This window comes from Myceligenerans indicum (assembly GCF_016742955.1).
GTDB lineage: Bacteria > Actinomycetota > Actinomycetes > Actinomycetales > Cellulomonadaceae > Myceligenerans > Myceligenerans indicum.
Genome location: NZ_JABBYC010000003.1, coordinates 56718 through 113371, shown reverse-complemented (window position 1 = coordinate 113371; position 56654 = coordinate 56718). Strand labels below are relative to the sequence as shown.

The window sequence follows — 56654 nt, the reverse complement described above, 5'->3', positions numbered from 1 at the left end:
TTCGGCCCAGGAGCGTTCGCCGGTGGCGGCGAGGGTGATGTTGGCCAGTGCGGAGACGATGGCTGCGACGGCGGCTATGACGATGAGGGCGCCGGCGATGGCGGGGCCGATGATGGGGATGAAGGCTGCGACGATGGCGAGGATGCCGGCGATGGTGGAGACGAGGTCGGCGATGTCGGCGATCGCGGCGACGAGTTTGGAGCCCCAGTTCTCCCACCAGCCGTCGTTGAGGTCGTCGTTGCTGGTGATTTCCTCGATGCGGGAGATGGCGTTGTCCGCGGCGGTGTTGCGGTCGGCCACGGCGTCCTCGACGGTGCTGCGTGCCGAGGAGACGATCCCGGCCGCGGTGGTCGCGTTGCCGGAGTACTCGGAGGCTTTCTGCTCGTACTCGCGTTTCTGTTCGTCGTCGGTGGTGGAGTCGGCCAGGTCCTGGAAGGAGTCGGCCTGTCGGGCGGCGGTCTCTTGTTCGGTCTGGGCGGTGCGGGCCTGTTCGAGCGCGGTCAGCGTTTCCTGCTGGACGCGTTCCAGGGCGCTGGAGTAGTCGATCAGTGCTTCACCGGCGGCCTCGTAGCGGCCGTGTGCTCGGCGGATCTCGCTGATGGTGTCTTCCTTCTTCTCCATCAGCGCGTCCACGGCCTGGGAGACGGTGCCGTCCACGTCCAGGCGTGACATCGCCGAGGCCGCGTCGTTGATGGCGCCGGCGACCTCCAGGTAGTCCTGTCCGCCGGCGAGTACGAGGACCGGGTCGCCCGGGGTCGGGTCGACGTCGAGTCCTACCGGGGACCAGTCCGAGGGCCGGTAGCTCACTCTTCACCCTCCAGTGCCGTGGCCAGGTCGGTGTCGACATCGGAGAACGCGTCCGACACCGCGGACGAGGCGTCTGCCAGCCCCCTCAGGCTCTCGGTCATCTTCTCGCGCGTGTCGTCCCACTTGTGGGCGAAGTCGCGCACGCACCCGGCCAAGCCCTCGTGTCCGACCGACTCCGAGATGCGGTCGCTGTTCGCGTTCGCGTTCTCGAACTCGTCCGCGACCGTCGTCAGGCTCGCCGCGAGTGACTGCACCGCCTCCAGGTCCAGCCTCAGATCCGCCATGGTCACACCTCCTGAGCTGGGAGGTTAACCGGCAGATTTCCAGACATGCAAGGAAAGAACTACCCATCCAACCAGCCAACACAGTGTGATATCAGCACCCGCGAGGGGAGACGGTGAGCCCCCGGCGCCGCAGGTAGGAGCCCTGGCGATGATTCGCCAGGGTCCAACAGGTTCAGACGCCGGTCGGGCTCGGTGCTGCCGGTGCGGGTGCGGCCGGTTCGGGCCTCGTGGGGTCCGGCTCGCGTGCTGTGTCCGCGGGAGTGTCGTCACTGGGCCGGCCAAGGATCCACTCGGTGGAGAACAGGACCTTGTCGGTCAGTCGCAGCATCTCGTCACGGATCCCGACGTGCGGGGTGGAGAACGCAAGTCGTGCGATCGACTGCTTGCCCGGGGCCTCCGCCCAGTAGTCGATCAGGAGCAGCGGGACGTCCTGACCGCCGACCTCCTCGGCACCGCGCCGTTGGCGAACGTCCCGCAGGAACGGGCCGGAGAGGGTGTCCGTCCAGGTCAGAACATCGCCGAGCCCGGGCTCGTGGTTCGACTCGAGGCGGCTGCGGACGTTGTGCAGGTGCGTCCCGTCCGCAGGCACGGGGCCGAGGTCATGCCAGTACAGCGTCAGGTGCAGCGCGAGCGCGGCCGTGTCCCCGGGCAGCACGAGGTACGCCATGACCTGTCCGCCCGCGGACTCGGCCTTGATCGCGGCGTCGAGCAGCTTCTCGCGCAGGTCCCGGCGCAGGGGAGCGGAGGCGTCGCTCAGCTTCCGCGTCTGGACCTTGACGAGTTCGCGGATCTGCTTATCGCGCGCCTCGTGGTCGTCGACCTCGATGACCGCCCAGTGGTCCGGCAGGTTGAGCTCGATGCCGATGCCGCGGAATCCGCCGGGGTCCTCGACGGTGCCCAGGGCGTGCAGGGCCTCGCCGCTGATCCCGGTGCCGGTCTCGTCGAACAAGCCGGTGGGGTCGTCCGCTGGCGGGCTGGTGTCCAGGATCTCCAGGAGCTCGTCCGCCTGGAACGACATGGCATGTCGCCCGGTGGGATCGACCACGACCTGCTCCAGGACGGCCCCGTGCCGGCGCAGGAACGGGGCGATGGACTCCTTCCGCCGCAGGCTGTACTCCCGCCCGGGATCGCTGCCCAGGAAGTCCCCGAGCGCCTGCGGCGATGAGAACAGGCACAGCACATACGGCCTGCTCGACCCCTCCGCCGCATCGAACACCCGAACCTGTGGCGTGCCATCCTCCCGCTCGAGATGCGGAACGATGACGGACTCGCTGCGCAGCGAATTGCCGACGGCCTCGCGATCACCGCGCGCAAGCCGAGCGGCCAATGGGGGCAGTGCTGTGCTCGCCTCGGGTGCTTTGAGGTTGTCCTGCCCAGGAACAGGCGGAAACTCGCGAGACGGTGTGTCCGGCATTGGTTTCAGATCTCCTGAAGTAGTGCGTGAAACTGGATCTTGGCATGCCCACAGGACGGCTTCCGGTTGGCTCCCGGCGGCCTAACTCGCGCCAGATATGCGTGGTATTCAGTCCTTCCAACGCTGCAGGCTTCCTCGAAGTCACCGACCCTTCGTAAGGCTCCTAACTCTCTGTCTGGCTTCGTGTCGAATGCGTTTCGTCGTGCCAACCTCAGATAGCTCACTTAGCAGGTCAGTATTCTCGGAGCGTTCTGCGATTCTCAGCTGAAGCCATTGAGACCAGTTATTGATTTCCTCGCGAGATGCTACCGGCGAGTCAACAGCTGTACGCGCTTCCAGAATGTGCAGTTCGGTCGCTCTTCTGGCTGCGTAGTCGCGCGAGCGCCCCTGAGGGAGCAAGTCAACCCAATCCGCGCGCTCGTCGTCGACGACGAGCGGAAGGATGTGGATGACCGTTGCCGAGAGGAGCAGTTCGTTGCCTTCGAAGCGGAGCGCTTGATAAATGATCGGCATCTTCTGGGCTGAGCGTGCCGCTGCCTCGTACAGTCGCCAGCGAGCGTGCTCGTCCTCGAGCGCTTTGTCGGCATCGACGTTTTGGGCGAGGCGATTGATGGCCTCGGTGAACTCTGTCATCAGCATCCCGAGTTGAGCTTGTGGATCTTCATCGACTTCTTGATGGACTTCCGGATCGTCTGGAGATTGTTGTTGATGACTTCCTGCGCGCGACGGTCGAGAACGACGTTGGGCTTCAACGGCTTCCCGTTCTGGCCGATCTGCACGCCATGCGCCTTATCGAGGCCGGGCCCGAACAAGTGTCCGTGCGCCGGGCCGTGATCGTTTGAGAAGATCTGGAATCGGTACTTTCCATCCCGGAAGACCTCGCCGACGCCATTGACATTGTGAACGAGGACTGCGGATGTACCCGCAACGACATAGTAATTGTGGTGCCCATCAACGTGGAAGTTGTAGACGGTCTCGACATCGTCCGTGCTCCGCTGTTCGACCTCGATCCCTTCAAGCGTCGCGGTACCCTCTGTCGTCACTATCCGGGCGCCCAGGGTCAGGTCCTGGGCATCGAGCCAGCCTATGCCGTAGACCATGAAGGGGTGCTCGGCGGTGGTCGTCACAGTGCTGCCCGCGATGTTGAGGTGGTAGAGCGTCGCGGCCTGCTTGACGAAGGTCTCATTCACAAGCCTGAGCTCGTCCCGGCCGCTGGTGAGGTCGCGTGCCCACACCTTGTCTCCGACCCGGATCTCCTCGATGGGCTTGTCACCGTCTACCGTGTGGATGAGGGTGCCCGCGACGAAGCATGCTCCGAACCGGAACTTGCAGTACAGCTTCTTGAGATTGGACTTCAGGCCGCCAGAGAAGCCCTTGAGACTTTGCTTCAGTGCCTGTTTGCCGGCCGTCGTCGCGAGAACCTTGGATAGTCCCATGGCGGCTTTGGCGGCTCCGCCGAGGCCGATGAGGGAGAGGGCTGCGCCGGCGATGGCGAGTCCTGCTTCGGCCCAGGAGCGTTCGCCGGTGGCGGCGAGGGTGATGTTGGCCAGTGCGGAGACGATGGCTGCGACGGCGGCTATGACGATGAGGGCGCCGGCGATGGCGGGGCCGATGATGGGGATGAAGGCTGCGACGATGGCGAGGATGCCGGCGATGGTGGAGACGAGGTCGGCGATGTCGGCGATCGCGGCGACGAGTTTGGAGCCCCAGTTCTCCCACCAGCCGTCGTTGAGGTCGTCGTTGCTGGTGATTTCCTCGATGCGGGAGATGGCGTTGTCCGCGGCGGTGTTGCGGTCGGCCACGGCGTCCTCGACGGTGCTGCGTGCCGAGGAGACGATCCCGGCCGCGGTGGTCGCGTTGCCGGAGTACTCGGAGGCTTTCTGCTCGTACTCGCGTTTCTGTTCGTCGTCGGTGGTGGAGTCGGCCAGGTCCTGGAAGGAGTCGGCCTGTCGGGCGGCGGTCTCTTGTTCGGTCTGGGCGGTGCGGGCCTGTTCGAGCGCGGTCAGCGTTTCCTGCTGGACGCGTTCCAGGGCGCTGGAGTAGTCGATCAGTGCTTCACCGGCGGCCTCGTAGCGGCCGTGTGCTCGGCGGATCTCGCTGATGGTGTCTTCCTTCTTCTCCATCAGCGCGTCCACGGCCTGGGAGACGGTGCCGTCCACGTCCAGGCGTGACATCGCCGAGGCCGCGTCGTTGATGGCGCCGGCGACCTCCAGGTAGTCCTGTCCGCCGGCGAGTACGAGGACCGGGTCGCCCGGGGTCGGGTCGACGTCGAGTCCTACCGGGGACCAGTCCGAGGGCCGGTAGCTCACTCTTCACCCTCCAGTGCCGTGGCCAGGTCGGTGTCGACATCGGAGAACGCGTCCGACACCGCGGACGAGGCGTCTGCCAGCCCCCTCAGGCTCTCGGTCATCTTCTCGCGCGTGTCGTCCCACTTGTGGGCGAAGTCGCGCACGCACCCGGCCAAGCCCTCGTGTCCGACCGACTCCGAGATGCGGTCGCTGTTCGCGTTCGCGTTCTCGAACTCGTCCGCGACCGTCGTCAGGCTCGCCGCGAGTGACTGCACCGCCTCCAGGTCCAGCCTCAGATCCGCCATGGTCACACCTCCTGAGCTGGGAGGTTAACCGGCAGATTTCCAGACATGCAAGGAAAGAACTACCCATCCAACCAGCCAACACAGTGTGATATGTCTATCAACATCCGGCAGTGCACCGGATGCCTGGTCTGAGCAACATGATGGGTACTACTCCCCATCGACGCCCCCAGACCGGACGGATAGTGTGCTGCACGTCAGATCGGCCGTGGGGGTCGGTCGTACACACGGCGAGAGAGGTTCATCCGCATGTCGATCAACATGACTTACGAGGAGATCGAGAGCCAGGCCGGCCAGCTCCGCAGCGGCCAGGAGCAGCTGACCAGCATTCTCGAAGACCTCCGGTCCCAGGTGCAGGGGCTGATCGAGTCCGGCTTCCAGACGGAGGCTGCCTCGGGTGCGTTCGGCACGGCCTACGACGACTTCACCACGGGCACGACCCAGGCGGTCGAGGGCATCGAAGGCATGGCGGCGTTCCTGGACCAGACCGCGCAGTCCTTCCGCGAGACCGACGAAGGCCTGGCCTCCGGCATCGGCGGCTGAAGCCACCCCGAGCCAAGACGCAGCCCGGGGCTGCACCTGAGAACCAGGGCCGGTACACGGGACCAGCCCTGGTTTTCGCATACCCGGCGGTGACCCCGGGCGCGCTTCGCGCCGAAGCGCAGCGCCGGACATCTCGCCTACGGAAGGACCGACACATGGACGCTCGCGCCCGCAAGATCCTCTTCGTCGTTGCCCTCGCGGCGTTTGCCGTCTTCTCCGTGTACCGCCTGGCGCGGATGATCCAGCTCGACCGCGTCGAGGGCGCCGCGATCTGGGTCGCCGTGCTGCTCCTCCTCGCGGTCTGTGTCCTCACAGTGGCCGCTGTGCTCAGGCGTGTGAGCGGGCTTGCCGCACACGTCGGGCGGCAGCGCGCGGGGGCGACGGTGGTCCCCGCGTTCACCACCGCCGAGACGCTGGACGAGGCCCGGGCGGCCGGAGCCTCGTCCGGAGGCTGGCTGCCCGTCGGTGGTAGCCCGATCAGCCTGGCCGTGCTCCCGGACCGTGTCGAGGTGTGGGCTCGCAAGGAGCAGGCACCGCGCTGGTCGATCCAGCGGACGCCGGGCGCCGCACAAACGGCGTCGGGCACCTACGGCTCGCGGACCGTGGAGGCGCTCCGCGTCTCGGACGGCGTCTCGGCGGTCACGGTCGTCCCCGCGTACCGGCCGCTGCGCGCGGCAGGGGGCTTCGCCACGGATGATGTCGCCCGTGCTGTCGAGGCCGTGCGAGGCGGATAGCCTCCGGCTCCGACATGGTGCAACGTCGGTCTGACCGGCCGACCGGCTGACCGTTCCAGAGGGCGACAGACTGCATTGCGGGGTCTTCACGGAGCGACAGAGGCCGGGGCCGCCTTCACGCTGAAGACGGCCCCGGCCTCTGTCGTCGGGTCTGGTGTCAGGCCTGCTGCTCCTGGCTGATCGCGATCATCTCCTCGCGGGAGACGACCTTGACGCGCTCACGACCCTCGGCCTCGCCGAGCGTGCGCTCGTGCGCGTCGAGCAGTTCCCAGCCGGACCACTCGATGACCCGCACGCCCTTGTCGGCGAGGAACGACTTGATCGCCTCGGGGTCGCCCTGCGGGGCGGTGCGCCCGCCGGTCAGGTCGCCCTCCGACACGTCGGCGCCGTCGGCCACCCCGGCCACGTCCTCGACCAGGTGCTTCACGGTCTCGGAGGCGTCGGACTTGGTGTGGCCGATGAGCCCCACCGGACCGCGCTTGATCCAGCCGGTGGTGTAGACGCCGGGTACGTTCTCGCCGTCCAGGTCGACCACGCGGCCCTCGCGGTTGGAGATGACGCCCTTGTAGTCGTCGAACGGGATCTCGGAGAGCGGCGACCCGAAGTAGCCGACCGCACGGTAGACGGCCTGCACCGGGAAGTCGTGGAACTCGCCCGTGCCCTTGGCGGTGCCGTCGCCCTGCAGCGCGGTGCGCTCCGTGCGGAAGCCCGTCACCTTCCCGTTCTCGCCGAGCACCTCGGTGGGCTGGTGCAGGAAGTGCAGGTGGATACGGCGGGAGGCCGTCTTGCTCTCCGGCTCGTCGAGCGCCCAGTCGGTGAGCGTCTTGACGACCTGCTTGGTCTGGTTCGACGAGTTGATCGCGGCCTCGGAGCCCTCGTCGAAGTCGTAGTCCTCCGGGTACACGATGATGTCGACGTCCGGGACGTGACCGAGTTCACGCAGCTCCAGCGGCGAGAACTTCACCTGAGCGGGGCCGCGACGGGCGAACACGTGCACGTCCGTCACGGGCGAGGCCTTCAGGCCCTCGACCACGTTGGCCGGGACCTCGGTGGGCAGCAGGTCCTCAGGGTGCTTGGCCAGCATGCGCGCCACGTCCAGCGCGACGTTCCCGGCACCGACGACCGCGATCTCGCGGGCCTCCAGCGGCCAGGTGCGGGGCACGTCGGGGTGACCGTCGTACCACGACACGAAGTCCGCTGCCCCGTAGGAGCCGTCCAGGTCGATGCCCGGGATGTTCAGGTCGGCGTCCTTCATGGCGCCGGTGGAGAAGATGACGGCGTCGTAGAACTGCCGCAGGTCCTCAAGCTTGACGTCCGTGCCGAAGTCCACGTTCGCCAGCAGGCGGATGTCACCGCGGGAGAGAACCTTGTGAAGCGCCACGATGATCTGCTTGATGCGCGGGTGATCCGGCGCGACGCCATACCTGACCAGCCCGAACGGCGCCGGGAGGCGCTCGAACAGGTCGATCGAGACGTCGAGGTCGGTCTTGGACAGGATGTCGCTCGCGTAGATGCCGGCGGGTCCGGCACCGACGACGGCGACGCGCAAAGGTCGGGTGCTCACGAAGAGGCGCCTTCCGGTCGAGGGACTGTACACAATCGAAGGCCAGGAGAGATTCTACCGACCGTGTAAGGGAGCCCTCATCTTCGTCCACAGGAGAGTTCGCGAAGATGCTGCACACGGAGTCCACGCCAGTCTCCATCACGTCGAACGCGCTGCGCGGCCGGTCGGAGGTCGTCCTGCCCCGTGCGGACATCTCGGCTCAGCCGCCGGCCGGCGGCCGCCATCGTCCTGGGAGGGAGTGTCAGCGTCGTCGTGCATGATGCGGGTGGCCTGGGAACCGTTTGCTGCGACGAGCCGTTCAGCGGTGTGGGTGGAAAGGAAGTAGCGATGCATCGGCACTACAACGGTCTGAAGACCGCAGCGATGTTCGGCGCCATGTGGGCCGTGCTCCTCGGGATCTGGTTCCTGACCGGCGGGCGGCAGACCTGGCTGTGGATCTTCGTCCTCGTCGGCCTGGGAACCACGGCCTACAGCTACTGGAACTCCGACAAGCTCGCGATCCGCGCCATGCACGCCTACCCGGTCACGGAACTCCAGGCGCCGGAGATGCACCGGATCGTGCGTGAGCTGTCGACCCAGGCACGCAAGCCCATGCCTCGTCTCTACATCTCGCCGACCAAGGCACCCAACGCGTTCGCCACGGGCCGTGACCCGGCCAACGCGGCGGTGTGCTGCACGGAGGGAATCCTCAGCCTGCTGGACGAGCGCGAGCTGCGCGGCGTGCTGGGACACGAGCTGATGCACGTGTACAACCGGGACATCCTCACCTCCTCGGTCGCCTCGGCGATGGCGGGGGTGATCACCTCGGTGGCCACCGCCATGCTGTGGTTCGGCGGCGGGAACCGTGAGGGCGGCAACCCGATCGCGGCGCTGGCGACCGCGCTGCTCGCGCCGATCGCGGCGACCATGATCCAGTTCGCCATCTCCCGCACGCGCGAGTACGACGCCGACGAGGACGGGGCCAAGCTCACCGGTGACCCGCTCGCGCTCGCGTCCGCGCTCCGGAAGCTGGAGCGCGGTACCCAGCTTGCGCCGCTGCCGCAGGACCGCGAGCTGGCGAACGTCTCGCACGTGATGATCGCGAACCCGTTCCGCGGGGCCGGCATGGCGCGCATGTTCGCCACGCACCCGCCCATGGCGGATCGCATCGCGCGTCTGGAGCGGATGGCGGGCGGACCGGGTGGTAGCTACGGAAGCCAGTACGGCCCGGGCGGTTTCGGCGGGTTCTGACGGTGGGGGCTGCGGGTGTCCCCGGGCGCCAGTTCCCTTGCGGAGTCAGTTCTCCTCGGCCGAGATCATCCGCGAGGCGGCGTCGTCGCTCCGGCCCTTGCGGGCCTCCGCGAGCTCGGCACGAAGGGAGCGGACCTCCTCCGCCCTCTCCGTGCGGAGCGTGCGGATCTCCTCCACCAGGACGTCCACCTGGCGGCGCGTGGCCGCCTCCTCCTGCTCGTTGGACTCCTCGACGGTCTGCACCATCCAGGAGGCGAGGGTCGCGGTGACCACGCCGAGCAGGGCGATCCCGCCCAGCATCAGGCCGGCCGCGATGAAGCGTCCTGTGACCGTGACAGGGTAGAAGTCGCCGTACCCCACCGTGGTCATCGTGACGATCGCCCACCAGAATCCCTCGCCGAGGTTCGTGATGTTCGAGCCCTCGACGTGCCGCTCGGTGTCCGTGATCGCCAGCGCACTGGTGAGGATCAGCAGTGCGGTGCCGCCCGTGGCATACGTGACGACCCGGCCCCGGAGGCGCTGCACGCCGGTCCGGCTGAACCGCTGGATCACCTTGATCAGCAGGAGCAGCCGCAGCGGGCGCAGCAGGGGCAGCACCACGACCAGCAGGTCGATCCAGTTCGTCCGGACGAAGGTCCACGAATAGCCGGACAGGTGCAGCCGGACCATGTAGTCCGCGGCGAACACCATCCAGGCGACCGTCATGAACACACTGCAGGCAGTTCTCACCAGCGAGGGGACACCCTCGAAGGCGATCGGCAGGCCGTAGGCGACGAGGAAGAGCACGGCCACCGCGACGAGAGGCCACTCGGTGCGGTGTCGCCAGGTGGCGAGGTCGAGACTGCGGAACATGGTTCGCCACTGTAGCGAAGGAGTGGGTTTACGGCCGCGAGTCCGTGCCGGGCGTCCGCGCCGACTACGGTTGACCCAGGATCTGTCCCTCACGAGCAAGAAGGAGCACGGCCGTGGCCGACTCGTCGTTCGACATCGTCAGCAAGGTGGACCGCCAGGAGGTCGACAACGCCCTCAACCAGGCGTCCAAGGAGGTCTCGCAGCGGTACGACTTCCGGGGCGTGGGCGCGTCGATCGAGTGGAGCGGCCAGGACAGCATCGTCATGGTCGCCAACTCGGCCGAGCGGGTCCTTGCCCTGCTGGACGTGTTCCAGACCAAGCTCATCAAGCGCGGCGTGTCCCTCAAGGCGTTCGACACGGGTGACAAGGAGCCGCAGGCTTCCGGCAAGGAGTACCGGCTCGTCGGGTCCCTCAAGGAGGGGCTGGCCGGCGAGAACGCGAAGAAGATCACCAAGAAGATCCGCGACGAGGGCCCCAAGGGCGTCAAGACCCAGATCACCGGCGACGAGGTCCGGGTCTCCTCGAAGTCCCGCGACCAGCTCCAGGAGGTCATCGCGCTCCTCAAGGGCGCGGACCTGGACGTGGCGCTGCAGTTCACCAACTACCGATGATCGCCGACTGCCGCTGACCGGGCGGCCACGGGCGCCATCGGCAGTTCGTGGCCTGGCGGTGGTCGTCATCCGGTCGTCGATGGAGTGGATGCCCGAAGTCGCGTTGCCCGGGTCGACGCCCTGGTGCGCGGCGTTCGGTCTTTGCCTCGTCGCCACCACGGCACCGAAGACAGGGCCTCGCCCCGCGAACCGTCGCGCTTGCGTGAAGCGTAGCGTACTGCGTGTGTGAGATGTAGTTCAGATGATGCGTGATCTGTAGCGTAGAACTACTGTCGCGCCATGAACGTGAACTACCTGCCACGTACGGTGGACGCGCTGCTGGACCGGTACCTGGCGGGACTTGCCGCTGTGGCGCTTCAGGGGGCCAAGGGCGTCGGCAAGACCGCCACTGCGAAACAGCGCGCCGACCACACCATCGACCTTTCACGTCCCGCAGCCGCTGAGGCGTTCCGCGCTGCGCAGGACCCGCTTGCCGAAGTCTCCGGTACCACCCTGATTGACGAGTGGCAGCGCGAGCCCTCCTCGTGGGACCACGTCAAGCGTGCCGTCGACGACGGAGCTCCTGCCGGATCGTTCATCATCGCGGGCTCAAGTGCTCCGCGCGGAGCCACTGTGCACACAGGAGCAGGCCGCATCCTCACGCTCCGAATGCGACCCCAATCTCTGTACGAACGCGGCATGCACGCGGGCGGCGACACCGTCAGCCTGCGTGCGATGCTCGGCGGTGACGCCGACGTGCGTGGACATACGGCGTCCGACCTGGTCGACTACGTCGAGGAGATCCTTGCCGGCGGATTCCCCGGCATCCGTCGAGTGCCCGAGGAACTGCGTCAGGAACAGCTCGACTCCTACCTGGACGCCACCGTCAGCCAGGAATTCGCCGAACAGGGCACTTCTGTACGCCGCCCCGCGACACTGCGTGCCTGGATGACTGCCTACGCCGCGGCCACCGCGACCACCGCGACCTACACTGCGATCCTGGATGCAGCCACCCCCGGGCTCCCCGACAAGCCCGCGCGATCCACCACACTTGTCTACCGCGACGTCCTCTCTCGCGCCTTCCTGCTCGACCCCCTGCCGTCCTGGACTCCCAGCAGCAACCATCTCAAGCGCCTGACCCAGACCGAAAAGCACTTCCTCGCCGATCCGGCACTCGCCGCCCGTCTCCTCGGAGCCACCAAGGACAGCCTTCTGGCAGGCGAGGGTTCCGGGCCTGCCGTCCCCCGGGCCGGCACTCTCCTGGGTTCCCTCTTCGAGCATCTCGTGGCGCAGTCCGTGCTCACGTACGCTCAGGCATCGCGCGCCCGTGTCGGTCACCTGCGCACCCAGGACACGAGGCACGAGGTCGACCTCGTCGTCGAGCGCGACGGCCACATCGTTGCCTTCGAGGTCAAGCTCGCCGCCACCGTCACCGACGCAGACGTCAAGCATCTGCGCTGGCTACGCGAACAGATCGGCGACGACCTCCGCGACGCCGCCGTCATCCACACCGGACCAACCGCCTACCGTCGCACAGACGGCATTGCCGTCATTCCGGCTGCCCTCCTCGCGCCATAGGAATCGCACCGGCGCCATCGGGCCGAACCGAGGCACCGAACCCGTGCGGAGCGCCCACCGTCGTGCCAAGCCCCATGAGGCTCGGTCCGCACCCGCGCACCGTGGAGCACGTGAGCCGCCCGGCGGTTCACGCCAGCTCGAGCTCCAGGATCGCCAGATCCAGCCACCGCCCGAACTTGGTCCCCACCTCCCGCAGCAGACCGACGCGGCGGAACCCCAAGCTCTCGTGCAGGCTGATCGACGCGGCGTTCCCCGCTTCGATGTCGGCGTACATGCGGTGCGCACCCGCGTCGCGGGCCGTCGCCACCAGCTCCGTCAGCAGGGCGCGCCCCACGCCGTTGCCCTGCTGCCCGGGGGCGACGTACACGGAGTCCTCGACCGAGTGCCGGTACCCCTCCTTCGCCCGCCACGGCGAGAACGAGGCGTAACCGACGACGTCGCCGTCCACCTCCGCCACAAGCATGGCGTTGCGCCCGGCAAGGTCGCTCACCCAGGAGCGCGCCTCGTCCTCGCTCATCGGGACGCTGGTCCAGATAGCCGTCGTCGTCTCGACGGCGTCGTTCCGGATCGCCCGCACCGCCCCGGCGTCGTCGGCTCGTGCGGGGCGAACGGCCGCTGGCGGAGCATATAGTGAACTCATGTCCACAATAGTAGACAATGCTGATGGCCTCGGGAAGCGTGTCCGGGACGAGCGGGCGCGCCGCGCGTGGTCGCTCAGCCGGCTCGCCGAGGCGTCCGGGGTGTCCCGCGCGATGATCAGCAAGGTCGAGCGCGGTCAGAGCAGCCCCACGGCGGCAGTCCTCGGCCGGCTCGCTGCCGCCTTCGACCTCAGCGTGTCGGCGCTGCTGGAGCGGGCGGAGGACGCGGGCGCCCACCCCGTGCGGCGCGCCGACGCCGTACCGGCCTGGAGCGATCCCGAGACCCGCTACCTGCGGCGCCAGATCTCGACGCCGTCGTTCCCGGCCGACGTCACCGACGTGGTGCTGCCCGCCGGGCAGCGCGTGCCGTACCCGGCGGCCGCATACGCGTTCCACGCGCAGCTCGTCTGGGTGCTCGACGGCGAGCTGACGCTCACCGACGGCGCCGACGTCCACGTGCTGACCGCGGGCGACGTGTTCGAGCTGGGGGTCCCCGCCGCGCGGGAGTTCGCCAACCCGAGCGACGCGGACTGCCGGTACGTCGTGGTGGTCTCCCGGCGGGAGACGCCGTAGGGCGGCAGGCGTGACCACGCCTGCCGCCCCAACGGGCCGTCAGCCGACGGTCACCGGCTCCGCGGCCGGTTCGTTCGCGGCCTCCGGGGTGTGGGCGAGCGAGAGTCCCTGGCTCCGTCGCCGGAAAAGCAGGGCCGACACCACGGCACCGGTGGCGAAGAACGCGGCACCCCACCAGTACGCGGTCGAGTAGCTGGTGAGCTGTGCCTGCAGGCCGACGGCCTCGGTGACGGGCGCGTGCGCCGCGAGGTAGTCGGACGCCGCGGTGGCGGCCAGGGTGTTCAGCAGGGCCGTGCCGATCGACCCGCCCACCTGCTGGCTCGTGTTGACCATCGCGGAGGCGACGCCGGCGAACTGCCGGTCCACGCCCAGCGTGGCCGTCTGCATCGAGGCGGGCATGATCGTCCCCATCGCGAAGCCGATGATCATCAGCGGCGGCAGGACGTTCGCCGCGTACGTGCTGTCCGCGTCGAGCAGGGTCAGGTAGGCCATGCCGATCGTGCCCAGTGTCATGCCGATCGGGACCATGACCTTGGGCCCGAAGCGGGGCACGAAGATGTTGGTGCCGAGCTGTGCTGCCAGCACCAGCATGGCGATCATCGGCAGGAAGGACAGGCCGGTCCTGATCGGCGTGTACCCGAGCGTGAGCTGCAGGTAGTACGTGACGAAGAGGAAGATGCCGAACATCCCGGCGCCCGTGATCAGGACTGCGAGGTAGGCGGTGCCGCGGTTGCGGTCGAGCACGATGGACAGCGGCAGCAGCGGGTGTCCGGCGCGGGTCTGCCAGCCGACGAACGCGACCAGCAGGATGACGGCACCGGCCAGCATGCCCCAGGTCAGGGGCGAGTCCCAGCCGTCGGTCTCGGCGTTCGAGAAGCCGTAGACGAGGCTGAAGAGCGCGCCGGAGACCAGGACGGTGCCCGGGACGTCCAGCCGGGGCCGAGGGCCCTCCCGCGTGATGCGGGGGACGAACGCCATGGCTCCGACGAGGGCGACCGCGGCGATGAAGACGTTGATGTAGAGGTTCCATCGCCAGTCGAGGGTCTCCGTCAGGACCCCGCCGAGGAGGAGCCCGATGGCGCCCCCCGCACCGGCGATGGCACCGAAGACCCCGAAGGCGCGTGCGCGTTCCTTCGGGACGGTGAAGGTGGTGGTGAGCACGGCGAGGGCCGTGGGGGCGAGCAGGGCGCCGAACACGCCCTGCAGGGCGCGGGCGGCCACGAGGAGCTCGAACGTGCCGGCGGCACCGCCCAGTCCGGAGGCGACGGCGAAGCCGATGAGGCCGATGACGAACGTGCGGCGGCGGCCGATGAGATCGGAGAGGCGTCCGCCGAGCAGCAGAAGGCTTGCGAAAGCCAGGGAGTACGCGGTGATGACCCACTGGCGCTGACCGTCCGTGAAGCCGAGGTCGGCCTGCGCCGAGGGCAGGGCGATGTTCACGACGGTCGCGTCGAGCACGACCATGAGCTGCGCGAGACCGACCACGACGAGCGTGATCCACCGACGGTTGTCGGTCGCGGGTGTTGAGGACATGCTCGCCACTATATACGGAACTAGCTAGTTCCGGTACTGCCAAGTTTCGGATACGATTGGTGCAGCAATGCGCGCGCGAGTAGGGTTGGACGGATGGAAGGGAGCGCGACGGCGATGACGCAGATCGAGCAGGCTGAGGGCAAGCCACGGCTCGGGCGCAAGCGCGATCTCACCCGCGATCCCGAGATCCTTGCCTCCGCGCTCGACGTGCTCGCCGAGACCGGCTACGACGGTATGACGATCGACATGGTCGCGGCTCGGGCGAAGGCCGGGAAGGCGACGCTCTACCGCAGGTGGTCGTCCAAGGCCGCGCTCGTGCTCGACGCCGTCGCGTGCATGAAGTCGAACGAGATCGATCTCGAGGACCTGCCGGACACGGGGACGTTGCGCGGGGACCTCATCGCCATGGTCCGCACTCCGACCATCCGGGACGGCGAGCGCAAGCTCAAGGTGATGGCCGGGATCGCCTCGATGATCGCCCGCAGCCCCGAGCTCGCGGCCGCCGCGCACGAGGCGCTCGTCGAGCCGCGGGCCACCGTCAACCGCATCTTCTTCCGCCGTGCGATCGAGCGCGGCGAGATCCCCGCCGGCGTCGACGTGGACAGGCTCAGCATCATCAGCCCGGCGATGGTCGCCTACCGGGTGCTCATGCTGGGCAAGCCCGTCGATCGTGAGTTCCTGATCTCGACCATCGACGAGATCATCCTGCCGGCTGCCGGGGTGCGATCCGTGGATTGCCGCTGACGGGAAGGTGTGGTGGGTCGAGGCGCGTGCCCGCGCGCGTCACCCGGCGCGGAGCTCGCGAAAGAATGGCGCGTCGAGTCCGGAAGCAGCGAATCCCATCCGCGGATTCCGCGGATGGGATTCGTGGTGCCAGGGATTTTCCGTCAGCGGTTCTTTGCGCTGACGGCGCGCATCACGACTGGTCAGAGGCCGATGGTCGCGACGATCTCGCGAAGGGCCCAGACGATGCAGTCGAGGAGGTTGGTACCGTACATGGCGCTTTCCTTCCGTAAGGCGGAATCGCAGGGTGATGACCTGCGAGCAGAACATGTTCGCGTTTCATACGTTAGGTATGCGAGATGGACTACGCAACATGAAATGGATATTAAGCCATAATAGGCGTGAATAGCATTCTTGTGCTAAAGCACTGGCGAATGGGTCACCGCCGGCGAGGCGCACGGGAACCGGCGAGCCAGTCGTCGATCGCTCCGATCACCAGCGACGGCGACTCGACCGGAGCGAGATGGCCGGCGTCGTCCAGCGTGATGACCGGCGGGCTCCCAGGGAGCAGGTCCCGCAGCCGCGTCGCCTGGTCCACGGGGATCCACGCGTCCCGCTCACCCCAGCCGATCCGCACCGGACAGCGCACGTCCGCCAGGCGCGCCACGACGGGCCGGGTGTGCGCGGGCCGGAGCGCCGCGATCTGCCGGTAGAAGGCGGCCTGCCCCGGCGTTCCCAGCCACGGTCGCGCCAGAGCGTCCAGCACGTCCGCGGTCAGCCGGCCCCGGGCCGCCCCGGCGATGTACTCCCGGACCAGAGCCTCGTGCAGCGCGGCCGGGAGCTGGGTGAACACGTCCGCATGCTCGGACACCAGCCGGAAGAACGGCGATCCCCACGGCTCCAGCGTCACCACGTCCCAGAGGAAGAGGCCGGCGTAGTCCCGCCCGTGCAGCAGGTGAGCCCCCAGAGCCACGGCTCCGCCGATGTCGTGCGCGACCACCCACGGCCGGTCCAGGTCCCAGTGCGCCAGCAGCTCGGCGAACCGCGACATCTGGGAGGCGAGATCGACCGCGACGTCCCCCTCCTGCGTCGACCGGCCGTAGCCGGGCATGTCCCACAGGAACACCCGGCGGCCACCGCTCAGGTGCCGCGCGGCCTGGGCCCACACCCGCGCCGACCACGGCGTGCCGTGGCAGAACACCACGTCGCCCACCGAGGGCCGCTCGGGAGCCAGGACATAGGTCGCGATGCGCGCACCGCCGACGGTCACATGGACCGGCTCGGGTAGCGACGCCTCCGACACGTGCGATTCCACGGTGCGCATGCCCCGAAGCTAGAACCTCAGGTCGACCTGAGGTCAAGCATGATGTGCCCATGAGAATCGGAGAGGCCGCCCGCCGCCTCGGAGTGGCCGTGCACGTCCTGCGCCACTGGGACGACGAAGCCGTCGTCGTCCCCGACCGCGCTCCGTCGGGCCACCGCGACTACACGGAGGAACACCTCCACCGCCTACGGGTGCTGCGCGCCTGCCAGGACGTCGGCATGAGCCTGCCGGAGATCCGACAGGTATTGCACCGGAGCGAACCCGAGCGCGCCGACGTGATCGAGCGTCAGCTCCGGCGAGTCCGGACGCAACGCGCACGGCTCGAAGCCGCCGAACGGTTCCTCGTGCACGTCGTGGACTGCGAGCACGACCTGCTCACCAGGTGCGAGGCCTGCACGGGCTACGCCGTCGGCGTCCCGCTGCGGCCACCACCACACCGGACGCCGGCCGGGCCGGACCCCACCACCCCGCACCGCAGTACCGTTGCGGGGTGACCACCCCACACCCGCCCGCCTCCCCGAACAGGCCCCGCGTCATCGCGACCGACCTCGACGGCACGCTCCTGCGCTCCGACGGCACCGTCTCCGACCGGTCCCGTGAGGCGCTCGCGGCCGTCGAGGCCGAGGGGATCGAGGTCGTCTTCGTCACCGCGCGCCCCGCGCGGGCCCTCGGACACCTGGCGGACCTGGTGGGCGGACACGGGCACGTCATCTGCTTCGGCGGGGGAGCGGTCTGGGACCTCGACAGCGACGAGGTCATCGAGTCGTGGGGCTTCGTGGACGACGTCGTCGGCTCGCTCGTCACCGAGCTGCGCACCACACTGCCCGACGCCGCCATGGTCGTCGAACGCGTCAGCGGCCCCGCCTACGACCCCGGCTTCGTCGCCTCGCCGAACTTCGCCGAGCCCGGCATCACGGCCGCGCACCGAGCCGTCCACGTCGAGCACACGCTCGGCCGGGACCCCGTCCTCAAACTGATCGCGCAGTCCCGGGTCACCGAACCGGACGAGCTGCAGGACGTCGTCGGACGGATCGCCGAGGGCCGGGCGAACCTCGCCTACTCCGGTGCCGTGGGCCTCGCCGAGCTCAACCCCCTGGATGTCACCAAGTCCGCGACGCTCGAACGATGGTGCGCCCGGCTCGGCGTCCTCGCGCACGACGTCTGGGCGTTCGGCGACATGCCGGTGGACCTGCCGATGCTGAGCTGGGCCGGCCGGGGCGTCGCCGTCGCCAACGCGCACAAGGACGTGCTGGCCGGCGCGGACGACGTCGTCGGCTCCAACGACGACGACGGCGTGGCCACCGCCCTCGAGAAGCTCCTGGCGGACGGCTGACCGACGGCGGCGGCGCGGTGTGCCCGCCGCCCGGGCCGTGTCAGGCCGCCCTGACAGGACGCGGGTTGCGTCGCGCCACCCGCACGGTGTCCCACGCCAGGACGGCGATCGCCGCCCACACGAGGGCGAACCCCGCCCAACGCGCCGGCGGCATCTGCTCACCCAGTACCAGCACGGCCACCAGGAACTGCAGCGCCGGGCCCAGATACTGCAGCATCCCCACCACCGAAAGCGGCAGCCGCCGCGCCGCCGCACCGAACAACAGCAGCGGCAGCGCCGTGATGAGCCCCGCCGAGACCAGCAACAACGCATGCCCCACGCCATGCGACCCGAACGTGTTCGCGCTCCCCAGCCAGATCAGATACCCCGCCGCCACCGGAGCCGCCAGCGCCGTCTCGACCGTCAGCCCCGGAAGCGCCCCCACGGAACGACCGGTCCGGTTCTTCACCAGTCCGTACACCGAGAAGGACAACGCGAGACAGACCGCGATCCACGGCAGCCCGTGCATCCCCGTCGCGATCACCGCGACCGCCGCCAGGCCCAGGCCCACGGCGACCCACTGCACCGGCCGCAGGCGCTCGCGGAGCACGAGGACCGCGAGCAGCACCGTCACCACCGGGTTCAGGAAGTAACCGAGCGCGGCGTCGAGCACCCGCTCGGTCAGGACGCCGTACACGTACACGGTCCAGTTCGTGACGATCAGGGCCGAGGCGATCCCGAGGGTGCCCACCAGGCGCGCGTTCGTGACGATGGGTCGCAGCTCGCCCAGGGTTCGTGTCGCGAGCAGGGCCAGCAGGCAGAACCCCAGGCTCCACAGGATCCGCTGCGCGATGATCTCGATCGCCCCCGCCGGCTCCAGCAGGGGAAAGAAGAGCGGCATGCCGACGCCCCAGAAGAGGAACGCGGCGATGCCCAGCGGAAGACCCCAGCGGTCGCCGCCGGGTACCGCGTCGCCCCCAGGCACCGCGTCGCCGTCGGCGCTGCCCGACGGCGGCCGGTCCGGCCCGGCGGTGCGGCGAGGGTTCGTGGATGCCCCGTCGGGGGCGGTCGTGCTCACCCGGCCACGATAGGACGCGGGCCGAACGATGCGGGCCGGCAGCTCTGTGAGGGTGATCACCGGCGAGGACGCGATTTCCGATTTCCTGTGCGGGCCCGGACAGGTTAGTGTTGCTCCCGCACCACGGCGGGTTACCCGAGCGGCCAAAGGGGGCTGACTGTAAATCAGCTGGCACAGCCTACGGGGGTTCGAATCCCTCACCCGCCACCGTGGAATGAGCCGGGACATCATCGGATGTCCCGGCTCATTGCTTTGTCACGATGCTGCCCGCGCGGGCCGGTTCGGCGGGCCACGAACGGGCGCCGCGGCGTACCGGCGGCTTCGGTGCGAGGCGTGGCTCGTTCAGGGGGTGCGGAGCGGGGCCGGGACCACCAGGACCGGCACGTCGGCGAGTTCGAGCACGTGGCGGCTCACCTGCCCGATGTAGGGCTCCCCGGGGCCCGTGCGGTCGCTGCGGCCGATCACGATCAGCTCGGCGGGCCAGCCGCGTACCTCGGACAGGATGCCGCGTGCCACGGCTTGTCCCGTGACGAGCCGTGGGTCGGCACGGACTCCGGACCGGTCCGCGATGGCGAGGACGTGCCGGAGCAGCGCGTCCGCCTCCGCGCCCCGCCGCGCGGTGCCCGCGGCGTCCACGGGTTCCCGGGCGCCGCGCAGCGGATCGCCGGTGCGGTCGGCGCGGACGTGCACGATCCGCAGGGCGGCGCCGAACTGCACGGCGGCGGTGACCGCCGCCCGTGCCGCGGCCAGCGCGGCCGGTGAGTCGTCAACGGCGACCAGGATCCTGGCGATCAATCCGACCACTCCCTCCGCCGGTTCCGGAGGCCCAGCGAAGGCGGATCGCGTCGGCACGCTCGGCCTCCTCCAAAGCCAGCTCCGTGCGCGTGAGCTCGGCCCGCAGGCGGGGAATCCAGTGCCGGCGCAACGCTCTGGCACGCGCTCGTGTCGTGTCCACCTCCTGATCGACGGTCCGCACGGCCGCGAGCGCGGCGGCGTACTGCGCGCCGGCCTGCACCGCCCGACGATGTGCTGCCCGAGCGTGGACGACGGCGGCATTGCCGACCACCACGGCAGCTCGGTCGCTGCCGGGCAGGTCGCACTCCGCGCGATCGGGGTAACGCACTCCCATCACCACGGTCCACCCGAAGCGCACCTGCGCCGTCGGTGCTCCGCTGGCCAGCCGGAACGACCGGCGGCCGCCGGCCAGTCCGGCCCGCAGCGCCCAGCGCCGGGCCTCGGCGGCGCAACGGGTCCAGTCGTGACGGGCGTCCTCCAGCTGGATGGCGAGCCGCTGCTGGGTCGCCAGGAGGATGCGCAGCTTGCGTTCCAGCAGCGACACCCCCCGATCGGCGAGTGCGAGCCGGTCGCGCAGCCACAGCCGGCCCGTACGGCCGGGCGGCACCCGCAGCTGGGCCATCATTCCGCCCTCCGCTCTCCGGCAGGTCCGGTCTCGTGGGCATCCAGCAGTTCGCCGGGCAGCATCGCCAGCTCACGCCGCGGCAGCCGCAGCAGCACCCGCCACGCCCGCTCCAGCGTGTCGTCCAGGTGCCGCGTCTCGTCGGGGCGCTGGTCGACGAACTCGCGTACGTAGGCGTCGTCGAGCTCCAGGTAGTGCCGGTCGGTCTGGCTCAGTGCCCCCATCCCGATGAGGTCGGCCAGCTCGCGGACCTGCCGGGCGCGGGACAGCGCCGCGAGCAGCTGCCCCGAGACCGCGAGGTGGTCGTCACGGGTGCGGTGCGGGCCCGCACCGTGGCGCATCAGCCGGGACAGCGAGCTCAGCGCGTCGACGGGCGGGTACGCGGCACGGGCGTGCATCTCGGGGGAGAAGACGATCTGTCCCTCGGTGATGTAGCCGGTCAGGTCCGGCACGGGGTGGGTGATGTCTCCGCCGGGCATCGTGAGCACCGGAAGCACGGTGACGGATCCCTCCTGCCCCTTGACCCGCCCGCAGCGCTCGTACAGCGACGCCAGGTCGCTGTACAGATAGCCGGGGTAGGCGCGCCGCGCCGGGATCTCTCCCCTGGCGGCGGACACCTCGCGCAGGGCCTCGGCGTACGACGTCATGTCGGTCAGGACGACCAGTACGTGCCGTCCGCCGGAGAAGCCGAGGTGCTCGGCGACGGTCAGTGCCAGGCGCGGGGTGAGAATCCGTTCGATCACCGGGTCGTCCGCCGTGTTCAGCAGCAGCACCAGCTCTCCGGCAGCGCTGCGTTCCTCGAGGACGTCCCGGATGAACGCGGCATCGGCATGGGTCAGGCCCATTCCCGCGAACACCACGCTGAACGGTTCGCCGCCGGCGGTCGCCTGCGCGGCGATCTGGCCCGCCAGCGCCAGGTGTGGCAGGCCCGCCAGGGAGAACACCGGGAGCTTCTGGCCTCGGACCAGGGTGGTCAGCCCGTCGATGGCGGACACCCCGGTCAGCACCGGTTCCGCCGGGGGGTCGCGCAGGGTCGGGTTGAGCGGGTACCCGCTCACCGGGGCGAGACGGCGCCCCGTCACCGGCGGGCCGCCGTCCAGCGGTTCGCCGCGCCCGTTGCAGACCCTCCCCAGCCAGCCCTCACCCACCGGGACGTGGAGCGGTCTCCCGGAGAAAGCCACCTGGGTGCTCGACGGGTCGAGTCCCGCGGTGCCCTCCAGCACCTGGACGACCGCGAGGTCACCGTCCACCTCGAGCACGATGCCGTGGCGCCGTGCCCCGGAGTCGAGCTTGACGAGCACGTACTCGTCCCACCCGACGCCGGTCACCCCGGAGACGACGAGCAACGGACCGCGCAGCTCGCGGACGTCGGTGTAGTCGATCCATCCCGCGGTGCTCACACCGTCTCCAGCTCCGCGAGGCGCGCCAGCATCGCGTCCCGCCGGCGGGCGGCCGCGGTGGTGTCCTGGGGGCCGGACTCCTCTCGGGCACGGATCAGCGGGCCGAAGTCCAGCTCCTCGACGACCGTCGCCGGTGTCCCGGAGGCGACCACCTCCTGGCAGCGGTCCACGACCGTGAGGACGGCGTCCAGCAGCGCGGCCGTCTTCGGCTCGCCGCAGAACCCGTCGTTGGTGGAGAGCGCGCTCTGCTGCAGGACGGCCTCGCGCAGCAGGCGTCCGCCGAGGACGGCCATCCGTGCGTGCCCGGGCAGCGCGCCGACACCCATGAGCTCGGTCAGGGCGGTCAACCGGTCCGACTCCGCCAGGAGGCCGACGGCGCGGCCCCGGCGGCCTGCCCAGCCCGGATCTCCCGTGCGGGCGTGGGTCGCGCCGACGGCCCCGGCATCCCGGGAGAACGACGCCGACCAGGACACCGCCGGGTAGTGGCGGGAGTACGCGAGGTCGCGGTCCAGCGTCCAGCGGCAGCGCACGAACCGCTCGGTGTGCGCCGTGACCGGCTCGGTGAGGTCGCCGCCCGGGGGTGACACCGCGCCGAGCACGGTCACCGAAGCGTCCTGGCCGCCGAGCGTGCGAACGGCACCGGCCCGCTCGTAGAAGGCCGCCAGCGCCGACGGCAGTTCAGCCGGATAACCCTCTTCCGCGGGCAGCACGCCGGTACGAGAGGAGAACTCGCGCAGTGCTTCCGCCCAGCGCGACGTCGAGTCCGCGATGACCACCGCGTGATAGCCCATGTCCCGGAAGAACTCGGCCACCGTGACGCCAGTGTAGATGCTCGCCTCCCGCGCCATCATCGGCATGTTCGACGTGTTCGCGATGATCACGGTGCGGTCGGCCAGCCGGCCGCCCGTGCGCGGGTCGTTCAGCTCGAGCAGGTCGCCGACGATCTCGGCCATCTCGTTGCCGCGCTCGCCGCACCCGACGTACACGATCACATCGGCGTCGCACCACTTCGCCAGCTGTTGCAGCAGTACCGTCTTGCCCGTGCCGAACCCGCCCGGAACCGCCGCCGTACCGCCCAGAGCCACCGGGAACAGCAGATCGAGCACCCGCTGACCCGTGTGCAGTGCGGTGGCGTCCGTCCTCCGTCCGGCCGACGGGCGCGGGCGGCGCACCGGCCAGCGTGCGGCGACCGTGACGGGGACGCCGGACACCGTCGCGACGGCTGTGTCGGCGCCGTACCTCCCTTCCGGGGCGACGGTCTCGACGGTCCCGGCGACGCCGGGCGGCACCAGGACGCGGAACTCCACCGGGCCCGTTCCGGTCACGACCCCCACCACCGACCCCGCCGACACCTGCTGACCGGCGGACATCGCGGGCCGGAAGGGCCACGTCCGCCCCCCGAGCCGGCCGTACGCCCCCGGCGCCAGCCAGGTCGCGGCCGTGGACAACGGCCGGAGCAATCCGTCGAAGACACCGCCCAGCAGCCACGGTCCCAGCTCGGCGGACAGCGGATGGCCCCGGGGCACCGCCACGTCCCCGGGCGCCAGTCCTCCGGTGTACTCGTAGGCCTGCACGCTCAGCAGGTCGTCCCGGATCGCGACGATCTCGCCGGGCAATGCGTGCGGCCCCAGCGTGACGAGGTCGTTCATCGCCACGGGCAGGGACGTCCGCACCTCGACCAGCGGGCCGGCCACGCGGCTGATCCGCGCCTGCCCGGTCACACGGACCACAGTCCGTCCAGCTCGGCACCGAGTCCGTCGCAGGCTCGCCCCGTGAGCGTGGCCAGCGTGAGGTCGAGCCGTCGGCCATCGGCCGTGGCGACGACCCCGCCACCCGGATCCTCCCGTACGTCCGCCTCCGGTCCCAGCTGCCGGCGAGCCACCTCCGTGAGCGTCTCGCGCAGCGCCGGGTAGCCAGGGCCGTCGCGCAGCCGCAGGCGTACGGCCTCCACGGCCACCGTGCGCAACTCGTCGTGCGCGGCACGCCGCGCGGCCAGCTCCTCGGCCCGGCCTGCCCGCCGCGCCCGGACGCGGTTCGCCTCGGCCGCGGCCTCGGCCTGCGCGTGCCCCTGGGCGCGCGCCCGGTCCACCACCTCCCGAGCCTGCGCCGCGGCCGACTCCCGGGTGCGGCGCGCGTCGGCCTCCGCGTCCGCGCGAGCCCGGGCGGCGTCGGTGCGGGCCTGGCGCAGCAGTTCGGACCGCACCGGCTCGAGTGCGGCCCGCGTCCGCTCCGCGCGTGGCCGGATCATGACGGCAGCACCGCCGTCAGCGGATGCTCGGCGGGCGGCTCACCGGCCAGCGCCGCCGCAGCGTTCGCCGTGAGGATCACCAGCTCGACGGCCTCGTCGAGGCCACGCCACGCCGAACGCACCTCGTCGGGACCATCGGCCGGCAGCACGCGCACCCCGGCCAGGCCGAAGCCCTGGATGTCCACCATGGCCCCGATCGCCGCGATGCCTCCCATCGTCAGGCCTGCTGGATGAGGATGACGGCGACGATCAGGCCGTAGATCGCGATGCCCTCGGCCAACCCGACGATCACCATCGCCCGGCCGAACAGCTCGGGGCGCTCGCTGAGCGCGGCCAGCGCCGCCGCGCCCGTGTAGGCGACGGCGATGGCGGCGCCGATCGACGAACCCGCGACCGAGATGGCAGCGCCCAGCAGTGCCGCCCAGTTGCCGGCGGCCGCGGGCGTGGTCGCCGCGTGTGTCGTGGCCGCCTCCACGGGGCCACCCGTCAGGGCGACGACCACCACGGCTGCCGCCGCGAGCAGCAGGACGGCGTTCGCTGCCAGGAACAGCCGCACCGCGGGACGCCCACGACGCCGTAGCAGCACCGTGGCCAGCACGGAGCCGACCACGAGGACGGGAAGGGCGGCAACCCAGACGATCATGGTGCATCCTCCAGCGTCGACAGGGGCACGTGCCACGGACGGAAGGGCGTCCCCTCCGTGGTGAAGACCCGGGAGAACAACTCGTAGAACTCGAGCCGGAGCGCCTGCACACCGGCCACCAGCGCCTCGAGCGTGAACGTCACGATGTTGCCTGCCACGAAGACCACCACCGCACCCACGATCCCGAGCCACCCGAGCCCCGCGAGTGCCACGGTGCCCTGCCAGACCACCCAGCCCAGCGCGGCATGCGTCATGCCGAAGGCGGCCAGGCGTGCGAACGACACCAGGTTCGAGCCGAGCCGGACCACCACGTCGAACAGTCCGACACCAGTCTGCACGACCCCGGTCGGACCGCCACCGGACTCGGCGTACAGGCCGGCCGCGGCCAGGACCAGGCCTGCGACGGCGACGATCACCCCGCCGCCGATCAGGGCGCTGCTGCCGGCGAGCCCTCCACCCACGATCCCGCCGATCCCCACGAAGACGGCGCTGCCGGCGATGCCCGACGGCGCGTACAACGCCAGGCGTGCACCGCCCTCCCGCCACCGGTTCACCGTCCCGACCGCGTAGGCGACACCGAGCAGCACCGCTCCCACGCCGATGGCCACGGCGAGGAGTTGCAGCGGATCCTCGAGCGGGTGCAGCCACAGCACCGGCAGTACGCCCGTGGGGCCGAAGAACTCTCCGTACAGCGCGCCGAAGCAGGTGGCGGCGAGCCCGGCTGCCGCGACGAACGCCCATGCCTCCCGCAACCGGGCGAGCGGCCTCGGCCGGCCGGCCCGCATGAGGCCCGCCAGCACGAGCAGCAGCAGGCCGTGGCCGGCGTCGCCGAACATCATCCCGAACATCACCACGTACGCGATGCCCGCGCCGACCGTGGGATCGACGTCGGCATACGGCACGGTGCCGTAGGTGCGTACCAGCGGGGCGAACGATCGGCGGACGGCCCTGCCGCCGGCGAGCAGAGTGGGGGGCGTCGCTCCCTGTGGCACGGGGATCGGGGCCAGGGCGCCGCCCAGCGGCGCGATCCGCTCGGCCAGCGCCGGAAGTTCCGGCGCGGGGCACCAGCCGGTGAGCGCCGCGACGTTACCCCGGCGGACCGCGCGCGCGGTGTATCCGGCAAGCTCCACCTCACCGGCGAGCAGGTCGGTTCTCGCGGCACGTTCCAGGGCGTCCAGATCGGGGGGCCCGGCGGCGAGTCGTGCCGGGGCGTCGGAGTGCGGCAGCCGGTGCAGCCGCCGCGCCGCGGGATCGTCGGTCTCCTCCTCGCCGGCCGTCGTGTCCAGCTGCACGACACCCGCATCGGCGACCTGCACCAGGACCGCTCGCAGCCGGTCGGGCACCGCGACGAGTGCGACGCGTTCCATCCGGACGGGTCCGATCGTCTCAGACGACGGCATCGTAGGCCTCCAGCGGTTCGCCGCCGTGCGCGGCGAGCTCCAGCGCGGCCCGCAACCGCCGGGCGTCCACCGCGAGCAGCGCGACGACACCGATCACCGCGGACGGATCGAACCGGGGCGTCCGGCGCAGCCGCTGGGCATCCCGTTCGACGTGCGTCCACCATCGTGCCTCCGCCGTCCACAGGTCGGCCACGGTCTCGACCCCGGACATGCTCCAGCGCGCGCGGGTGGGCAGCCGTGTCGTGAACTCGCCGAGGGAACGCGCGGCGACCGCGCTCGCGCCGAGCACCCGTGCGGCGCGCCTGCCGGCGGGCTCGCTCAGCGGGGCGTCGTCGAGGAAGCGGTGGCGTGCGACGAGCAGCGCCGCGCCGCCGGCGGCCCACGCGGCCGCCGCGGGTACCGCGGAGCGGACCCGATCGGCCCAGCCGAGCCACACCGCCACGGCGATCGCCTCGGGCGTGCCCGCGCCCGGATCTCCCCACGGGGAGTCGGCCAGGGTCGATCGCAGCTCCGCCGTCGAGGTGGTGGCCGCCAGCCGGTGCCAGGCCAGCGACAGCGCGCCCAGCCGGTACGGCTCCTCCGCCCGGAGCCCGGCCAGGGCGCGCGCGTGCTCGCACACGTTGGCGGCCTCGAACCAGCCGGCCAGGACGCGCAGCGCCTCCGATCCCGCGCGGGGCTGCCAGCCGGCCAGGACACGCAGGTGCCACAGGAGAGCCGCCGCGATCCCGTGCTGGGCCTGCGCCAGGTCCTGACCCGGCCGGACCTCTCGTTGGTAGGGGCCGTCGGCAAGTGCGTGCAGCACCCGGTCGAGAGAGGACGACGTCGCCATCTCACGTGCGCGCCGCGAGCCGACCCGGCGATCGAGCAGTGCCGCGGCCCGCACGTTGCCGGCGATCCACGCGACCGTCATGCCGGCCTCGCACCGGGCGGCCGTTGCTCCCGGGCCAGCGTCTCGATCAGCTCACCGACCTCGGCGACCACCCGGTCCACGTAGCGCGGCATCCGTTCGGCGACACGTGTACGCAGCTCGTCGGCACGGACGTGCGCGGCGGCGGTGGCAGCGGCGACCTCGGTGTCGGCGGTCCGGCGTACGCGTGCCGCGACGTCGGCCCGGACCTCGGCGGAGCGCATCCGGGCGCGGTCCGCGGTCGCTGCCGCTTCCTCGGCCGCCTGCCGCCGGATCCGCGCGGCGTCGTCGGCCGCAGCGGCACGGATCCGCGCCGCCTCCGTCTCCGCGTCATCCAGCAGCCCGAGCACCGGGGCGAGCTCGGCCTCCGTCTCGGCGACACGGTCCGCGGGCACTCCGCGGCGGGCCGCCGCGCCGGGCGTGCCGGCCGGGCGGAACCGGTCGAGGAAACTGCGCCACGACGGCATGTCACCACACCGGCCCGTGCCGGGCGCGGATCGGTCGGGAAGGCCGCATCACAGTCTCCGCTCTGACGCCGTGCGCTCAGATTTCCAGCGTGACCCGGTCGCCGGAGGGCCGTCAAACGGTGGCAGCCCCGCGCAGGTCAGTGAGGAGCGACAGAGCGGCTCATGTCACATCCGATTCGATTTCGCTCCAGGCCCGAGGACATGTAGAGTCTTCCTCGCTGCCCCGATAGCTCAGTCGGCAGAGCGTCTCCATGGTAAGGAGAAGGTCAAGGGTTCGATTCCCTTTCGGGGCTCTGTGAATTGGCGCGGGGTCGCCCACCGGAATACGGGTGGGAGGCCTCGCGTTCGATCACGTGCGGCGGGGTAGCTCAGATGGTCAGAGCGCACGACTCATAATCGTGAGGTCGCGGGTTCGATCCCCGCCCTCGCTACCGCCTCCGCCCGGCGCTGGTCGCCGGGCGGAATCCGTAACACATCATCCGCACACATGGCGCCTCCGTCGAGGCGCGAGAGGTGAGAGCCATGGCCAGCAAGAGCGCTGACGTCCGCCCCAAGATCACGATGGCCTGCGTGGACTGCAAGGAGCGGAACTACATCACGAAGAAGAACCGCCGGAACAACCCGGACCGGCTCGAGATGGCGAAGTTCTGCCCGCGCTGCGGCAAGCACACGTCGCACCGCGAGACCCGCTGACCCAGCGGCAGGATTCCACCGACGGAGCTGTCACGTGGCGAACCCCGACTTCCAGGGCCGTGAGTACCCGGCCACCGCTCCCTACTCCGTAGGACGCGAGAAGATCCGCGAGTTCGCCGAGGCCGTCGGAGCCACCGACCCCGCGCACCATGATCTCGTGGCGGCGCGGGGTCTGGGCTATCCGGACCTCGTCGCGCCACCCACCTTCGCGGTGGTGATCGCCCAGCGTGCCGAGAGCCAGTACGTCTCCGACCCGGAGGCGGGGATCGACTTCTCGCGTGTGGTCCACGCCGATGAGCGCTTCACGCACCACCATCCGATCGTCGCCGGAGACGAACTCGTGACGGTGCTGCACGTCGACTCCGTCACCAGTCGCGGCGCGCTGTCGATGGTCACCACCCGGTGTGAGATCTTCGCGACGTCGGAGACGGGTTTCGGCTCAGACACCGTTCCGGGCACACCCGTCGTCACGGTGACCTCGACGCTCGCCGTCCGCGGGGAGGACGCATGACCGCCCGGACCGAACAGTCGCACGAGCCGTCTGCCGTCGCGCGCCCGCGACTCGGCGCCCTCGCCGTGGGCGACCAGATCGGCACCCGCACCGTCGAGCTCGACCGGTCGCGCCTCGTGCGCTACGCCGGCGCCAGCGGGGACTTCAACCGGATCCACTGGGACCAGGAGTTCGCCGAGGGCGTCGGGCTCCCCGGCGTCATCGCGCACGGCATGCTGACGATGGGCAGTGTCGTCGGCCTCGTCACCGAGTGGGCCGGTGACCCCGGCGCCGTCGTCGACTACACGACCCGTTTCTCCCGCCCCGTTCCCGTGCCCGCCGACGGCGTGGCGACGGTCGAGGTCAGCGGAAAGATCGGCGCGATCGACGTGGAGGCAGGCACCACCCGCGTGGACCTGACGGTCACGTTCGAGGGCGCCAAGGTGCTCATGAAGACCCAGGCGGTCGTCCGGCTCGACGGCTGAGCCTCTCCGCCCGCGCACGCGGCTCCACGCGCGCACGTCCCGCCGGCCCGTGGCCGGAGCACGGCAGCCTGCCCCCCCCGGCCATCGCATGCATCGTGTGCCATTCCCCGATGACGTGCCCTGGATGACCTGTTCCGTCCGGTCACCGACGCGCCGTCGGTACCGAACCAGGGACAGTTCCGGTGAGGAGGCCGCGGGGGACATTCACGAACCCGCAGGAGTTGTCGGATGGATCGTTCTCCTTCTTCCATATAGATTCGTGTCGCGATCTGATGCTCTCGGACCCATCCGTCCGGCCGACGAGAGGAACGTTCGTGACGCACCTTCGGCGCACCACGGCACTGATCGCCGCCGCCGTCCTCGCGAATGCCGCGGCAGTCCCCGCCGCCGCGGCGTCCACCGGGCCGGCGAGCAGCGAGCACGAGGTCTCCCGGAGGCAGGCCGTCGACGACGGCCTCACCGGACCCGGATCGCCGCCCCGGCCGCGGGACGCATCGAGCCGGACGGCGGAGCTCTCACCAGGATCCGCGGCAGACAACGCAGAGTGGGAGGTCGCCGCCTCGCGCATGAACGACTCCGAAGCCTTCGCCGGGCAGGCCCACGAGGCACTTCGCCCCGGGACGGGTGCGATCACCCCCGCCGGTGAGGCAGCGATCCTTGAGGGCGATCCGGCTCTCGGCCCCGAACGAGGTGAGGCGGTGAGGCCTGCGGCAGGGGCCCTGCCCGACTGTCCTGCCGCACTGGACTGCGAGTGGCTCCCCGCTCCGTACCAGAAGGACGACCCCGACGCCCCCGGCGACACCACCGCCTACGGCAATCACGACCAGGCCGAGCGCACCGGCGAGGGTGGGCCGAGCCTGAACTACATCGTCATCCACGACACCGAGGGCTCCTACGAGAGCTCGGTGGACCTGGTGCTCGACCCGGAGTACCTGGGCTGGCACTACACGATCCGGTCCGGCGACGGCCACGTCGCCCACCATGTCGAGAACGACGACATCGGCTGGCACGCGGGCAACTGGTACCTGAACACGCACTCGATCGGGATCGAGCACGAGGGCTTCGCGGGAACGGCGGGCTGGTACACCGAGGAGATGTACCGTTCCTCCGCGCGGCTGGTGAAGTACCTGGCGCGGCGCTACGACATCCCCCTCGACCGGGCGCACATCATCGGCCACGACCAGGTCCCGGGCATTCTTGAGGGATACACCCGGAACGTGCACTGGGACCCGGGTCCCTACTGGGACTGGGACCACTACTTCGAGCTGCTGGGCGCGCCGATCGGCGGCCACAGGCCTGCCACGACCCACGTCTCGGCGGGCGACGTCGTCGAGGTGCGGACGGGCTACGCCGACAACCCGCAGCAGGTCACGGGCTGCGGGCCGGCCTCCCCAGGGAGCGGCCCGTGTGCCGACGGCGCCGGTACGAACTTCCTGTACCTGCACCAGGAGCCGTCGTCGGACGCGCCCCTCGTCCGCGATCCCGGGTGGAAGCCCGGCGGCGCCGACGGCAGCACGGACGCGAGCGACATCAGCGCTCGCGTGCAGTCCGGTCACAAGCTCGTGGTGGACGAGGTCGAGGGGGAGTGGCTCGGCGTCTGGTGGGCGGGCGCGAAGGCGTGGCTGCACAATCCGGCGTCGCGTCCTGTCGTGGTGCCGACGACGGCGCCGACCGTCACGGTCGCGGGTGGCACGCCCGCACCCGTCTACGGCCGCGCCTATCCGGAGCCGGAGGCGTACGCCCCGTACCCGGGGATCCCGGTGCAGACCGTCGGTGCCCTGGAGTACGAGATCGGCGTCGGCCAGAGGTACGCGGTGTCCGAGACGGACGTCGTTCCCGACTACTACCGCGCCACCACCTTCGACGGGACGGGCGCCGATGACCGCACCGACGTGCTCGGGGAGTCCCGGTACCACCAGGTCTGGCTGGCCCACCGGCAGTTCTTCGTGAAGGCGGACGACGTCGTACTGCACGGGCCGGGCGACGAACCGGGCCGGGACGACAACGACGAGGAGAACACCGACGACGGCGACCGGATCACCACCACCCACTGGTCCGGGCACCGGGGGCTGTCCGAAGGGGCCCGGGAGAACCTGCGGCCCGGCGCGGGTGGAGCGCTGCGGATCCGGGGGACGGGACCCACGGTGGAGTACACGGACCCGCACGGCGACGGAACCCCGGTCGAGTACGAGACGGGTACGTGGACGTCGCCCGTGGTGGAGCTCGGCTACCCGGTCGACGAGTCGGTGACCTCGTGGAACGCGACCACACCCACGGGGACGTGGATACAGGTCGAGTTCCGCGGGCGCAAGGACGACGGCACGTGGACCAAGTGGTTCGTCATGGGCCGGTGGGCGAGCGGCAGCGACTTCGCCCCCGCCGACGGCTCCGTGGGTGACATCCACCGGACCTCCGTCGACGGCCAGCACGACGAGGACGCCCGCCTGTTCACGGACACCTACGTGGCCAGGACCGGCCACGAGCCCACGGCGTTCCAGACCCGGGCGACCCTGTACCGCCCGGCGGGCTCCACCGCGTCGCCGCGTCTCGCGTCCGTGTCCACCATGACCAACGAGTACCTGCCGGACGGGCGCTACGAAGGCACCAGCGAGTTCACCCTGGACCGTGCGGTCGAGCTCGACGTCCCGCAATACAGCCAGCTCACGCACCTCGGCGAGTACCCCCAGTTCGGTGGTGGCGGTCAGGTGTGGTGCTCGCCGACGTCGACCACGATGGTCATGTACTCCTACGGGAAGAAGCACGAGGTCCCCGCCGCACTGCTCGAGGACATCGAGGCGCCGGCGGGCGACCCCCAGGTGGACCACGCCGCGATCAACTCCTGGGACTACGCGTACGGCGGCGCGGGGAACTGGCCGTTCAACACGGCGTACGCGCACCGGTTCGGCCTGGAGTCGTTCGTGACGCGCCTGCGTTCATTGGCCGAGGCCGAGAGGTTCGTCGCGGCCGGAATCCCGCTGGTGGTCTCGGTGAACTTCGCGCGGGAAGAGATGCCGGAGGCCGGCTACGCGACCGACGGCCACCTGCTGACGATCGTCGGGTTCACGGCCGACGGCGACCCGGTGCTCAACGACCCGAACAGGGCCACGAACGAGCAGGTCCGCGTGGTCTACAGCCGCGAGAACTTCGAGCGCGTGTGGCAGACCTCGACCGATGGGCTCACGTACGTGCTCCACCCGCACGCCGTGAAGCTCCCGCCGAACACCCCGGGTACGACGCGCAACTGGTGAGCGGTGCCCGACGCTCGGCCGGACCCGGTGCCACGGACCGTCATGCCGCGGGCTTCGCGGCAGCGGGCTCCCTGATCACGGCCGAGACCGTCAGGCCGAGGACCGCCGGGACCGTCAGGACCAGGATGGCAAGCCGGTATCCGGTGTGGTCTGCCAGGAAGCCGATGAGCGGCGGGCCGATGAAGAACGCCGCGTAGCCGATCGTCGACACGGCGGCCAGGCGCATCGGCGCATGCTCCGGGTCGTCCGACGACGCGGACATGCCCATCGGGAAGCCGAGGGCCGCACCCATGCCCCACAGCGCCACACCCACCAGGGCAAGCCACATCCACGGCACGAGTGCGAAGACCGTCACGCCGATGATCGCGAGCAGCATGGTCACCCGAAGCATCGGGACCCGCCCGAACCGATCGATGGCGCGCGTGCCCGCCAGTCGCATGACCGTCATGAACACGAGGAACACGGCCAGCCCCACCGCGCCGGTGCCGTTCGTCACCCCGAATCCGTCCACGACGGCGAGCCCCACCCAGTCGTTCGCGACGCCCTCCGTGAGCGCCGCGGCCAGCACGACGAGACCGATCGCGAGGGTGCGTGGCTCACGCCACGCCCCGAGCATCCCGCGCAGCCCGGTGTGTGTGCTGTCCGACGGCGTGGCGGTGGCAGGATCCGCGTACATGTCCGGGCCCTGGGACAGGTCGTGGCCCGAGGAGTCGCTGCCGGCGGCACGCACGGCCGACTCCGGGAGGAAGGCCGGCACGGATGCGATGACCGACGTCAGTGCCACCACTCCGGTCGCGATCAGGTGCCACTGCAACGGCATCCCGAGGAATGCGACTCCGGCGCCGATCCCGGCACCGACCACGGTGCCGAAGGAGAACCCCGCGTGGTAGTGGGGCATGATCGACCGGCCGAGCTGCTTCTCGACGGCTGCGCCCTCCAGGTTCATGGCGGCGTCCCACACCCCGGCGCCGATGCCCATGAGGATCATCCCGCCGCGGACGACCAGGTCCTGTTCCCAGAATGCGCCGAATCCCGCCAGTGCGATTCCCGTGGTCATCACCACGGCGAAGCCGAGCACAGTGCGTGCGGTGCCGATCCGCTGGACGATGATGCCGGACAGGGGGAGTGCCGCGACCGATCCGACGGCTGCTGTCAGGAGCAGGAGGCCCATCTGGTGTTCGGACAGGCCGAGATGGTCCCGGACGGCAGGGAGACGGGACGCCCAGCTCGCGAACGCGAAGCCGCTTGCGGCAAAGACGACGAAGACGGCGCGGGACGCTGCGTTGACGGAAGGCACAGGATATTCTCCCGCGAAACGATACGGTCCGTGAACCGATTTCCACGCGTGAGGGAGCAGTAGATGAGCCGGCAGTCCGGCAGCAAGCCGACCTTGGCCAAGGTCGCCGAGCGTGCGGGGGTGTCGGTGTCGACGGCCTCGCTCGCGTTCTCGGGCTCGGGTCCGATCACCCCGCAGACCAGGGACCGTGTTCTGGCGGCCGCCAAGGAACTCGACTACTCGGGGCCCAACCCGCTGGGCCGTCAGCTGCGTCAGGGCCGTTCCGGCATCGTTGGCGTCGTCATCGGTGACCAGCTCGGCCGGTCGTTCCGCGACCCGGTGGCTGTGCAGGTGATGCACGGCCTGGTCTCGTCGATCGGTGAGCAGGGACTGGGCGTGCTCCTCATCCCGGGTGAACCGCAGGGTGCGAAGGCGCCCGCGGTGGGTGGGCTCGGCGATGCGCCGGAGGGTGTGGTCGCCGTCGACCCGCTGGTGGAGACCGCGGCGATGGACGTCGCGGTGCTGGTGTGGGGAGCGCTCCCGGACGACCCGACGATCGCCGCGTTGCAGCGGCGCGGCGTGCCGATCGTGATCGGCGAGGGCACGAAGATCGACCACGTACCGGTGGTCGCGATCGACGACCGTTTCGGGACGGCTGAAGCGGTGCGGCATCTGGTGGATCTGGGCCACACCCGGATCGCGGAGATCACGATGCCGTTCGGGCGCGGCGAGCGGTCCGGGCCCGTCGATGCCGAACGTCTCGAGCAGGCCGACCGGACCGCCACCCGCAACCGCCTGGCCGGCGTGCGGGACGTGATCCAGCCGGTGATGTCGTGGGAGACACCGGCGTCCCTCGTGGAGCACGGTCGCGATGCGGCCACGGAGATCCTGGGGGAGTGGGCACCGGCGAGCGAACGCCCCACGGCGATCGTGGCGCACTCCGACCTGCTGGCGGCCGGTGCGGTCATCGCTGCCCGCGAGCTGGGGCTGCGCGTCCCCGAGGACGTCTCGGTGGTCGGATTCGACGGGCTCGACCTGCCGTGGCTGTCGCCCGACGTGCTGACGTCGGTCAGCCAGCCGCTCGTGGAGAAGGGACGCGCGCTCGGCGCCGCCGTCGCGGCGGTCCTGGCCGACGAAGATCCGCAGGACGTCGTGCTGACGACGACGTTCCAGGAGGGGACCACGACGGGCCCCGTGCCGGAGCTCTGAGAGCAGGCGTTCCGGCCCGCCTTCCTGGTCCGCGGACCGGGAAGGCGGTCAGAGGGCGACGCCCACCAGGACCGGTTCCGGGTCCAGGGTGATCCCGAAGCACTCCCGGACACCGTCACGGACAGCTCTGGCCAGCGCGACCAGATCCTCGGCACGTGCGCCGCCGCGGTTGGTCAGTGCCAGCGTGTGCTTCGTCGACAGCCGTGCCGGGCTGTGCTCGCCGACCAGGCCGAACCCGGGTGCGAATCCGGCATGCTGGATCAGCCAGGCGGCGGACGTCTTGACATGGGCGGGGTCGACGGACGCCTCCCGGCCCGGCTCGGCGGTACCGCGGACCGCGAACCGCGGGGCCCCGGCCGGCAGCCGCTCCGCCAGCCCGACCGGCACGATCGGATTCGTGAAGAACGACCCGGCGCTCCACCGGTCGTGGTCCGGCGCGTCCGGGTCGTCGAGCACCATTCCCTTGCCGCTGCGCAGCTCCAGCACCGCGTCACGGACGTCCCGGGACGGTACCCGGTCGCCCTGCTCGGCGCCGAGCCTGCCGGCGAGCTGACTGTAGGCGATGGGGCCGGACAGCGTGCCGAGCCGCATCTGGAGCGTGACGTCCAGGACGATGTGGCGGGGAGTCGGGTACCAGGGCGCCAGCGGATCCCCCTCGCCCTCCTGGCGGCCCGCCGCCTGCATGGAGCGCTTCAGGATCGAGGTCCGGTACCCGAAGCCGAGCTCGCTGTTCGTCAGCGTGCGCACACGCCCTTGCGCCCTGTCCCACACCCGGACGCTGGCCAGCGTCGACGCGACCTCCTGGCCGTAGGCGCCGATGTTCTGCACGGGCGCGGCGCCGACGGTTCCCGGGATGCCCGACAGGGCCTCGATGCCGTACCAGCCGGCATCGACCGCCTCCCGCACGAGGTCGTCCCAGCTCTGTCCGGCGGGCGCGGACACGACCGCCCCGCCGCACGCGTCCTCGGACGCGACGTCGAGGCCTCTGCGCACGTCGCGAACCACGACACCGTCGAACCCCTCGTCGGCGACGAGCAGATTCGAGCCGCCGCCGACGACGAGGAGCGGCGTCCCGGTCTCGTCGGCGGCGCGCACGGCGTCGAGGAGTTCCTGCTCGGTCGTGGCCTCCACGTAGGAGACGACGGGCCCGCCGACCCTCAGCGTGGTGAGGTCGGCGAGACTCGGGACGACGGCACTGTGCGGGAGCACGTCCTGGTCTGCGGTCACCATGCAAGCCTATCTACATGGAGCTCGAAGATTGTGCACATCTTCGACATGCGGCGGGTGAAGTCCGTCGAGTTCGTGGGAACCATTTGTATGTCTCGTGCGTGTGCCCCTGGTAGTCCATGCTGGTGGCGGGAGGTGACCATGCGACGAGTGGCTCGCACGCTGTTCACGCTCGTGATCTTCGCCGTCGTCGCCGGGTTGCTCGTCACCGTCGGTCTGCCCAGGCTGCGTCAGGTCCTCGAACTCGACCAGCCGGCGGTGATGGACCCGTTCGTCTGGCGCCCCCAGGGCGCCGGGGAGTCCGGTCCGCGCCCGCGCCTGGACGGCGTCCCGATCCCGGACGTTCCCGAGGACGCCGGGCCGTCGCGCGTGCTGCCCGCCGTGGACCCGGGCCCGGGCGGGCCCTATGCCTTCGAGTACGAGACCGCAGGCGGGACTCCGGTGCTCCACGACCCGTGCCGTCCTCTGCACTACGTGGTGCGTACCGAGGGGATGCCCGCGGCCGTGCTGGTCGAGATCCGCGATGCGGTCGAGCGGGTGCAGGAGGCCAGCGGCCTGCGGCTCGAGGAGGACGGCGCCACGAAGGAGGGGCCCACCGGGGACCGTGCGCCGGTCCAGCCGCGAGAGTACGGAGACCGCTGGGCGCCGTTGCTCATCACGTGGGCCGGGGCCGACGAGGTCCCCGCGCTCGAACCCGACGTCGCCGGGCTCGGCGGGGCGACGATGGTGACCATAGACGGAACCCCGCGCCTGGTCACCGGGGCGGTCACGCTGAACGAGGACGTCCTGGGCCGCTGGCTCCACCTGCCGGGAGGGCGGGACTACGTGGAGACGGTCGCGCTCCACGAGCTCGGGCACGCGCTCGGGCTGGACCACGTCGACGACGCGACGCAGATCATGTACCCGGAAGGCTCGCTCGACGTCCGTGAGCTGGGGGACGGGGACCGGGAGGGCCTGGCGCTCGCGGGCCGCGGGACGTGCCACACGGACAGCTGAGGGCAGCCGCGGACCCGTCTGCTCCGTCGCCCGGGGACGCCCACGGTTCGGTGCCCGACGACCTGGCTCCCGCCCGGTGCGGCCGAGCCCACGTCAGTACACGAGAACTCGTGTTCCGCGCGGCGCGCCCCAGGTGTCCCAGATCCAGTTCATCGCCGCGTTCGACACGCGCACGCAGCCGTGCGACGCCGGGAACGGCGGCACCGAGCCCGACCCGTGGACCGCGATACCTCCGTTGAAGTACTTGGGCCGCCACATGTTGCCCAGTTCGAGCGTGGAGGAGTGCATCCCGTCGATCTCGTTGTAGACGTGGAAGTCGCCACGCGGTGTCGACGCCGTGTAGGTCCTGCCCCTGGCCTCGAACCGCTCACCGTTGCCGGAGGCCGCGTTGATGGTCCTGACGACTCGTCCGTCCTCGACCGCGAGCAGCAGCTGCCGGGTGATGTCGATCTCGATCACCTTGCCCGACGAGCTTCGCGGCCGTGGAACGGTGCCGTCGTCGAGGGCGCGCTGGGTCTTCGGCCCGACGATCCCGTCGCGGTACAGACCGCCCGCCTTCTGCAGCGCCCAGAGTGCCTGTTGCGTCTCGCCGCCGTAGGCGCCGTCGACCGCCGTGATGTAGTAGCCCAGGTCCTGAAGCCGTTGCTGGATCGCCTCGACCCGGTCGCTGTTCTCGCCGAACTCGACGTGCTCGGGCAGGTCGGACTCCTGGTCCTGCTCCGCCTCCTGGTCCTGCTCCGCGTTCGTGCCCTCGTCCGCCGCCGCGTCGTCGCCGGCGTCGTCGGTGGCGTCGTCGGCGTCCTCACCCGAGTCCTCGGCCTCGTCGGTCCCGTGGCCGCTGTCGCTCGGTGCACCGTCCGGCTCGGCGGAACCCTCCTGGCTCGGCTCCCCGGCCTCCGCGCTCGCATCCGCGTCGGCCGGTCCGGGGAGGGCCGAACCGGCCGTTCCGCTCGGCGACGGGGCGGCGGTCGCCGGGCTCTCGCCCGAGGAAGGCCCGGCGCCCGCTTCCGTGGCTCCCTGGGCGGAGCATCCGGCCAGTGCCGTACCGCTCAGGAGCAGGGTCGTGAGCAGCGCCGTCGCGCGCCGGGCAGAAGCCCCGCCGTGTGTCCTGGACATGTCGTTCCCCTCGTGAGGTCGTCCGATCGGGACAGCCGTCGCCATGGTGGTCGCCCGGGCGACCTCTCGAGAAGTGCCTGGGCACTTCCCTCGCGAGTGTCCGTCATGGAGAGCTGACGCGCCAGCACCAACATCCGTTGCCTCCGGAGATCGTCACACAACTGTGACCGACTCATCCATGTTTCCGCCAAACATCCCCTGACCTGCGTCGGAGCCGGGGTCCGGTCCCTCCAGCCAGGCGTCGACTCCTCCGAGCAGGTGTTCCTTGGTGGACGACGACGCCCGGCTCGCCCGGATCGACGACCGTGCCAGCCCGGCGAGCTCGGCGTCCGAGAAGCCGTGAACGGTCCGGGCGGTCTCGTACTGCGCCAGCAGCCGTGACCCGAACAGGAGCGGGTCGTCGGCGCCGAGCGCGACCCGGGCTCCCGCGTCGGTCAGCCGGCGCAGCGGGACGTCCGCCGCGTCGTGATAGACGCCGAGGCTCACGTTCGAGGCAGGGCACACCTCCAGGGCGATGTCCCGGTCCACGATCTCCCCCAGCAGACGTTCGTTCTCGGCCGCCCGGACGCCGTGCCCCAGGCGATCCGGCGCCAGGTCGCGCAGGACGACGTCGATGTGCTCCGGACCGAGCAGCTCGCCGCCGTGCGGCACGGCGGCGAGGCCGGCGCGGCGGGCGATCTCGAAGGCACGGGCGAACCCACTGGTGTTCCCGCGGCGCTCGTCGTTGGACAGCCCGAAGCCGATCACGTCGCCGACGCCGTCGCCCGCGTAGCGTGCGGCCAGCCGCGCCAGCGTGCGGGCATCGAGCGGATGCTTCATGCGCGAGGCCGCGACGATCACCGCGACCTCGATGCCGTGGTCCGCGCTCGCGCGGCGGGCGGCATCGATGACGATCTCCACCGCGGGAGTGATCCCGCCGGTGAACGGAGCGTACGACGTCGGATCCACCTGGATCTCCAACCGCCCCGATCCCTCGGCCGCGTCGTCGGCCGCGGCCTCGTCGACGATGCGCCGCATGTCGTCCTCGGAGCGGACGCACTTGCGGGCGGCGTCGTACAGGCGCTGGAAGCGGAACCAGCCGCGCTCGGTCGGCGGAAGGTGCAACGGGTCGCCGTCGGTCAGCGCCCCGGGCAGCTTCACGCGGTACTTCTCCGCCAGATCGACGAGCGTCCCGACTCGCATGGATCCCGTGAAATGGAGGTGTAGGTGGGCCTTCGGAAGGAGCGCCAGGTCTCGCATCTGCGTAGTCTGGCAAAGCGGGCCGGGCGTGGCATGCGCCGTCCGTGATTGTTTCCACGACTCTTACATCCGAAACAAGTGGCCTGGCGGAGCACGCCGGAGCTCCCGGGAGAAATGACCAGCACACCGAAGGCGCCCGGACAGGGCGTGCCCGACGACCACGAGCCCGACGGCACCTGGCCGGAGACCAGCGACCCGGAGCGCGAGCAGGAGGCGGCCGCGCCCGACAGCGAGGGCGACGCCGTCGTCGATGGCGATGCCGGGCCGGATACCGATGCCGGGCCGGACGTCGATGCCGACGCCGGGTCCGATGGGGGTGCGCAGGCGGAGGCCGGGACCGACGCCGGGGGTGAGGGCGAGGACGATCGCGCCGCCGAGACCGAGGCCGAGACCCAGGCCGACGACGTCGAGCCCGAGCCTGCGGACGAGCCCGAGCCCGAGCCTGCGGACGAGCCCGAATCCGCGGCCGGGGCGGACGCCGTGAGCGGTGCCGGCGGAGATCCAGGCACCGCCGCCGGGGGCGGGGCTGGGAACGATGACGGTCACGCAGGGCCGGGGTCCGAGGGAGAGGCCCGTACCCAGCCCGACCTCGGCGGTCCGCAGGCCGAGCCGGAACGGCACGGCGGGCACGTCGTGCTCGGCGGGCGCTACGAACTCGGTGACGTCCTGGGTACCGGTGCGACCTTCACGGTCTACGAGGCCCGCTCGATCGGCGAGACCGACGCACCGGACTCCTGGCCTCTGGTGGTCAAGGTCCTGCACCCGCACCTGGTCGACGACGAGTTCTCGCGCAGCGCGCTGCGGCGGGAGGTCGCCGCGTCGGAACGGATCGACCACCCGGGCGTGGTCAAGGTGCTGGCCACGGGAGAGGACGACGTGGCGGGCGCCGTCGTCCCGTGGACCGTCATGCGGCGGTTCCCCGGGGCTCTGCTCTCGGATGCGGCTGCGGGCGGAGGCCTGCCCTGGCAGTTCGCCCTGGAGGCGGTGGCCGATCTGCTCGACGGCCTCGCCGCGGTGCACGACGCGGGGTTCGTCCATCGCGACATCGCTCCGCGCAACGTCATGATGGATCGCCGTGAGGACGGGACCTACGGTGTCGGGCTGCTCGATCTGGGACTCACGGCGGCCGCCGGAGGGCCCGGGGACGGTGAGACGGTCTCCGGCTCCATCATCGGGATGTCCCCGGAGCAGGCCAAGGGGCAGCCGCTCGACGCGCGCAGCGATCTGTACGCGGTCGGCGCCCTGACGTACTACGCGATCACGGGGCATGCCCCGTTCGAGCGAGCGGCGGCACAGGACGTGCTCCGCGCACACGTCGAGGCGCCCGTGCCGGCGGTCTCCGCGCGCAAGCCCGCCGTGCCGGGGCCGGTCGACCGGATCGTCGCACGCGCCATGGCGAAGAACTCCCTGCGCCGCTATCCGGACGCCGCCGCGATGGCGGCCGCGCTTCGGGCTCTGCTCGCAGAACTCGGCGGTTCGGGAGGAGCCGCGGTCGCAGCCGTGCCGTCCGGTGACCCGACCCTCGATCTGGCGCAGATCGGCAGCGACCCGACCGAGAAGCTGGACCAGGTCGGCGGCGGCACCCTCAAGGTGGGCCAGCTGTCCGACGAGGTCGCCGGCGAGTCGCGCACCACCGTCGTCGGCGCCTATGTCCCGAGGGGTGGCGTGGCATCGACCGAGGTGCTCCCTCCGGCCGCGCGCGGCGCGGCAGCCGGGGGACGGCCGCCGCTCGGCCCGCCGCCCCTGGCGGACCCGGCGGAGGAACAGCCGGTCCGCCGAGGGCGGGTGGTCGCCCTGGTGGTGGCGCTCGTCCTGGTCCTCGGTGGAGGCGGGCTCGCGCTGGCAGGTGTGCTGACCAACGGCTGGGCACGGGACCCGGCCGCGGCGATCACCCGTGACGCGTCGAAACGTCCGAAGCCGGAGCCCTCCGCCACCCCGTCCGAATCGGCGACCGAACCGGCCGTGCCGTACGTGCCCGAGCCCGACCCCGAGCCGTCGGAACCGTCCCCGTCGGCGACGCCTTCCGCGTCCCCGTCGGCGACGCCGTCGGATGCCACCGAGGAACCGACCGACGCGCCGACCGACGAACCGTCGGACGCGCCGACCGGTGATCCGTCGGGTGAGCCGACCGGTGATCCGTCGGGCGATCCGACCGGTGGGGTGATCGACCCCCCGGGCACCGATCCGCCACCTCCGTCGGAGGGCGATACGGGCGATGGTGGGGCTGCTGACGGGGGGACAGGCGCCGCCGCGGACGCAGGGTCCGCCTGACGGATCGGGTGGTGCCCGTACGGTTCGTGGTTCTCCCTGGCCGCCGGGTGGCCCGTCCTCGGATCGGGTTCGACCCACTGGCTCCCGTGCCGTACAGTTATGCACCGGTGATTAGCTCGTCGCCTGCTGGAGCGTGCCCCTGTGGGGAGTTCGTAGCGGCGGTGAAGGGCTCAGCCGAAGGGTAGTGGCGCAATTGGTAGCGCAGCGGTCTCCAAAACCGCAGGTTGCAGGTTCGAGTCCTGTCTACCCTGCCAGCGTTGGCCTCACCGGGGTCGCGCAGAGCGGAGCCACGTGAGTGGCGCCGGGCCGGACCGTCCCGCCCCGTGGCGGGGCAGATGCCACAGGAGTGGGGTTAGCAGTGAGCGACACCGAGGTGATGAAGAGCGCTGCGGAGCGTCCGAGTGAGGGCCGCCGCAACATCTTCGCGCGGATCGCGCACTTCGTGCGCCAGGTGATCGGCGAACTCAAGAAGGTCGTCACGCCCACGCGTTCCGAGCTGCTGAACTACACCTGGGTCGTCCTGGTGTTCCTGGTCGTGGTCATGCTGTTCGTGACGGCGCTCGACTTCGGCATCGGCAAGCTCACCTTCCTGGTCTTCGGACAGTGATACGAGTTCGCTGAACCTCAGGGTTCGGCGGGCCCGTCCTGCTGCCGTGTCGCATGGCACACGTCGCCGGGCATGATTCGTCGCACCCCGACGCGCACACTGCGCGACAATGGGAGCCGGGTGTGATGTCGTGTTCCGAAGGCCGCACCCGAGCCACCGGGTTCGCAACGTTGTGCCGGGACTTCCCGGCCAGGAGAAGAAAGCAGGTTCGTACGTGTCCCAGGATTCTCTGGACCAGACGGAGAACGTCGAGCTGCCCGACGCCGAGAGCGCCGAGGTGGAAGCCGACGTGACCGTGGACACCGAGAACGCCGACGCGCCTGCCGACGCTGCCGACGACGCGACGGACTCCGCCGAGGAGGACACCCCGGCCGAGGACGTCGACGCGGTCGTCGACGAGGTCGCGGAGTTCAAGCGCATGCTGCGCTCGCAGCCGGGTGACTGGTACGTCATCCACTCCTACGCCGGCTACGAGAACCGTGTGAAGGCCAACCTGGAGAACCGCATCCAGAGCCTGAACATGGAGGACTACATCTTCCAGATCGAGGTCCCCATGGAAGAGGTGGCCGAGATCAAGAACGCGCAGAAGAAGATCGTGCGCCGGGTCCGCATTCCGGGGTACGTGCTCGTGCGCATGGATCTCACCGACGAGTCGTGGGGCGCCGTACGCCACACGCCGGGCGTGACGGGCTTCGTGGGGCACACCCACCAGCCGGTGCCGCTGACGTTCGACGAGATCTACTCCATGCTGGCGCCGACGGTCGAGGCCGAGCCCGCTGCCTCCGGGAAGCCCGCTTCCGGGGCTGCTGCCTCCGGCGCGCCGTCGAAGGCTGCCGTCCACGTGGACTTCGAGGTCGGCGAGTCGGTGACCGTCACGGACGGTCCGTTCGACACGCTGCCCGCCACCATCTCCGAGATCAACGTGGAGTCGCAGAAGCTCCACGTGCTCGTGTCGATCTTCGGCCGGGAGACCCCGGTCGAGCTGGGGTTCGACCAGGTCGCCAAGATCTGAGTCCACCCCGTTCCGTGCAACCGGGTCATCGCCCACGGCGTCGGCCCATCAGTAGAAAGCGCAGAGAATGCCTCCCAAGAAGAAGATCTCCGGCTTCATCAAGCTCCAGATCCAGGCCGGTGCCGCGAACCCCGCTCCGCCGATCGGACCCGCGCTGGGTCAGCACGGCGTGAACATCATGGAGTTCTGCAAGGCCTACAACGCGGCGACCGAGTCGCAGCGCGGCAACGTGGTCCCGGTGGAGATCACGGTCTACGAGGACCGCTCCTTCACCTTCATCACGAAGACGCCGCCGGCCGCGGAGCTCATCAAGAAGGCGGCGGGTGTCCAGAAGGGCTCGGGCACCCCGCACACGACCAAGGTCGCGAACCTGACGATGGACCAGGTCAAGGAGATCGCGCAGACGAAGATGCCGGACCTCAACGCGAACGACATCGACGCTGCCGCCAAGATCATCGCGGGCACCGCCCGCTCCATGGGCATCACCGTCAGCGAGTGACGGAGGTGTCCGCCGGGTCACGCCTCGCGTGACCCGGCGGACGACTCATCCGAACCGGATGACCGGCGACCGGCGCCGGACATCACTGTGGCAGGGCCGTGAGGTCCGCTACGACCACGAAGGAAGGCAAGAAGATGGCCAAGCAGGGAAAGAACTACCGCAGCGCGTTCGCGAAGGTGGACCGCGACACCCTCTACGCACCGCTCGAGGCGGTCCGTCTCGCCAAGGAGACGGCTACCACCAAGTACGACTCGACCGTCGAGGTCGTGTTCCGTCTCGGTGTCGACCCGCGCCAGGCGGACCAGATGGTCCGCGGCACGGTGAACCTGCCGAACGGCACGGGTAAGACCGCCAAGGTCATCGTGTTCGCCAACGCCGCGAAGGCCGACGAGGCCCGCGCCGCCGGCGCCGACGAGGTCGGCGGCGACGAGCTGATCGAGAAGGTCGCCGGCGGTTACACGGACTTCGACGCCGCGGTCGCCACCCCGGACCTGATGGGCAAGGTCGGTCGCCTCGGTAAGGTGCTGGGCCCCCGCGGCCTGATGCCGAACCCGAAGACCGGCACGGTGACGATGGACGTGACCAAGGCCGTCTCCGAGATCAAGGGCGGCAAGATCGAGTTCCGCGTCGACAAGCACGCGAACCTGCACTTCATCATCGGCAAGGCGTCCTTCTCGGACGAGCAGCTGGTGGAGAACTACGGTGCGGCGCTCGACGAGGTGCTGCGTCTCAAGCCGTCCTCCTCGAAGGGCCGCTACATCACGAAGGCGACGATGACGACGACGATGGGCCCGGGCATCCCCCTCGACCAGTCGCGTACCACGAACCTTCTGGCGGAGGGCTCGGCAGCCTGAGCCGGTAACCCGCCGACCCCTCGGCCCGCATCCTCCGCACGGAGGATGCGGGCCGACGTCGTTCCTGGTGGAAAGTGATGTATCAAAGGCCGCCGGATGTCCTCCGTATGGGTGAGAGCAGGAGGTCACGCGTGCGCCCCGGCAGGGGGCGGCCCGGGCCTCGACAGGATCATTACGTCGCAGAGGGGTGGGTGCCAGGTGCACATGCGGGTGAGAAGGGTGAAGGCACGTCGTGCGTGTCAGAGTGCCCCCGTATATTTGCAGGGTCCGCAACCGATACATCCGCGTCGGCGGATGACGATACCTTGCATCGAGGCGATGACACGACGCTGCGACACACCATCCGTACGAGAGGCCGGAAACGCTCCTGACTCCACCCTCGGGGAGCGGGCTGCACACGCACTGCTGGAGTACCGAGAAGGCCGTACCGAAAGCCTGGACGCCGTCGTCCGGGAGGTGACGCCGCTGCTGTGGGTGACGGCGCGCGCACAGGGCGTGGACCGGAGCGAGGCCGCGGACATCGTCCAGAACACCTGGGTCCAGCTCGTCAGGTACGCGGACCGCATCGAGGAGCCGCGCGCAGTCCTGAAGTGGCTGCTCACGACAGCTCGGCGCGCGGCCTGGGACGCGGTCCGACGCAACCGCGCGGAGGCCGCTCGGCGGGCCGACCTGCCGGACGACGACGGCCGTCCCGCGGCCCTGCCCGATGCCGCACCGCAGCCGGAGGCGCAGGTGCTGGACAAGGAACGCGACCGGATCCTGTGGACCGCCTTCAGGGAGCTGTCCGATCGATGCCGCGAGCTGCTTCGTCTCGTCTCGCTCGCCGACCGCCCCGACTACCGGATGATCTCCGCGGCCGTGGGCATGCCCGTCGGGAGCATCGGGGCGACGCGTGGCCGGTGCCTGGCCAAGCTGCGCACCGAGCTGGACCGGATGGGAGGTGGCGCGTGAACCTGAACGGACAGGATCTCCCAGAGATCCGGGACGACGAGCTCGCGTACCTTCCCGCCGAGCCGATGGACGACGCCGATCGTGCCGTCCTCGCCCGCCTCGCCGCGGTCGGTGGACGGGTCGATCCGATGCCCGCGGACCTGGTCGAGCGATCCTTGTTCGCGGCGACGCTCGCGGGGCTCGAGGCCGACGTGATGGAAGCGGTGCACCTGACCGAGCCGTCCGCCGGCAGCCGCTCGTCCACGGTCCCGGCGGACGGCGTGCCCACCGAGGCGCGGACGATCTCCTTCACGCACGGAGACCTCATGTTGATGATCCAGCTCTCGGCGGGGCGCGCCGGCCGGGTCCGGGTGGACGGCTGGATCGCCGTGGCGACGCCCGCGTGCCTGATCGAGCTGCACCGCCCGGGCGCGGATCCGGAGACGACGGAGGCCGACGAGGACGGACGGTTCTCCTTCCCGTCGGTCGCCCCTGGTGCGGCGAGCCTTGTCGTGCGTCGCGGCAAGGCCGACGGCGGAGCGGTGAGCACGCCCGTGATCGAACTGTAGCGAGGCGCCGGCGCACATTTTCGTGGCCTTGGGGGAGGCCGTGCACCACAGTGGTCTCTGGGGGGAGGCCGCACCGGCGAGGTGACAGCATCTGATGAACGAGAGGTGACCTCTGTGAGCACGTTCCCCGAGACCCCGCAGGTCCGCGATCACTCCGACGGCGGGTGGCGCCCGGTCCGGGAGCTCGACCCGGACTCCGCGCCCTGCCGCCGGGAGATCTCCCTGGCGCCCACGCGCTACGTGGCGGACCGGCTGATCCTCCGCACCACCCCCGGGGATGATCCGGACCCGCTGCTCGACCTGCTGCGCGAGCGCGCCTCGGAGCGGAACCTCGAGCTCGCTGAGGAGCAGTTGGAGCGTGCCGGGTCACGCAGCCGGCCGCCGGAGCCCGGGCTGGCTGTCCATCTCGCCGGGGACCATGGCGACGTGTGGGATCTGCTGGACGAGGTGGCGGCGGGCATCGACAGCTCCGAGCGTCGGCGGATCGGGCTGGACCACGTGCTGGTGGCGCATCGGGATCAGACCGGGCACACGGTACCTGGTGACCGGGAGCCTGCTCACCGCATCGGTCCCGCACCGCGGCGAAGGTTCGGCGACGGCCTTGAGCCCTGGCTGGCCGACGTGGGGACAGCACGTCCCGTTGTGGCTGTCGTGGACACGGGTATCGGAACGCACCCGTGGTTCGACGACAACAGCGTCGTGATCCGGGATGCCCAGGTCGACGGGATCCCGATCGGCACCTACTCCGAGGACGAGCCGGACACGTCCCCTGATGGCCTCACCCCGTTCGCTGGACACGGGACGTTCATCGCGGGAGTCGTGCACCAGGTGTGCCCCGACGCCGCGATTCTTCCCGTTCGGGTGATGTCGACCGATGGGATGGTTCGGGAGTGGGATCTGACCCGGACGCTGGAGCGTCTCCTCGAGTACCACCTCCGTGGCATCGCGGGCCTCGACGGATACGCGCCGGTGGACGTCGTCGTGCTGGCCATGGGTTTCCGGCCCGAGGCCGTCGAGGACGACGACTATCAGGGGGTCCTGCGCGGAATCCTGCGCGACCTGCGACGGCAGGGCGTACTGGTCGTCGTTTCTGCGGGCAACGACGGGGACGAGCGAGAGGTCTTCCCGGCAGCATGGGCTCCGTACGTTCGTCGGGTCGGCGATCGGGCCGAGCCGCTGAACCCTGTCGACCTGAGCCCCGAGTATCCGCCGCTGCTGTCCGTCGCGGCGTCGAACCCCAACGGTACCCTCGCGGACTTCAGCAACGACGGTCCCTGGGTGACGTGCGTGCGGCACGGTAGGGACGTTGTGAGCACCATGCCGGTCACGGCGGACGGCCCTCTCGAGCCGGTGGTTCTCCAGGGGTACCGGGTTCGCGAGACGAGCGACCCGGACGACTTCACCGGTGGTTTCGCGTCCTGGAGCGGCACTTCGTTCGCCGCGCCGGTACTCGCCGGCGAGCTTGCGCAGGAGATCCTTGAGCGGCGGCACGCGGATCAGACGGTTGGGCGTGTGGCCGCCGCGTGGGCCGTCGTGTCGGCGGTGACAGGACTGCCAGGGCCTGTTGTCGCCCCATAGTTCCAGGATGGACGTAGTGGACAACGACCAGTGGAAAACACTCACAGAACAGCTGGACATCGCACGTGGTTTCAACAGGCGCAAGCGGTGGGAGGAAGCGGAGGAGGTGTACGGGAGTCTTCTCGGAAGGCTCGCGGGCGTCGACGAAGAGGGCCTCGGCGACGGGGAGAGGCGCCAGTGGAGCGACCTCGCGGTGCGAGCGCGAATCGGCCTGGCGTGGTCCCTGCATATGATCACCAACTCGCTCGTCGAGCCGATGCGCCTTTGTGACGCAGCGCACGAGATTGCGGAACGTGCTCCTGGAGCATCCCTACGGAGTGTCGTGCTGGGCCAGAAGGCGATTCTTCACCGGTTGTCCGGGAATCCGAGGCGTGCGCTCGAGCTCTTGAGCGAGGCGTTGGCTGTTCACGATGTCAGCAACCACCGCGACGTTGCGGTCACCTACCTGAGCCGCGGCAACGTGTACAGCGAGTTCGGCATGTTCGATGCGGCGCGGCGTGACTACGAGGAGTCATATGCGCACGCCAAGGTAGTCGGCGAGCCCTTGTCGATCTCCTCCGCGCTGCAGAACATCGGCTATGCGCAGTACGCGTTGGGCGACCTGCCCTCCGCACTCGCGTCGATGGAGGAAGCCCAGGACATACGACAAGGCGACGACGGTATCCCGATGCTCGGGCGTGCCGAGGTGTTGTTCGAGAGCGGCTTGCTCGAAGATGCCGAACGTCTCCTGCGCACGGCTACCGGATACCTGGAACGTGCGCGACTGCGTGCGGATCACGCCGAGGCAGAGTGGTATCGCGCTCGCTGTCTACTGGGACTGCGCCAGTACGACGACGCGCGCGCGGTCGCAGGTCATGCCCGACGATTGTTCACCGAGGTGGGAAACCGTCCGATGGCCGTGCTCACGCATGTCCTGGAGCTCGAGGCTGAACTAGCCGATGCTCGGTCGAAGCCCCCAGGTGGGCCGACCGTCCGGCGTCGAGCGGAAACGGCCCTCGAAGCCGCGGCCGAGGGCGACGTCACCGGGTCCTTCCTGGGGCATCATCCCGGTCACGCAGCGAGGCTCGTGGCGGCGCGTTGGTTTGTTCTCGCAGGCGATCTCGGGCGCGCGCGTGAGACTTTCGACGTCGTCGGACGTGACCGCCCAGGGATGCCCCTGACCTCCCGGGTACAGCGGTTCGTCGTCGCAGCGCAGCTCGCTTTCGCCGAGGGGAACCGCAGCCGGGGCCTGCGGGCCGTACGGCAGGGATTCCGGCTCCTGGCGGAGCACCGCCTCCGGCTCGGTGCAGTCGAGTCCGTGACGGCGGCCGCGGCGCACGGCGTCGACCTGCAGCTGGTCGACGTCGGGGCCGCGCTCGAGACCGGACGCGCGCACGCGTTGTTCGACGCGGTGGAGCGTGGCCGATCGACCTTCGCCGGTGCCGGCCGTGTCACACCGCCTGACGACCCTCAGGCGGCCGAACTCCTCACCGAGGCCCGTGGGCTGCTCGCGGCGGCCCGGGAGATTCCCGCCGACGCGGAGCACGCAGCCGAGCGGGACGCGCTCAGCCGCCGCGCGCGCCGCATCCAGGAACAGGTGCGTGAGCGTTCCTGGTTGCACTCGGGGGACGCCGAGGTGCAGCGGCCTGTCACCGTCCGCGAGACGGTCCGCGCGCTCAGCGGTGACGCCGCCGCGGTCAACTACGTCATCTTCGGCGGGCGACTGCGAGCCGTGCGGGCGAGTGCTCGAGGAGCGAACGTCCTTGACCTCGGCGAACCCGGCGACGTCGCCGAACTGGTCCGGCGTGTGAGGGCAGACATCGCAGTCGCCGCCAACAATCACATCCCCCCACTTCTGCGTGAGGCTGCACGTGCCTCGCTCGATCGTTCGCTCAAGAAGCTGGACGCCATCGTCCTCGCCCCGCTGGGGGTCGACGGGGACCTGCACGTCGTGGCTCGCGAACCTCTGCTGGGCATTCCATGGACGGCGCTGCCTTCCAGGCAGGGGCGGCGTACGTCCGTCAACTCGCACATGGCTCGTGGCCGACGAGACGCGCGTCCGGGCACGGACCACCGCCTGCTGGCCGCCGCCGGACCCCACGTCGCGCACGGTGTGGGTGAGGTCAGCGTTGTCGGCACGGAGTGGCCGGGAGCGACGGTACTCACCGGCGCGTCAGCGACCACCGCCGCGGTCCGCGAGGCACTCGCCACGCACGATGTCATCCACCTCGCCGCCCATGGCAGACACGATGCGGACAACCCGCTCTTCGCCTCGATCGACCTCGCCGACGGACCCTTGTTCGCCCACGAGCTGGACGGCATGCGGCTGCCCGGCTCCGTCGTGGTGCTCGCCGCCTGCGAGGTTGGTGGCTCCTCCGAGGTGGTCGGGGGAGAGGTGCTGGGCCTCACCTCGGTCCTGCTCCGGCTCGGCGCCCGGGCTGTCATCGCTGCTGTGGCGCCCCTGCCCGACGCTCTCGCCGCTCAGGTCATGCCGAGGTTCCATGCTCGCCTCCGGGCCACCGACGACCCGGAGGCGTCGCTCGCGGCGGCGTGCGCCGAGACACCTGAGCCCGTCCCGCTGGTCTGTTTCTCGTCGCTGGAAGGGCTCTGAGAGTGGTGCTTGGCCACGTAGTTCGTGGTCCCCGTTCCGGTGCGGTTACCGGTCGGGATCGGGGTGCCGTCGATCAGCACCGTCCCGCGTTCGAGCGCCTCGGCCAGGTGTCGCCGGTCCAGAGCGGTGACCTGCCCGATCAGCGGCATCAGGTAGCGCCAGATCCGTGAGACGGCGGCCTGCGCGATCCCGAACAGGTCACCGGCCAGCTGCTGGGGCAGGTTGTGCCGTGCGATCAGCAGCACCTGTAGCCAAGCAGCGTTCAGGGCGCTTGTCCAGACCCGTCGGGCCTGGGCTGTGGCGAGGCGCACGTGCCCACCGGCGACCGCCACCGCGCCTCTCGTGTACTCTTGTCCGGTAACCACAGACCGCCGGTCGTCCGACGCTGCCCGGGAACGGGGAGAACAGGACCGAAGTCCCGCTGAACGCGGAGGCCTGCGCAGGTGAACGACGACGATCCGTCCGGCCTTCGCGGCCGTTCGTGCTCCGAGCCCCGTGCGCCTGCGCCGGGGCTCCTTCTCTTTCCGCGGGGAATCGCCCGGGGCTCACGCCCGAGGGAACGGTGGTACCACCACCGGAAGGATTGCCATGGCGAGGCCGGACAAGGCAGCCGCCGTCGCGGAGATCGCGGACAAGTTCCGCGGGTCCAACGCGGCCGTGCTGACCGAGTACCGCGGGCTCACCGTTGCGCAGCTCAAGGAACTGCGCCGGTCGCTCAGCGGCAACGCAACCTACGCCGTGGTGAAGAACACGCTGACGGGGATCGCGGCCAAGGAGGCCGGTGTCGAGGGTCTCGACGCCGACCTGAAGGGCCCGTCCGCCATCGCATTCGTGACCGGGGACCCGGTCGAGGCTGCGAAGGGTCTGCGTGACTTCGCCAAGGCGAACCCCGCGCTGGTCATCAAGGGCGGTGTCCTCGACGGGAACGCCCTGACCTCCGCGGAGATCACGAAGCTCGCGGACCTCGAGTCCCGCGAGGTTCTGCTGGCCAAGGTGGCCGGCGGCCTGAAGGCGACGCTGACGCGTGCGGCGTACGCCTTCAACGCCAAGCCCACCCAGGTTGCCCGCATCATCGATGCCCTGCGTCAGAAGCAGGAATCGGAGGGTGCCGCCGCGTGACACAGTAACTGACCTTGGCGCAGCCAAACGGCTGAACTGGGGAAACGCTACTGACACGAGGCTGCACCTGGCACACACCCCTGCTTCTGGCGGGCGAACGCCCGTGAAGCGCTGATTGAAAGGAACGCCAATCATGGCGAAGCTCAGCACCGACGAGCTCCTGTCCGCCTTCGAGGAGCTCACGCTCATCGAGCTCTCCGAGTTCGTGAAGGCCTTCGAGGAGAAGTTCGACGTCACCGCCGCCGCCCCGGCCGCCGTGGCCGTGGCCGCCCCGGTGGGCGGCGACGGCGGCGCCGCCGCCGAGGAGGAGAAGACGGAGTTCGACGTCATCCTCACGGCCGCCGGCGACAAGAAGATCGGCGTCATCAAGGAGGTGCGCGCCCTCACGTCCCTCGGCCTGAAGGAGGCCAAGGACCTGGTGGACGGCGCTCCGAAGCCGGTCCTCGAGGGTGCCAGCAAGGAAGACGCGGAGAAGGCCAAGGCTGCCCTCGAGGGCGCCGGCGCCACCGTCGAGCTCAAGTGAGCCACGAGGTCGTCTGACCTCTGCCCGACTCGGGCGGACGACCGGCCGGCGCCGCGCGCCGGCCGGTCGTCATCCGACACGAGGCCCGCACTCCCGGGATGCCGGGGTGCGGGCCTCGTGCCGTCTCGTCGGATCGGTGCCGATGTGCACCAATTTCCGGATCCACCACGATTCGGCGTGCAGGACAGACAGCAAGTAGACATACTTGAAGTGAACAGGTATGCTAGCGCTTTGCGCCCGCGTGTGCCCTCGACGCCGCCATACTACTTCCCGAATGACCTGGTCAACCCCCTGAACGGGGTCTCCATGGACCCTCGGTGAAGCCGGCCGAGCTTCCTGCCGCACCCGAGCGTACAGCGTTCACCCCGTACTGCAGGGAAGGACCCCTCTTGGCTGCCTCGCGCACCCCTTCAGCACCGTCCGCCGACGCCATCGCGAACCGTACCGCTTCCCGCCGCGTCTCCTTCGCCAAGATCCACGAGCCGCTCGAAGTTCCTGACCTGCTCGGTCTGCAGACCGAGAGCTTCGACTGGCTGCTGGGCAACGCCGAATGGCAGGCCCGGGTCGATGCGGCCAAGGCTGCCGGCCGGAACGACGTCCCGGAAGCCTCCGGTCTGGAAGAGATCTTCGAGGAGATCTCGCCGATCGAGGATTTCGGTCAGTCGATGTCCCTGTCGTTCTCCAACCACCGTTTCGAGCCGCCGAAGTACACGGCCGACGAGTGCAAGGAGAAGGACTTCACGTTTGCCGCCCCGCTGTTCGTGACCGCGGAGTTCGTGAACTACACGACCGGTGAGATCAAGAGCCAGACCGTGTTCATGGGCGACTTCCCGCTCATGACCGCGCGCGGCACGTTCATCATCAACGGCACCGAGCGCGTCGTCGTCTCGCAGCTCGTGCGTAGCCCGGGTGTCTACTTCGAGCGCACCCCGGACAAGACCAGCGACAAGGACATCTTCTCGGCGAAGGTGATTCCGTCGCGCGGTGCGTGGCTGGAGTTCGAGATCGACAAGCGCGACGCCGTGGGCGTGCGCGTCGACCGCAAGCGCAAGCAGCCGGTGACGGTTCTCCTGAAGGCGCTCGGCCTCACCGAGGCCCAGATCCGCGAGGAGTTCGCCGACTTCCCGTCCGTCCTGGACACCCTGGAGAAGGACCACGTCCACACCGAGGACGAGGCCCTCGTGGACCTGTACCGCAAGATCCGCCCGGGTGAGCCGCCGACGGTCGAGGCCGGCCGTACGCTGCTGGAGAACTTCTACTTCAACCCGAAGCGGTACGACCTGGCGAAGGTCGGTCGTTACAAGCTCGGCAAGAAGGTCGGCACGGACGCCCCCCTCGCGGACTCGACCCTCTCGGTGAGCGACATCGTCGCGACGATCAAGTACCTCGCCGCGCTGCACGCCGACGTGGACACCATCGACGGCGCGCGCAACGGTGAGCCGTTCGACGTGCGCGTCGAGACCGACGACATCGACCACTTCGGCAACCGCCGTATCCGGGCCGTGGGCGAGCTCATCCAGAACCAGGTGCGCACGGGCCTGTCGCGCATGGAGCGCGTGGTGCGCGAGCGGATGACCACGCAGGACGTCGAGGCGATCACGCCGCAGACGCTGATCAACATCCGCCCGGTCGTGGCCTCGATCCGTGAGTTCTTCGGCACCTCTCAGCTGTCGCAGTTCATGGACCAGAACAACCCGCTGGCCGGCCTGACGCACAAGCGCCGCCTGTCCGCGCTCGGCCCGGGCGGTCTTTCCCGCGACCGCGCCGGCATGGAGGTCCGTGACGTCCACCCGTCGCACTACGGCCGCATGTGCCCGATCGAGACGCCGGAAGGCCCGAACATCGGTCTCATCGGCTCGCTCGCGTCCTTCGGCCGGATCAACCCGTTCGGGTTCATCGAGACCCCGTACCGCAAGGTGATCGGTGGCCGTGTGACGGACGAGGTCGTCTACCTGACCTCGGACGACGAGGACCGCCACGTCATCGCCCAGGCGAACACGCCGCTGAGCGACGACGGCGCCTTCGAGATGGACCGTGTCCTGGTCCGGACCAAGGGCGGCGAGACGAACGACGTCCCGGCCATCGAGGTCGACTACATGGACGTCTCGCCGCGCCAGATGGTGTCCGTGGCGACCGCGCTCATCCCGTTCCTCGAGCACGACGACGCGAACCGCGCGCTCATGGGCGCGAACATGCAGCGCCAGGCGGTGCCGCTGGTCCGCTCGGAGATGCCGGTGGTCGGTACGGGCATGGAGCGTCGCGCGGCCATCGACGCCGGCGACGTCATCGTGGCGAACAAGCCCGGTGTCGTCACCGAGGTGTCCGCCGACCTGATCCTGGTCGCGAACGACGACGGCACCACGGGTTCCTACCGCGTGCACAAGTTCATCCGCTCGAACCAGGGCACCAGCTACAACCAGCGTGTGCTCGTGGACGAGGGCCAGCGCGTCGAGGTCGGCTCGGTGCTCGCGGACGGTCCGGCCACCGACGAGGGCGAGCTCGCTCTCGGCCGGAACCTGCTCGTGGCGTTCATGTCCTGGGAGGGGCACAACTACGAGGACGCGATCATCCTGAGCCAGCGTCTCGTGGAGGACGACGTCCTGTCCTCGATCCACATCGAGGAGCACGAGGTCGACGCGCGCGACACGAAGCTCGGCCCCGAGGAGATCACGCGGGACATCCCGAACGTCTCCGAGGAGGTCCTGGGTGATCTCGACGAGCGCGGCATCGTGCGGATCGGTGCCGAGGTCGGCGCCGGCGACATCCTGGTCGGCAAGGTCACCCCGAAGGGCGAGACCGAGCTGACCCCGGAGGAGCGCCTGCTGCGGGCGATCTTCGGCGAGAAGGCCCGCGAGGTGCGCGACACCTCCCTGAAGGTGCCCCACGGCGAGTCCGGCACGGTCATCGCCGTGCGGGAGTTCAACCGGGAGGACGGCGACGAGCTGCCCGCCGGCGTGAACCAGCTGGTGCGCGTCTACATCGCGAACCGTCGCAAGATCACCGTGGGTGACAAGCTCGCCGGGCGTCACGGCAACAAGGGCGTCATCTCGAAGATCCTGCCGGTCGAGGACATGCCGTTCCTCGAGGACGGTACGCCGGTGGACGTCATCCTGAACCCGCTGGGCGTGCCCGGTCGTATGAACGTGGGCCAGGTCCTGGAGACACACCTCGGGTGGGTCGCCAAGCAGGGCTGGGACGTCGAGACGGCCGAGGACCCGAAGGCTTCCTGGCTGGAGAACGTGCCTCAGATCGCTCGCTCCAGCGACCCGGGCACCCCGGTCTCGACGCCGGTGTTCGACGGTCTGCAGGAGGACGCGCTGCGCGGCCTCATCTCGACCACGCGACCGAACCGCGACGGCCAGCGCATGGTCGGCCTGGACGGTAAGGCGCGTCTGTTCGACGGCCGCTCCGGCGAGCCGTTCCCGGAGCCGATCTCCACGGGCTACATGTACATCCTGAAGCTCCACCACCTGGTGGACGACAAGATCCACGCCCGTTCGACCGGTCCCTACTCGATGATCACGCAGCAGCCGCTGGGTGGTAAGGCGCAGTTCGGTGGTCAGCGTTTCGGCGAGATGGAGGTGTGGGCCCTGGAGGCGTACGGCGCCGCCTACACGCTGCAGGAACTGCTCACCATCAAGTCCGACGACGTCCCCGGGCGCGTCAAGGTCTACGAGGCCATCGTCAAGGGCGAGAACATCCCCGACTCGGGTATCCCGGAGTCCTTCAAGGTGCTCCTGAAGGAGATGCAGTCGCTCTGTCTGAACGTGGAGGTGCTGTCCAGCGACGGCTCCGCCATCGAGATGAAGGAGTCCGACGACGAGGTGTACCGCGCCGCGGAGGAGCTCGGGATCGACCTGTCCCGCCGCCCCAACTCGGCGTCCACCGTCGACGAGATCTGAACACCGGGTGCGCCCGGTGAACACCAGGATTTTTCGAGAACTCTTCAGGAAGTAGGACACCTTGCTCGACGTCAACATCTTCGACGAGCTGCGCATCGGCCTCGCCACGGCCGACAACATCCGCGCCTGGTCGCACGGCGAGGTCAAGAAGCCCGAGACCATCAACTACCGCACCCTGAAGCCGGAGAAGGACGGACTCTTCTGCGAGAAGATCTTCGGTCCCACCCGGGACTGGGAGTGCTACTGCGGCAAGTACAAGCGCGTGCGCTTCAAGGGCATCATCTGTGAGCGCTGCGGCGTGGAGGTCACGCGCTCCAAGGTGCGCCGTGAGCGCATGGCGCACATCGAGCTGGCCGCTCCGGTCACGCACAT

54 protein-coding genes and 4 tRNA genes (2 of these 58 cut by a window edge) are annotated in these 56654 nt (G+C 70.1%); 32 read left to right on the top strand and 26 right to left on the bottom strand.

Features of this window, described 5'->3' with window-relative positions:
* The 6 genes from HGK34_RS03915 to HGK34_RS03890 all read right to left on the bottom strand — a co-directional run.
* A protein-coding gene (locus HGK34_RS03915) for a polymorphic toxin-type HINT domain-containing protein (protein WP_372433064.1) crosses the window boundary here: on the bottom strand, nucleotides 1–807 show its 5' portion. 960 nt of this gene lie to the left of the window's left edge; the window shows 807 of its 1767 coding nt (coding positions 1–807); the start codon lies at nucleotides 805–807; the stop codon falls past the left edge of the window.
* A complete protein-coding gene (locus HGK34_RS03910) occupies nucleotides 804–1091 on the bottom strand; it encodes a DUF6317 family protein (RefSeq protein ID WP_201845252.1) in 288 nt (95 codons plus the stop codon). Before HGK34_RS03910 ends, HGK34_RS03915 begins: the two co-directional genes overlap by 4 nt.
* Before the next feature lie 172 nt (nucleotides 1092–1263).
* Nucleotides 1264–2271 carry a hypothetical protein gene (locus HGK34_RS03905; protein WP_201845255.1) on the bottom strand — a complete coding sequence of 336 codons (1008 nt, stop codon included), beginning with the start codon at nucleotides 2269–2271 and terminating at the stop codon, nucleotides 1264–1266.
* A gap of 375 nt (nucleotides 2272–2646) precedes the next feature.
* On the bottom strand, nucleotides 2647–3138 hold the full coding sequence (locus HGK34_RS03900) for a hypothetical protein (protein WP_201845254.1): 492 nt from the start codon (nucleotides 3136–3138) through the stop codon (nucleotides 2647–2649).
* Nucleotides 3138–4814, bottom strand: a complete 1677-nt coding sequence (locus HGK34_RS23435; protein WP_201845253.1) for a polymorphic toxin-type HINT domain-containing protein — start codon at nucleotides 4812–4814, stop codon at nucleotides 3138–3140. Before HGK34_RS23435 ends, HGK34_RS03900 begins: the two co-directional genes overlap by 1 nt.
* Entirely contained in the window at nucleotides 4811–5098 is a 288-nt protein-coding gene (locus HGK34_RS03890; RefSeq protein ID WP_201845252.1) for a DUF6317 family protein, read from the bottom strand. Before HGK34_RS03890 ends, HGK34_RS23435 begins: the two co-directional genes overlap by 4 nt.
* Nucleotides 5099–5344: 246 nt before the next feature.
* On the opposite strand from HGK34_RS03890, the gene HGK34_RS03885 reads away from it, so the two are divergent.
* Nucleotides 5345–5638, top strand: coding sequence for a WXG100 family type VII secretion target (locus HGK34_RS03885; protein ID WP_201845251.1), 294 nt, complete (start codon nucleotides 5345–5347; stop codon nucleotides 5636–5638).
* A gap of 155 nt (nucleotides 5639–5793) precedes the next feature.
* Entirely contained in the window at nucleotides 5794–6372 is a 579-nt protein-coding gene (locus HGK34_RS03880; protein WP_201845250.1) for a hypothetical protein, read from the top strand.
* Nucleotides 6373–6529: 157 nt separating this feature from the next.
* On the opposite strand, the gene HGK34_RS03875 is transcribed toward HGK34_RS03880, so the two are convergent.
* Nucleotides 6530–7936: an FAD-dependent oxidoreductase gene (locus tag HGK34_RS03875; RefSeq protein WP_201845249.1), complete on the bottom strand. Its 1407-nt coding sequence runs from the start codon at nucleotides 7934–7936 to the stop codon at nucleotides 6530–6532.
* A gap of 327 nt (nucleotides 7937–8263) precedes the next feature.
* Between HGK34_RS03875 and htpX the strand changes: the two genes are divergently transcribed.
* Entirely contained in the window at nucleotides 8264–9166 is a 903-nt protein-coding gene (htpX, locus tag HGK34_RS03870) for a zinc metalloprotease HtpX (protein WP_201845248.1), read from the top strand.
* 45 nt (nucleotides 9167–9211) lie between these two features.
* Here htpX and HGK34_RS03865 read toward each other — a convergent pair whose 3' ends face one another.
* Nucleotides 9212–10018 (bottom strand): potassium channel family protein, encoded by an 807-nt coding sequence (locus tag HGK34_RS03865; protein ID WP_201845247.1) that lies wholly within the window; start codon nucleotides 10016–10018, stop codon nucleotides 9212–9214.
* A gap of 113 nt (nucleotides 10019–10131) precedes the next feature.
* Here HGK34_RS03865 and HGK34_RS03860 point away from each other — a divergent pair, with 113 nt between their 5' ends.
* Nucleotides 10132–10629: a YajQ family cyclic di-GMP-binding protein gene (locus HGK34_RS03860; protein ID WP_201845246.1), complete on the top strand. Its 498-nt coding sequence runs from the start codon at nucleotides 10132–10134 to the stop codon at nucleotides 10627–10629.
* 279 nt (nucleotides 10630–10908) lie between these two features.
* Nucleotides 10909–12186 (top strand): ATP-binding protein, encoded by a 1278-nt coding sequence (locus tag HGK34_RS03855; protein WP_207193194.1) that lies wholly within the window; start codon nucleotides 10909–10911, stop codon nucleotides 12184–12186.
* Between the two features lie 127 nt (nucleotides 12187–12313).
* On the opposite strand, the gene HGK34_RS03850 is transcribed toward HGK34_RS03855, so the two are convergent.
* Nucleotides 12314–12826 carry a GNAT family N-acetyltransferase gene (locus HGK34_RS03850; RefSeq protein ID WP_201845245.1) on the bottom strand — a complete coding sequence of 171 codons (513 nt, stop codon included), beginning with the start codon at nucleotides 12824–12826 and terminating at the stop codon, nucleotides 12314–12316.
* Here HGK34_RS03850 and HGK34_RS03845 point away from each other — a divergent pair.
* Nucleotides 12825–13397: a helix-turn-helix domain-containing protein gene (locus HGK34_RS03845; protein ID WP_201845244.1), complete on the top strand. Its 573-nt coding sequence runs from the start codon at nucleotides 12825–12827 to the stop codon at nucleotides 13395–13397. The genes HGK34_RS03850 and HGK34_RS03845 overlap by 2 nt on opposite strands.
* A 39-nt stretch (nucleotides 13398–13436) precedes the next feature.
* Here HGK34_RS03845 and HGK34_RS03840 read toward each other — a convergent pair whose 3' ends face one another.
* Complete coding sequence (locus HGK34_RS03840; RefSeq protein WP_201845243.1) at nucleotides 13437–14930, bottom strand: MFS transporter; 1494 nt, start codon at nucleotides 14928–14930, stop codon at nucleotides 13437–13439.
* A gap of 93 nt (nucleotides 14931–15023) precedes the next feature.
* Between HGK34_RS03840 and HGK34_RS03835 the strand changes: the two genes are divergently transcribed.
* On the top strand, nucleotides 15024–15674 hold the full coding sequence (locus HGK34_RS03835) for a TetR/AcrR family transcriptional regulator (RefSeq protein WP_244666367.1): 651 nt from the start codon (nucleotides 15024–15026) through the stop codon (nucleotides 15672–15674).
* A gap of 418 nt (nucleotides 15675–16092) precedes the next feature.
* On the opposite strand, the gene HGK34_RS03830 is transcribed toward HGK34_RS03835, so the two are convergent.
* Nucleotides 16093–16977 (bottom strand): alpha/beta fold hydrolase, encoded by an 885-nt coding sequence (locus tag HGK34_RS03830; protein ID WP_201845242.1) that lies wholly within the window; start codon nucleotides 16975–16977, stop codon nucleotides 16093–16095.
* Between the two features lie 50 nt (nucleotides 16978–17027).
* Here HGK34_RS03830 and HGK34_RS03825 point away from each other — a divergent pair, with 50 nt between their 5' ends.
* Nucleotides 17028–17471, top strand: coding sequence for a MerR family transcriptional regulator (locus tag HGK34_RS03825; RefSeq protein WP_201845241.1), 444 nt, complete (start codon nucleotides 17028–17030; stop codon nucleotides 17469–17471).
* Nucleotides 17468–18310, top strand: coding sequence for an HAD-IIB family hydrolase (locus tag HGK34_RS03820; RefSeq protein ID WP_201845240.1), 843 nt, complete (start codon nucleotides 17468–17470; stop codon nucleotides 18308–18310). The genes HGK34_RS03825 and HGK34_RS03820 overlap by 4 nt, the downstream gene beginning before the upstream one ends.
* Before the next feature lie 40 nt (nucleotides 18311–18350).
* Here HGK34_RS03820 and rarD read toward each other — a convergent pair whose 3' ends face one another.
* On the bottom strand, nucleotides 18351–19367 hold the full coding sequence (gene rarD, locus HGK34_RS03815) for an EamA family transporter RarD (protein WP_307815720.1): 1017 nt from the start codon (nucleotides 19365–19367) through the stop codon (nucleotides 18351–18353).
* A 125-nt stretch (nucleotides 19368–19492) separates the two neighbouring features.
* On the opposite strand from rarD, the gene HGK34_RS03810 reads away from it, so the two are divergent.
* Nucleotides 19493–19574, top strand: a tRNA-Tyr gene (locus HGK34_RS03810).
* 135 nt (nucleotides 19575–19709) lie between these two features.
* On the opposite strand, the gene HGK34_RS03805 is transcribed toward HGK34_RS03810, so the two are convergent.
* Genes HGK34_RS03805 through HGK34_RS03760 form a run of 10 tightly spaced genes read right to left on the bottom strand, consistent with a single transcriptional unit; the run spans nucleotide 19710 to nucleotide 27849 of the window.
* Nucleotides 19710–20162, bottom strand: a complete 453-nt coding sequence (locus tag HGK34_RS03805) for a universal stress protein (protein ID WP_201845239.1) — start codon at nucleotides 20160–20162, stop codon at nucleotides 19710–19712.
* Nucleotides 20134–20787 carry a V-type ATP synthase subunit D gene (locus HGK34_RS03800; protein ID WP_201845238.1) on the bottom strand — a complete coding sequence of 218 codons (654 nt, stop codon included), beginning with the start codon at nucleotides 20785–20787 and terminating at the stop codon, nucleotides 20134–20136. Before HGK34_RS03800 ends, HGK34_RS03805 begins: the two co-directional genes overlap by 29 nt.
* Nucleotides 20784–22184 (bottom strand): V-type ATP synthase subunit B, encoded by a 1401-nt coding sequence (locus HGK34_RS03795; RefSeq protein WP_307815718.1) that lies wholly within the window; start codon nucleotides 22182–22184, stop codon nucleotides 20784–20786. Before HGK34_RS03795 ends, HGK34_RS03800 begins: the two co-directional genes overlap by 4 nt.
* On the bottom strand, nucleotides 22181–23905 hold the full coding sequence (locus HGK34_RS22440) for a V-type ATP synthase subunit A (RefSeq protein ID WP_201845237.1): 1725 nt from the start codon (nucleotides 23903–23905) through the stop codon (nucleotides 22181–22183). Before HGK34_RS22440 ends, HGK34_RS03795 begins: the two co-directional genes overlap by 4 nt.
* Nucleotides 23902–24432: a hypothetical protein gene (locus HGK34_RS03785; RefSeq protein ID WP_201845236.1), complete on the bottom strand. Its 531-nt coding sequence runs from the start codon at nucleotides 24430–24432 to the stop codon at nucleotides 23902–23904. Before HGK34_RS03785 ends, HGK34_RS22440 begins: the two co-directional genes overlap by 4 nt.
* Entirely contained in the window at nucleotides 24429–24647 is a 219-nt protein-coding gene (locus HGK34_RS03780; RefSeq protein ID WP_201845235.1) for a V-type proton ATPase subunit F family protein, read from the bottom strand. Before HGK34_RS03780 ends, HGK34_RS03785 begins: the two co-directional genes overlap by 4 nt.
* 2 nt (nucleotides 24648–24649) lie before the next feature.
* Nucleotides 24650–25075 carry an ATP synthase subunit C gene (locus tag HGK34_RS03775; protein WP_201845234.1) on the bottom strand — a complete coding sequence of 142 codons (426 nt, stop codon included), beginning with the start codon at nucleotides 25073–25075 and terminating at the stop codon, nucleotides 24650–24652.
* Nucleotides 25072–26442, bottom strand: coding sequence for a V-type ATPase 116kDa subunit family protein (locus HGK34_RS03770; protein WP_201845233.1), 1371 nt, complete (start codon nucleotides 26440–26442; stop codon nucleotides 25072–25074). The genes HGK34_RS03775 and HGK34_RS03770 overlap by 4 nt, the downstream gene beginning before the upstream one ends.
* A 19-nt stretch (nucleotides 26443–26461) precedes the next feature.
* The gene (locus HGK34_RS03765; protein ID WP_201845232.1) at nucleotides 26462–27385 is read right to left on the bottom strand and encodes a hypothetical protein; all 924 of its coding nucleotides are present in this window, start codon (nucleotides 27383–27385) and stop codon (nucleotides 26462–26464) included.
* Complete coding sequence (locus tag HGK34_RS03760; protein ID WP_201845231.1) at nucleotides 27382–27849, bottom strand: hypothetical protein; 468 nt, start codon at nucleotides 27847–27849, stop codon at nucleotides 27382–27384. The genes HGK34_RS03765 and HGK34_RS03760 overlap by 4 nt, the downstream gene beginning before the upstream one ends.
* Nucleotides 27850–28069: 220 nt before the next feature.
* Here HGK34_RS03760 and HGK34_RS03755 point away from each other — a divergent pair.
* From HGK34_RS03755 to HGK34_RS03730, 6 genes are all read left to right on the top strand, one after another.
* A tRNA-Thr gene (locus HGK34_RS03755) sits at nucleotides 28070–28142 on the top strand.
* Nucleotides 28143–28206: 64 nt separating this feature from the next.
* A tRNA-Met gene (locus tag HGK34_RS03750) sits at nucleotides 28207–28280 on the top strand.
* Nucleotides 28281–28371: 91 nt separating this feature from the next.
* Nucleotides 28372–28542 (top strand): 50S ribosomal protein L33, encoded by a 171-nt coding sequence (gene rpmG / locus HGK34_RS03745; protein ID WP_123815762.1) that lies wholly within the window; start codon nucleotides 28372–28374, stop codon nucleotides 28540–28542.
* A 34-nt stretch (nucleotides 28543–28576) separates the two neighbouring features.
* On the top strand, nucleotides 28577–29053 hold the full coding sequence (locus HGK34_RS03740; RefSeq protein ID WP_201845230.1) for an FAS1-like dehydratase domain-containing protein: 477 nt from the start codon (nucleotides 28577–28579) through the stop codon (nucleotides 29051–29053).
* Nucleotides 29050–29517, top strand: coding sequence for a MaoC family dehydratase (locus tag HGK34_RS03735; RefSeq protein WP_201845229.1), 468 nt, complete (start codon nucleotides 29050–29052; stop codon nucleotides 29515–29517). Before HGK34_RS03740 ends, HGK34_RS03735 begins: the two co-directional genes overlap by 4 nt.
* Nucleotides 29518–29831: 314 nt before the next feature.
* A complete protein-coding gene (locus HGK34_RS03730; protein WP_201845228.1) occupies nucleotides 29832–32765 on the top strand; it encodes an N-acetylmuramoyl-L-alanine amidase in 2934 nt (977 codons plus the stop codon).
* A 40-nt stretch (nucleotides 32766–32805) separates the two neighbouring features.
* Here HGK34_RS03730 and HGK34_RS03725 read toward each other — a convergent pair whose 3' ends face one another.
* Nucleotides 32806–34062 carry an MFS transporter gene (locus tag HGK34_RS03725; protein WP_201845227.1) on the bottom strand — a complete coding sequence of 419 codons (1257 nt, stop codon included), beginning with the start codon at nucleotides 34060–34062 and terminating at the stop codon, nucleotides 32806–32808.
* Nucleotides 34063–34125: 63 nt separating this feature from the next.
* On the opposite strand from HGK34_RS03725, the gene HGK34_RS03720 reads away from it, so the two are divergent.
* Nucleotides 34126–35250, top strand: a complete 1125-nt coding sequence (locus HGK34_RS03720) for a LacI family DNA-binding transcriptional regulator (protein WP_201845226.1) — start codon at nucleotides 34126–34128, stop codon at nucleotides 35248–35250.
* A gap of 48 nt (nucleotides 35251–35298) precedes the next feature.
* On the opposite strand, the gene HGK34_RS03715 is transcribed toward HGK34_RS03720, so the two are convergent.
* The gene (locus HGK34_RS03715) at nucleotides 35299–36477 is read right to left on the bottom strand and encodes a UDP-N-acetylmuramate dehydrogenase (RefSeq protein WP_307815717.1); all 1179 of its coding nucleotides are present in this window, start codon (nucleotides 36475–36477) and stop codon (nucleotides 35299–35301) included.
* A gap of 150 nt (nucleotides 36478–36627) precedes the next feature.
* Here HGK34_RS03715 and HGK34_RS23430 point away from each other — a divergent pair, with 150 nt between their 5' ends.
* Nucleotides 36628–37473: a matrixin family metalloprotease gene (locus HGK34_RS23430; protein ID WP_201845224.1), complete on the top strand. Its 846-nt coding sequence runs from the start codon at nucleotides 36628–36630 to the stop codon at nucleotides 37471–37473.
* A 93-nt stretch (nucleotides 37474–37566) separates the two neighbouring features.
* Here the strand turns inward: HGK34_RS23430 and HGK34_RS03705 are convergent, their stop codons facing one another.
* Nucleotides 37567–38589, bottom strand: coding sequence for a L,D-transpeptidase family protein (locus tag HGK34_RS03705; RefSeq protein ID WP_201845223.1), 1023 nt, complete (start codon nucleotides 38587–38589; stop codon nucleotides 37567–37569).
* A gap of 153 nt (nucleotides 38590–38742) precedes the next feature.
* Nucleotides 38743–39828: an adenosine deaminase gene (locus HGK34_RS03700; RefSeq protein WP_201845222.1), complete on the bottom strand. Its 1086-nt coding sequence runs from the start codon at nucleotides 39826–39828 to the stop codon at nucleotides 38743–38745.
* 114 nt (nucleotides 39829–39942) lie between these two features.
* On the opposite strand from HGK34_RS03700, the gene HGK34_RS03695 reads away from it, so the two are divergent.
* The 14 genes from HGK34_RS03695 to HGK34_RS03625 all read left to right on the top strand — a co-directional run.
* Nucleotides 39943–42099, top strand: coding sequence for a serine/threonine-protein kinase (locus HGK34_RS03695; protein WP_201845221.1), 2157 nt, complete (start codon nucleotides 39943–39945; stop codon nucleotides 42097–42099).
* Nucleotides 42100–42277: 178 nt separating this feature from the next.
* A tRNA-Trp gene (locus HGK34_RS03690) sits at nucleotides 42278–42353 on the top strand.
* 104 nt (nucleotides 42354–42457) lie between these two features.
* Nucleotides 42458–42706: a preprotein translocase subunit SecE gene (gene secE, locus HGK34_RS03685; protein ID WP_307815715.1), complete on the top strand. Its 249-nt coding sequence runs from the start codon at nucleotides 42458–42460 to the stop codon at nucleotides 42704–42706.
* Nucleotides 42707–42920: 214 nt separating this feature from the next.
* Complete coding sequence (nusG, locus tag HGK34_RS03680) at nucleotides 42921–43718, top strand: transcription termination/antitermination protein NusG (RefSeq protein WP_201845220.1); 798 nt, start codon at nucleotides 42921–42923, stop codon at nucleotides 43716–43718.
* Between the two features lie 67 nt (nucleotides 43719–43785).
* Nucleotides 43786–44217 carry a 50S ribosomal protein L11 gene (rplK, locus tag HGK34_RS03675; protein WP_201845219.1) on the top strand — a complete coding sequence of 144 codons (432 nt, stop codon included), beginning with the start codon at nucleotides 43786–43788 and terminating at the stop codon, nucleotides 44215–44217.
* A gap of 134 nt (nucleotides 44218–44351) precedes the next feature.
* Nucleotides 44352–45071, top strand: coding sequence for a 50S ribosomal protein L1 (gene rplA / locus HGK34_RS03670; protein ID WP_201845311.1), 720 nt, complete (start codon nucleotides 44352–44354; stop codon nucleotides 45069–45071).
* Nucleotides 45072–45365: 294 nt separating this feature from the next.
* Complete coding sequence (locus HGK34_RS03665) at nucleotides 45366–46022, top strand: RNA polymerase sigma factor (protein ID WP_244666366.1); 657 nt, start codon at nucleotides 45366–45368, stop codon at nucleotides 46020–46022.
* Nucleotides 46019–46570, top strand: a complete 552-nt coding sequence (locus tag HGK34_RS03660) for a peptidase associated/transthyretin-like domain-containing protein (RefSeq protein WP_307815713.1) — start codon at nucleotides 46019–46021, stop codon at nucleotides 46568–46570. The genes HGK34_RS03665 and HGK34_RS03660 overlap by 4 nt, the downstream gene beginning before the upstream one ends.
* A gap of 114 nt (nucleotides 46571–46684) precedes the next feature.
* Nucleotides 46685–48148 (top strand): S8 family peptidase, encoded by a 1464-nt coding sequence (locus HGK34_RS03655; protein WP_201845218.1) that lies wholly within the window; start codon nucleotides 46685–46687, stop codon nucleotides 48146–48148.
* Nucleotides 48149–48533: 385 nt separating this feature from the next.
* Nucleotides 48534–50738 (top strand): CHAT domain-containing protein, encoded by a 2205-nt coding sequence (locus HGK34_RS03650; RefSeq protein ID WP_244666365.1) that lies wholly within the window; start codon nucleotides 48534–48536, stop codon nucleotides 50736–50738.
* Between the two features lie 588 nt (nucleotides 50739–51326).
* Complete coding sequence (gene rplJ / locus HGK34_RS03640; protein WP_201845216.1) at nucleotides 51327–51857, top strand: 50S ribosomal protein L10; 531 nt, start codon at nucleotides 51327–51329, stop codon at nucleotides 51855–51857.
* 133 nt (nucleotides 51858–51990) lie between these two features.
* Complete coding sequence (gene rplL, locus HGK34_RS03635; RefSeq protein ID WP_201845215.1) at nucleotides 51991–52380, top strand: 50S ribosomal protein L7/L12; 390 nt, start codon at nucleotides 51991–51993, stop codon at nucleotides 52378–52380.
* Between the two features lie 389 nt (nucleotides 52381–52769).
* On the top strand, nucleotides 52770–56282 hold the full coding sequence (gene rpoB, locus HGK34_RS03630) for a DNA-directed RNA polymerase subunit beta (protein ID WP_201845214.1): 3513 nt from the start codon (nucleotides 52770–52772) through the stop codon (nucleotides 56280–56282).
* Nucleotides 56283–56343: 61 nt separating this feature from the next.
* Nucleotides 56344–56654 carry the 5' portion of a DNA-directed RNA polymerase subunit beta' gene (locus HGK34_RS03625; protein WP_201845213.1) on the top strand. It continues 3571 nt past the right edge of the window, so only the first 311 of its 3882 coding nucleotides appear in the window; it begins with the start codon at nucleotides 56344–56346; the stop codon falls past the right edge of the window.

Excerpts from the sequence above, each read along its gene's own strand:
- rplK (WP_201845219.1), top strand. The coding sequence starts at position 43,786 with ATGCCTCCCAAGAAGAAGATCTCCGGCTTCATCAAGCTCCAGATCCAG.
- HGK34_RS03835 (WP_244666367.1), top strand. The coding sequence starts at position 15,024 with ATGGAAGGGAGCGCGACGGCGATGACGCAGATCGAGCAGGCTGAGGGC.
- HGK34_RS03840 (WP_201845243.1), bottom strand. The coding sequence starts at position 14,930 with ATGTCCTCAACACCCGCGACCGACAACCGTCGGTGGATCACGCTCGTC.
- HGK34_RS03775 (WP_201845234.1), bottom strand. The coding sequence starts at position 25,075 with ATGATCGTCTGGGTTGCCGCCCTTCCCGTCCTCGTGGTCGGCTCCGTG.
- HGK34_RS03910 (WP_201845252.1), bottom strand. The coding sequence starts at position 1,091 with ATGGCGGATCTGAGGCTGGACCTGGAGGCGGTGCAGTCACTCGCGGCG.
- HGK34_RS03850 (WP_201845245.1), bottom strand. The coding sequence starts at position 12,826 with ATGAGTTCACTATATGCTCCGCCAGCGGCCGTTCGCCCCGCACGAGCC.
- HGK34_RS03900 (WP_201845254.1), bottom strand. The coding sequence starts at position 3,138 with ATGACAGAGTTCACCGAGGCCATCAATCGCCTCGCCCAAAACGTCGAT.
- HGK34_RS03705 (WP_201845223.1), bottom strand. The coding sequence starts at position 38,589 with ATGTCCAGGACACACGGCGGGGCTTCTGCCCGGCGCGCGACGGCGCTG.
- rplL (WP_201845215.1), top strand. The coding sequence starts at position 51,991 with ATGGCGAAGCTCAGCACCGACGAGCTCCTGTCCGCCTTCGAGGAGCTC.
- HGK34_RS03885 (WP_201845251.1), top strand. The coding sequence starts at position 5,345 with ATGTCGATCAACATGACTTACGAGGAGATCGAGAGCCAGGCCGGCCAG.
- rplA (WP_201845311.1), top strand. The coding sequence starts at position 44,352 with ATGGCCAAGCAGGGAAAGAACTACCGCAGCGCGTTCGCGAAGGTGGAC.
- HGK34_RS03830 (WP_201845242.1), bottom strand. The coding sequence starts at position 16,977 with ATGCGCACCGTGGAATCGCACGTGTCGGAGGCGTCGCTACCCGAGCCG.
- HGK34_RS03855 (WP_207193194.1), top strand. The coding sequence starts at position 10,909 with ATGAACGTGAACTACCTGCCACGTACGGTGGACGCGCTGCTGGACCGG.
- HGK34_RS03695 (WP_201845221.1), top strand. The coding sequence starts at position 39,943 with ATGACCAGCACACCGAAGGCGCCCGGACAGGGCGTGCCCGACGACCAC.
- rpmG (WP_123815762.1), top strand. The coding sequence starts at position 28,372 with ATGGCCAGCAAGAGCGCTGACGTCCGCCCCAAGATCACGATGGCCTGC.
- HGK34_RS03845 (WP_201845244.1), top strand. The coding sequence starts at position 12,825 with ATGTCCACAATAGTAGACAATGCTGATGGCCTCGGGAAGCGTGTCCGG.
- HGK34_RS03770 (WP_201845233.1), bottom strand. The coding sequence starts at position 26,442 with ATGGAACGCGTCGCACTCGTCGCGGTGCCCGACCGGCTGCGAGCGGTC.
- HGK34_RS03665 (WP_244666366.1), top strand. The coding sequence starts at position 45,366 with ATGACGATACCTTGCATCGAGGCGATGACACGACGCTGCGACACACCA.
- HGK34_RS03800 (WP_201845238.1), bottom strand. The coding sequence starts at position 20,787 with ATGATGGCCCAGCTGCGGGTGCCGCCCGGCCGTACGGGCCGGCTGTGG.
- HGK34_RS03700 (WP_201845222.1), bottom strand. The coding sequence starts at position 39,828 with ATGCGAGACCTGGCGCTCCTTCCGAAGGCCCACCTACACCTCCATTTC.
- HGK34_RS03865 (WP_201845247.1), bottom strand. The coding sequence starts at position 10,018 with ATGTTCCGCAGTCTCGACCTCGCCACCTGGCGACACCGCACCGAGTGG.
- HGK34_RS03880 (WP_201845250.1), top strand. The coding sequence starts at position 5,794 with ATGGACGCTCGCGCCCGCAAGATCCTCTTCGTCGTTGCCCTCGCGGCG.
- HGK34_RS03735 (WP_201845229.1), top strand. The coding sequence starts at position 29,050 with ATGACCGCCCGGACCGAACAGTCGCACGAGCCGTCTGCCGTCGCGCGC.
- HGK34_RS03890 (WP_201845252.1), bottom strand. The coding sequence starts at position 5,098 with ATGGCGGATCTGAGGCTGGACCTGGAGGCGGTGCAGTCACTCGCGGCG.
- HGK34_RS03720 (WP_201845226.1), top strand. The coding sequence starts at position 34,126 with ATGAGCCGGCAGTCCGGCAGCAAGCCGACCTTGGCCAAGGTCGCCGAG.
- HGK34_RS03785 (WP_201845236.1), bottom strand. The coding sequence starts at position 24,432 with ATGATCCGGCCACGCGCGGAGCGGACGCGGGCCGCACTCGAGCCGGTG.
- htpX (WP_201845248.1), top strand. The coding sequence starts at position 8,264 with ATGCATCGGCACTACAACGGTCTGAAGACCGCAGCGATGTTCGGCGCC.
- HGK34_RS03825 (WP_201845241.1), top strand. The coding sequence starts at position 17,028 with ATGAGAATCGGAGAGGCCGCCCGCCGCCTCGGAGTGGCCGTGCACGTC.
- HGK34_RS03760 (WP_201845231.1), bottom strand. The coding sequence starts at position 27,849 with ATGCCGTCGTGGCGCAGTTTCCTCGACCGGTTCCGCCCGGCCGGCACG.
- HGK34_RS03780 (WP_201845235.1), bottom strand. The coding sequence starts at position 24,647 with ATGGGAGGCATCGCGGCGATCGGGGCCATGGTGGACATCCAGGGCTTC.
- rplJ (WP_201845216.1), top strand. The coding sequence starts at position 51,327 with ATGGCGAGGCCGGACAAGGCAGCCGCCGTCGCGGAGATCGCGGACAAG.
- HGK34_RS03765 (WP_201845232.1), bottom strand. The coding sequence starts at position 27,385 with ATGACGGTCGCGTGGATCGCCGGCAACGTGCGGGCCGCGGCACTGCTC.